Source organism: Streptomyces sp. 7-21 (assembly GCF_016741785.1).
Taxonomy (GTDB): Bacteria; Actinomycetota; Actinomycetes; order Streptomycetales; family Streptomycetaceae; genus Streptomyces.
Genome location: NZ_JAERRL010000004.1, coordinates 1 through 57,671, shown reverse-complemented (window position 1 = coordinate 57,671; position 57,671 = coordinate 1). Strand labels below are relative to the sequence as shown.

At 74.1% G+C, this 57,671-nt stretch carries 37 protein-coding genes, 2 tRNA genes, 1 pseudogene and 1 riboswitch (1 of these 41 running past the window's edge); of the genes and pseudogenes, 12 read left to right on the top strand and 28 right to left on the bottom strand.

What is annotated here, in order from left to right:
* Window positions 1–96: pseudogene (locus tag JK356_RS05965) on the top strand (MOSC domain-containing protein) (it extends 605 nt beyond the left edge of the window).
* Here the strand turns inward: JK356_RS05965 and JK356_RS05960 are convergent.
* From JK356_RS05960 to hutU, 5 genes are all read right to left on the bottom strand, one after another.
* Complete coding sequence (locus JK356_RS05960; protein WP_201866488.1) at window positions 93–1,397, bottom strand: MFS transporter; 1,305 nt, start codon at window positions 1,395–1,397, stop codon at window positions 93–95. The pseudogene JK356_RS05965 and the gene JK356_RS05960 sit on opposite strands and share 4 nt — an antisense overlap.
* A gap of 57 nt (window positions 1,398–1,454) precedes the next feature.
* Complete coding sequence (gene hutI, locus JK356_RS05955) at window positions 1,455–2,618, bottom strand: imidazolonepropionase (RefSeq protein ID WP_307815451.1); 1,164 nt, start codon at window positions 2,616–2,618, stop codon at window positions 1,455–1,457.
* Window positions 2,619–2,748: 130 nt separating this feature from the next.
* A complete protein-coding gene (locus JK356_RS05950; RefSeq protein WP_201866486.1) occupies window positions 2,749–4,101 on the bottom strand; it encodes a formimidoylglutamate deiminase in 1,353 nt (450 codons plus the stop codon).
* Window positions 4,098–5,321, bottom strand: a complete 1,224-nt coding sequence (locus tag JK356_RS05945) for an allantoate amidohydrolase (protein WP_201866771.1) — start codon at window positions 5,319–5,321, stop codon at window positions 4,098–4,100. The genes JK356_RS05950 and JK356_RS05945 overlap by 4 nt, the downstream gene beginning before the upstream one ends.
* 77 nt (window positions 5,322–5,398) lie before the next feature.
* The gene (gene hutU / locus JK356_RS05940; protein WP_201866485.1) at window positions 5,399–7,096 is read right to left on the bottom strand and encodes a urocanate hydratase; all 1,698 of its coding nucleotides are present in this window, start codon (window positions 7,094–7,096) and stop codon (window positions 5,399–5,401) included.
* 63 nt (window positions 7,097–7,159) lie between these two features.
* On the opposite strand from hutU, the gene JK356_RS05935 reads away from it, so the two are divergent.
* Window positions 7,160–8,470, top strand: a complete 1,311-nt coding sequence (locus JK356_RS05935; RefSeq protein WP_374100614.1) for a diaminopimelate decarboxylase — start codon at window positions 7,160–7,162, stop codon at window positions 8,468–8,470.
* A gap of 68 nt (window positions 8,471–8,538) precedes the next feature.
* Window positions 8,539–8,967, top strand: a complete 429-nt coding sequence (locus JK356_RS05930) for a hypothetical protein (RefSeq protein ID WP_201866770.1) — start codon at window positions 8,539–8,541, stop codon at window positions 8,965–8,967.
* A 295-nt stretch (window positions 8,968–9,262) separates the two neighbouring features.
* Here the strand turns inward: JK356_RS05930 and JK356_RS05925 are convergent, their stop codons facing one another.
* A complete protein-coding gene (locus tag JK356_RS05925; protein ID WP_201866483.1) occupies window positions 9,263–10,654 on the bottom strand; it encodes a cystathionine beta-synthase in 1,392 nt (463 codons plus the stop codon).
* A 204-nt stretch (window positions 10,655–10,858) separates the two neighbouring features.
* Between JK356_RS05925 and JK356_RS05920 the strand changes: the two genes are divergently transcribed.
* The 3 genes from JK356_RS05920 (at window position 10,859) to JK356_RS05910 (ending at window position 13,429) form a co-directional block, all read left to right on the top strand.
* Window positions 10,859–11,920 carry an SGNH/GDSL hydrolase family protein gene (locus JK356_RS05920; protein WP_201866482.1) on the top strand — a complete coding sequence of 354 codons (1,062 nt, stop codon included), beginning with the start codon at window positions 10,859–10,861 and terminating at the stop codon, window positions 11,918–11,920.
* Between the two features lie 180 nt (window positions 11,921–12,100).
* The gene (locus JK356_RS05915; RefSeq protein ID WP_201866481.1) at window positions 12,101–13,087 is read left to right on the top strand and encodes a hypothetical protein; all 987 of its coding nucleotides are present in this window, start codon (window positions 12,101–12,103) and stop codon (window positions 13,085–13,087) included.
* A gap of 21 nt (window positions 13,088–13,108) precedes the next feature.
* The gene (locus JK356_RS05910; RefSeq protein WP_201866480.1) at window positions 13,109–13,429 is read left to right on the top strand and encodes a hypothetical protein; all 321 of its coding nucleotides are present in this window, start codon (window positions 13,109–13,111) and stop codon (window positions 13,427–13,429) included.
* A 139-nt stretch (window positions 13,430–13,568) separates the two neighbouring features.
* On the opposite strand, the gene JK356_RS05905 is transcribed toward JK356_RS05910, so the two are convergent.
* From JK356_RS05905 to JK356_RS05850, 12 genes are all read right to left on the bottom strand, one after another.
* On the bottom strand, window positions 13,569–14,414 hold the full coding sequence (locus JK356_RS05905) for a Bax inhibitor-1/YccA family protein (RefSeq protein WP_201866479.1): 846 nt from the start codon (window positions 14,412–14,414) through the stop codon (window positions 13,569–13,571).
* Between the two features lie 448 nt (window positions 14,415–14,862).
* Window positions 14,863–14,944, bottom strand: a tRNA-Leu gene (locus JK356_RS05900).
* A gap of 281 nt (window positions 14,945–15,225) precedes the next feature.
* Window positions 15,226–16,608, bottom strand: coding sequence for a class I SAM-dependent methyltransferase (locus tag JK356_RS05895; protein ID WP_201866478.1), 1,383 nt, complete (start codon window positions 16,606–16,608; stop codon window positions 15,226–15,228).
* A gap of 149 nt (window positions 16,609–16,757) precedes the next feature.
* Entirely contained in the window at window positions 16,758–18,167 is a 1,410-nt protein-coding gene (locus tag JK356_RS05890; RefSeq protein WP_201866477.1) for an NAD(P)/FAD-dependent oxidoreductase, read from the bottom strand.
* 258 nt (window positions 18,168–18,425) lie between these two features.
* Complete coding sequence (locus JK356_RS05885; protein WP_201866476.1) at window positions 18,426–19,394, bottom strand: Ppx/GppA phosphatase family protein; 969 nt, start codon at window positions 19,392–19,394, stop codon at window positions 18,426–18,428.
* A complete protein-coding gene (locus JK356_RS05880) occupies window positions 19,391–19,972 on the bottom strand; it encodes a DUF501 domain-containing protein (protein ID WP_201866475.1) in 582 nt (193 codons plus the stop codon). The genes JK356_RS05885 and JK356_RS05880 overlap by 4 nt, the downstream gene beginning before the upstream one ends.
* An 83-nt stretch (window positions 19,973–20,055) precedes the next feature.
* On the bottom strand, window positions 20,056–20,535 hold the full coding sequence (locus JK356_RS05875; RefSeq protein ID WP_201866474.1) for a septum formation initiator family protein: 480 nt from the start codon (window positions 20,533–20,535) through the stop codon (window positions 20,056–20,058).
* A gap of 40 nt (window positions 20,536–20,575) precedes the next feature.
* Entirely contained in the window at window positions 20,576–21,856 is a 1,281-nt protein-coding gene (eno, locus tag JK356_RS05870) for a phosphopyruvate hydratase (RefSeq protein ID WP_201866769.1), read from the bottom strand.
* A 218-nt stretch (window positions 21,857–22,074) separates the two neighbouring features.
* The gene (locus JK356_RS05865) at window positions 22,075–22,731 is read right to left on the bottom strand and encodes a transglycosylase family protein (protein WP_201866473.1); all 657 of its coding nucleotides are present in this window, start codon (window positions 22,729–22,731) and stop codon (window positions 22,075–22,077) included.
* Between the two features lie 3 nt (window positions 22,732–22,734).
* Window positions 22,735–22,930: riboswitch (cyclic di-AMP (ydaO/yuaA leader) on the bottom strand.
* A 318-nt stretch (window positions 22,931–23,248) separates the two neighbouring features.
* Window positions 23,249–24,253, bottom strand: coding sequence for a transglycosylase family protein (locus JK356_RS22310; RefSeq protein WP_201866472.1), 1,005 nt, complete (start codon window positions 24,251–24,253; stop codon window positions 23,249–23,251).
* 128 nt (window positions 24,254–24,381) lie between these two features.
* Window positions 24,382–25,650, bottom strand: coding sequence for a cytochrome P450 (locus JK356_RS05855; RefSeq protein ID WP_201866471.1), 1,269 nt, complete (start codon window positions 25,648–25,650; stop codon window positions 24,382–24,384).
* Window positions 25,643–27,064, bottom strand: a complete 1,422-nt coding sequence (locus tag JK356_RS05850; protein ID WP_201866470.1) for a sensor histidine kinase — start codon at window positions 27,062–27,064, stop codon at window positions 25,643–25,645. The genes JK356_RS05855 and JK356_RS05850 overlap by 8 nt, the downstream gene beginning before the upstream one ends.
* A gap of 108 nt (window positions 27,065–27,172) precedes the next feature.
* Here JK356_RS05850 and JK356_RS05845 point away from each other — a divergent pair.
* Window positions 27,173–27,245, top strand: a tRNA-Gln gene (locus JK356_RS05845).
* A gap of 71 nt (window positions 27,246–27,316) precedes the next feature.
* Here JK356_RS05845 and mfd read toward each other — a convergent pair.
* From mfd to JK356_RS05815, 6 genes are all read right to left on the bottom strand, one after another.
* Entirely contained in the window at window positions 27,317–30,865 is a 3,549-nt protein-coding gene (mfd, locus tag JK356_RS05840) for a transcription-repair coupling factor (RefSeq protein WP_201866469.1), read from the bottom strand.
* Between the two features lie 174 nt (window positions 30,866–31,039).
* Window positions 31,040–31,528, bottom strand: a complete 489-nt coding sequence (locus JK356_RS05835; RefSeq protein WP_201866468.1) for an OsmC family protein — start codon at window positions 31,526–31,528, stop codon at window positions 31,040–31,042.
* A gap of 77 nt (window positions 31,529–31,605) precedes the next feature.
* Window positions 31,606–32,913: a Gfo/Idh/MocA family protein gene (locus JK356_RS05830; RefSeq protein ID WP_201866467.1), complete on the bottom strand. Its 1,308-nt coding sequence runs from the start codon at window positions 32,911–32,913 to the stop codon at window positions 31,606–31,608.
* A gap of 141 nt (window positions 32,914–33,054) precedes the next feature.
* Complete coding sequence (locus tag JK356_RS05825) at window positions 33,055–33,939, bottom strand: RICIN domain-containing protein (RefSeq protein WP_201866466.1); 885 nt, start codon at window positions 33,937–33,939, stop codon at window positions 33,055–33,057.
* Between the two features lie 37 nt (window positions 33,940–33,976).
* Window positions 33,977–36,199 carry a right-handed parallel beta-helix repeat-containing protein gene (locus tag JK356_RS05820; protein WP_201866465.1) on the bottom strand — a complete coding sequence of 741 codons (2,223 nt, stop codon included), beginning with the start codon at window positions 36,197–36,199 and terminating at the stop codon, window positions 33,977–33,979.
* Window positions 36,200–36,214: 15 nt separating this feature from the next.
* On the bottom strand, window positions 36,215–45,385 hold the full coding sequence (locus JK356_RS05815; protein ID WP_201866464.1) for a hypothetical protein: 9,171 nt from the start codon (window positions 45,383–45,385) through the stop codon (window positions 36,215–36,217).
* Between the two features lie 216 nt (window positions 45,386–45,601).
* Here JK356_RS05815 and JK356_RS05810 point away from each other — a divergent pair, with 216 nt between their 5' ends.
* The 3 genes from JK356_RS05810 (at window position 45,602) to JK356_RS05800 (ending at window position 47,707) form a co-directional block, all read left to right on the top strand.
* Entirely contained in the window at window positions 45,602–46,813 is a 1,212-nt protein-coding gene (locus JK356_RS05810; protein WP_201866463.1) for a hypothetical protein, read from the top strand.
* Window positions 46,814–46,899: 86 nt separating this feature from the next.
* Complete coding sequence (locus tag JK356_RS05805; protein WP_201866462.1) at window positions 46,900–47,217, top strand: hypothetical protein; 318 nt, start codon at window positions 46,900–46,902, stop codon at window positions 47,215–47,217.
* Between the two features lie 43 nt (window positions 47,218–47,260).
* Window positions 47,261–47,707 (top strand): hypothetical protein, encoded by a 447-nt coding sequence (locus JK356_RS05800; protein WP_201866461.1) that lies wholly within the window; start codon window positions 47,261–47,263, stop codon window positions 47,705–47,707.
* 57 nt (window positions 47,708–47,764) lie between these two features.
* Here the strand turns inward: JK356_RS05800 and JK356_RS05795 are convergent, their stop codons facing one another.
* Genes JK356_RS05795 through JK356_RS05785 form a run of 3 tightly spaced genes read right to left on the bottom strand, consistent with a single transcriptional unit; the run spans window position 47,765 to window position 54,432 of the window.
* Window positions 47,765–52,498 (bottom strand): FtsK/SpoIIIE domain-containing protein, encoded by a 4,734-nt coding sequence (locus JK356_RS05795; RefSeq protein ID WP_201866460.1) that lies wholly within the window; start codon window positions 52,496–52,498, stop codon window positions 47,765–47,767.
* Between the two features lie 33 nt (window positions 52,499–52,531).
* Window positions 52,532–53,818 carry a hypothetical protein gene (locus JK356_RS05790; protein ID WP_201866459.1) on the bottom strand — a complete coding sequence of 429 codons (1,287 nt, stop codon included), beginning with the start codon at window positions 53,816–53,818 and terminating at the stop codon, window positions 52,532–52,534.
* Window positions 53,815–54,432: a sigma-70 family RNA polymerase sigma factor gene (locus JK356_RS05785; RefSeq protein WP_201866458.1), complete on the bottom strand. Its 618-nt coding sequence runs from the start codon at window positions 54,430–54,432 to the stop codon at window positions 53,815–53,817. Before JK356_RS05785 ends, JK356_RS05790 begins: the two co-directional genes overlap by 4 nt.
* Before the next feature lie 299 nt (window positions 54,433–54,731).
* Between JK356_RS05785 and purB the strand changes: the two genes are divergently transcribed.
* Both purB and JK356_RS05775 read left to right on the top strand, forming a co-directional pair.
* Entirely contained in the window at window positions 54,732–56,162 is a 1,431-nt protein-coding gene (purB, locus tag JK356_RS05780; protein ID WP_201866768.1) for an adenylosuccinate lyase, read from the top strand.
* Window positions 56,163–56,480: 318 nt separating this feature from the next.
* Entirely contained in the window at window positions 56,481–57,302 is an 822-nt protein-coding gene (locus JK356_RS05775) for an SAM-dependent methyltransferase (RefSeq protein ID WP_201866457.1), read from the top strand.
* Window positions 57,303–57,412: 110 nt separating this feature from the next.
* On the opposite strand, the gene JK356_RS05770 is transcribed toward JK356_RS05775, so the two are convergent.
* Window positions 57,413–57,671 (bottom strand): FtsX-like permease family protein (locus JK356_RS05770; protein ID WP_201866456.1); only part of this gene is annotated, 259 nt, incomplete at its 5' end.

Below are 57,671 nucleotides of genomic sequence, written 5' to 3'. Positions count from 1 at the left end.
CCCGAGCTGCGGCCCCGCCTGATCGCCGCGGCCGGGTACCTGCCCCAGCCGGAACGGGACAAGGCCGAGGCCTGGGCGGCGGGCGGCCGCCGCTAGGCTTCCTCGCGCGGCCGCGCCGGGGCGGGCGCGGGCGGGGCGTCCGCGCCGGCGGCGTAGGCCCGCGCGATCGCGGCGGCGTTCAGGTGCCGCCGGACGTACAGCAGCAGCCCCAGGCTGGCCGCCGCCGCGACCAGATACGGAGCGCGCAGCGCCGCCTCCCGGCTCGCCAGCGTCTCGACCAGCGTGACCAGGCCGCCGCCGGCCGCCATGCCGAGCGGGATGGCGCCCCAGCCGAGCAGCCGGTAGGCGCTGTTGACCCGGCCGAGCAGATGGTCGGGGACGAGGGTCTGGCGCATCGAGACGGTCACCACGTTCCACAGCACGGCGACGACGCCGGTCGCCGCCATGGCCACCGCCACGACGTACGCCTGCGCCACCAGGCCCATGACCGCGTACGCGGCCGTCCACACCACCACCAGCAGGACCAGGGACCGGGCCCGGCCCAGCCGCCTGCTCACCGCCTCCGCCACCAGGCCGCCGATCACGCCGCCGGCCCCGAAGGCCGAACCGAGGACGGCGAACCCGACGGCGCCAAGGTCCAGCAGCTCCTGGGCGTACAGCACATAGACGGCCATGCCGGCCTGGCTGGCGCCGTTGACCACGGCGAGCGTGACGGCCAGCGGGCGCAGCAGCGGGTGCCGCCACAGCCAGCGCACGCCCTGGGCCATCTCGGCGCGCATGCTCCGCCGCCCGGACTCCCGGCCCGCGCCGGGAGGGCCGGACGGCCCGGGTATGGCACGGAAACTGCCGCGCAGCGTGAGCAGCAGCACGGCCGCGACCGACACCAGGCCCGCCCCGGCGGCGAACGGCAGGGCGAGCGCGGCGCCGACCAGCACACCGCCGAGGGGGCGCCCGCCGAAGTCCTCGGCTACGAAATGCGTCGCCATCAGGCGGCCGTTGGCCCGCTCCAGGCCGTCCCTGCCGACGACCGCGGGCAGGATGACCTGCGAGGTGTTGTCCACGAGGACCTCGGCGAAGCCGAGCAGCAGCGCGCCGGCGTACAGCAGCGGCAGCGTAAGGCCGCCGGCGGCGGTCAGCAGCGCCAGCGCCGCCAGCACAATGCCGCGCGCGGCGTTCATCGTCACCATCACCCGCCGCCGGTCGAGCCGGTCGGCCAGCACCCCCGCCGGGAGGCTGAACAGCAGCCACGGCAGCCGCGTCGCCACGCCCGTCAGCGCGATGAGCAACGCGCTGTCCGTGAGCGTCGTCGCCAGCCACGGGAAGGCGACGGCGCCCAGGCCGTCCGCCACGTTGGACAGGCCGCTGGCGGCCCACAGCCGCGCGAAGCCGTGCCTCATACGCTCGCACCCCCTGATCCGCGTGCCCCCTCGCACGCATGCTCACCGTGGATGCTCTCACGCCCCGCTGACAACCGGCAGGCCGCCGCGGAACACCTGGCGGACCAGCGGCACGCCGGGGCGGTAGGCGAGGTGGACGTGGGAGGGCGCGTCCAGCAGCACGAGATCGGCCCGGCAGCCGGGGGCCAGGCGCCCGACGTCCCGGCGGCGCAGGGCCGCCGCGCCGCCCGCCGTGGCCGCCCACAGCGCCTCGTCGGGCGTCATCCCCATCTCCCGCACGGCCAGGGCGAGGCAGAACGGCATGGAGCTGGTGAAGGACGAGCCCGGGTTGCAGTCCGTGGCCAGCGCGACGGTGGCGCCGGCGTCCAGCAGGCGGCGGGCGTCGGCGTAGGGCGAGCGCGTGGAGAACTCACAGCCCGGCAGCAGCGTGGCGACCGTGCGGCCGCGGGCCTGGGCCAGCGCGTCCACGTCCTCGTCCGTCAGGTAGGTGCAGTGGTCGACGGACGCCGCGCCCAGCTCGACCGCCAGGCGCACGCCGGGCCCCGGGCCGAGCTGGCTGGCGTGCAGCCGCGGGACCAGGCCGCGGGCGGCGCCGGCGGCCAGGACGGCGCGGGCCTGGCCGGGCCCGAAGGCGCCGCGCTCGCAGAACGCGTCGATCCAGCGGGCATGCGGCGCGCAGGCGTCGAGCATGGGGCCGGTAACGGTCTCGACGTACTCCTCCGGCGTGGTGCCGGGCGCGGGCACGTGGGCGCCGAGGAACGTGGTCTCCTCGGTGTGCTGGCGGGCGACCCGCAGCGCGCGGGCCTCGTCCGCGACGGTGAGGCCGTAGCCGGACTTGGTCTCCACGGTGGTGGTGCCCTGGGCGAGTGCCTCCCGGAGCAGGGCGGTGAGGCGGCCGGCGAGCCGGGCGTCGCTGGCCTGCCGGGTCGCGGCAACCGTGGCATAGATGCCCCCGGCGGTGTAGGGGCGGCCCGCCATCCGCGCGGCGAATTCCCCGGCCCGGTCGCCGTCGAACAGCAGGTGGGTGTGGGAGTCGACGAAGCCGGGGATCACGGCCCGGCCCGCCGCGTCGAGGTGACTGTCAGTGGCGGGTGCTTTGCTGGTCGTGCCGGCCCAGGCGACGCGGCCGCCGTCGATGACGAGCGCCGCGTCGGTCAGGACGCCCAGCGGGCCGGCGCCGAGGGAGGGATCGTTGGTGACGAGGGTGCCGATGCGGGTGATCGCGAGGCTGCCGGCGCTGCTGCCGGTACTGCCGGTGCTGCCGGTGCTGTCGGTGCTGTCGGTGCTGTCGGTGCTGGTCAAGCGGGGATGGCCTCCTCCTGCTCCCCGGGCGCGGCGGCCGGCGCCCGGCTCAGCGGTCGTGCCACAGCCGGCCGATCGCCTGCCGCAGCTGCCGCGGCGCGTCGTGGACGAGCTGGTGGCCGCCGTCGCGGACGATGTGCCGCCCGGCGACGACGGTGTGGCGCACGTCGGCGGCGGTGGCGGCATAGACGGCGGTCTCGGCGCCGAGCCGGGGCGGCGGCCCGGCGGTCCTGACGGAGTCGAGCGTGAGGGTGGTGAGGTCGGCCAGCGCCCCCGCCTCCAGGCGGCCGCCCTCGGGCCAGCCCAGGGCGGCGTGGCCCTCCTCGCTGGCGGCGCGCAGCAGCTGGGAGGCGGTGAAGTGGCCGCGGGTGCGGCGGGCCAGCCGCTCGTGGTGCTCGACGGCCCTGGCCTCTTCGAACAGGTCGATGACGGCGTGGCTGTCGGTCCCCAGGCACAGCGGGCTGCCCGCCGCCCGCAGCCGGGCGGCCGGGCCCATGCCGTCGGCGAGGTCCCGTTCGGTCGTGGGGCACAGGCAGACGGTGGTGCCGTGCCGGCCGAGCAGCGCGATGTCCTCGTCGGTGAGGTGGGTGCCGTGCACGGCGGTGGTGCCGCGGCCGAGCACCCCGTGGTCGGCCAGCAGCCGGGCGGGGGTGCGGCCGTGGGCGCGCAGGCAGGCGTCGTTCTCCGCGGGCTGCTCGGACAGGTGCAGGTGCAGCGGGGCGCGGCGCTCGGCGGCCCAGGCGGCGACGGTGGCGAGGTCCCCGGCGGGCACGGCCCGCACGGAGTGGAGGGCGGCGCCGATCCTGGTGGTGGCGTTGCCCGTGAGGGCGCTCGCCCGCGCGGCCCAGGCCCCGGCGGTGCCATCGCTGAAGCGCAGCTGGGGGCGGGTGGGCGGCTCGCCGAAGCCGGAGGACAGGTAGCAGGCGTCGAGCAGGGTGATGCGGATGCCGGCCTCGGCGGCGGCGGCGATGAGCGCCTCGCCCATGGCGTTCGGCTCCTCGTAGGGGGTGCCGCCCGGCTGGTGGTGCACATAGTGGAACTCGCCGACGCAGGTGATCCCGGCCAGCGCCATCTCGGCGTAGACGGCGCTGGCCAGGGCGAAGAGGCTGTCGGGCGTGAGCCGGGCGGCGAGGGTGTACATGGCCTGCCGCCAGGTCCAGAAGGTGCCGCCGCCGGTCTGGGTGAGCCCTCGCAGCGCCCGGTGGAAGACGTGGCTGTGGGCGTTGGCCAGACCCGGCAGGGTCAGCCCCGGCAGCGGCACGGCACCGGCCGGCGGCTCCGGGACGTCCGTGTCGACGCGGGTGATCAGCCCGGAGCGGCCGCACGCGATGACGACGCCCGGCTCGACCGTGCCGTTGAGCCAGGCGTGCTCGGCCCAGTAGGTCTGCTCGCTCAGTGTCATCCGGGTGCCTCCGCCTCGTCGCAGCGGCCGGTCAGCAGCTCCTGGAGCGCGCGGGTCAGGGCGGCGACGCCCGCCAGGCAGTCGGCCTCCTCGGCGTGCTCGCCGGGGGCGTGCGAGACGCCGCTGGGATTGCGGACGAACAGCATCGCGGCGGGCACGGGCGCGGGGAGCGCTGTCGCCAGGACACCGGCGTCGTGGCCCGCGCCGGTAGGCAGCACGGGGACGCCGCCCAGGCAGGCGGCGATCCGCTGGCGCAGCCCGGCGGAGAAGGAGACAGCGGGCGTGCGGGACTCGGCGGTGACGCTGACCGTCACGCCGTCGCGGCGGCCGCGTTCGGCGGCGGAGGTCTCGACGGCGGCGATGAACTCCGTGAGCGTCGCGGGGTCGGGAGCGCGGGCGTCGAGCCAGGCGGTGACCGCCGAGGGGATGGCGTTGACGCCGCCGGGTTCCGCCGCGACCTTGCCGATGGTGGCCAGCGCCCCGGCCTGCCGGGCCTTCTTGCGCGCGGCCAGGACGGTGTGGGCGAAGGTCAGCATCGGGTCGTGGCGGTCCTCCAGCAGGGTGGTGCCGGCGTGGTTGCCCTCGCCGTGGAAGACGAGGCGCCAGCGGCCGTGGGGCCAGATGGCGGAGGCGACCCCCACGGCGTGGCCGGTGCGGTGCAGCGCCCGCCCCTGCTCGATGTGGAGTTCGACGAACGCGGCGACGCGACCGAGCCGCTTGGGATCCGGGCCGAGCGTCTCGGGGCGGTGGCCGGCGCGGCGCATGGCCTCGGCAAGGGTGACGCCGTCGGCGTCCCGCAGGCCGCGCGCGGCTTCGGGGTCGAGCAGCCCGCAGGCCAGCCGGGAGCCGACGCAGGGGGCGCCGAAGCGGGCGCCTTCCTCGTCGGCGAAGTTGACCACGGCGAGCGGGGGTCCCGTCACGCCGCGGGCGCGCAGCCCGTCGAGCGCGGCGAAGCCGGAGACGACGCCGAGCGGCCCGTCATAGGCGCCGCCGCTGGGGACCGAGTCCAGGTGGGAGCCGGTGACGATGGCGCCGGGCGCGTCCGGGTCGCCGTACCAGGCCCACTGGTTGCCGTTGCGGTCCACCTCGTAAGCAAGCCCTCGGTCCTGCGCCTCCTCACGGAACCACGCGCGGCACTCCGCGTCCGCGGCGGTCCAGGCGAACCGGCGGTAGCCCCCAGTCCGCCGGTCGCGGCCGACGGGGAGCAGCCGGGCCCACATCCGGCGGAACGACTCCGCTGCTTCCGGGTGTGCCGCCGGGTGCGCCGCCGCCCGCCCGTCCCCCTGCCCCTGCGCGGTCATGGCGCCTCCTCGCGCGCGGTTTCGCGCATGGGCAGGCGGACGCCCCGCTCGGCGGCGACCTCCTCGGCGGCCTCGTAGCCGGCGTCCGCGTGGCGCAGGACGCCGGTGGCGGGGTCGTTGGTGAGGACCCGGCGGATCTTCTCCGCCGCCAGCGGGGTGCCGTCGGCGACCGTCACCTGGCCCGCGTGCAGGGAGCGGCCGATGCCGACCCCGCCGCCGTTGTGGACCGACACCCAGGAGGCCCCGGAGGCGACGTTGACCATGGCGTTGAGCAGCGGCCAGTCGGCGATGGCGTCCGAGCCGTCGCGCATGGCCTCGGTCTCGCGGTGGGGAGAGGCGACCGACCCGCAGTCCAGGTGGTCCCGGCCGATGACGACCGGGGCGGCCAGCTCGCCCCGGGCGACCATGTCGTTGAACCGCTCCCCGGCACGGTCGCGCTCCCCGTAACCGAGCCAGCAGATGCGGGCGGGCAGGCCCTGGAAGCGGACGCGTTCCCCAGCCAGCGTGAGCCACCGGACCAGCGCCTCGTTGCCGGGGAAGAGCTCCTTCACAGCGCGGTCCGTGGCGGCGATGTCGCGCGGGTCGCCGCTGAGGGCGACCCAGCGGAACGGGCCCTTGCCCTCGCAGAACAGCGGCCGGATGTACGCGGGGACGAAGCCGGGGAAGGCGAAGGCGCGCTCGTACCCGGCGGCAGCGGCCTCGCCGCGGATCGAGTTGCCGTAGTCGAAGACCTCGGCCCCGGCGTCCTGGAAACCCACCATGGCCTCGACGTGGACGGCCATGGACTCGCGGGCCCGGCGGGTGAACTCCGCGGGCCGCTCCCGGGCGTAGGCGGCCATGTCCGCGTGGTCGACGCCCAGCGGCAGGTAGGTCAGCGGATCGTGCGCGCTGGTCTGGTCGGTGACGATGTCCACGGGGGCGCCCATGGCGAGCAGGCGGGGCACCACGTCCGCCGCGTTGCCCCGCAGGCCGACCGACAGCGGGCGCCGCTCGCTCCGGGCCCGCTCGGTGAGCCGCAGCGCCTCGTCGAGGGAGCCGGCGCAGGCATCGAGGTAGCCGTGGTCCATGCGGCGCCTGATCGCCCGCTCGTCGCAGTCGACGCACAGCACCACGCCGCCGTTCATCGTGACGGCCCACGGCTGGGCCCCGCCCATGCCGCCGAGCCCGGCGGTCAGCGTGAGCGTGCCCGCCAGCGAGCCGCCGAACCGCTTGGCCGCGACCGCGGCGAACGTCTCGTAGGTGCCCTGGAGGATCCCCTGCGTGCCGATGTAGATCCACGAGCCCGCCGTCATCTGCCCGTACATCGTCAGCCCCAGCTGCTCCAGGCGGCGGAACTCCTCCCAGGTGGACCACTCCCCCACCAGGTTGGCGTTGGCGATCAGGACACGCGGCGCCCACTCGTGCGTCGTCATCACCCCGACGGGCCGCCCGGACTGCACCAGCATGGTCTCGTCGTCCCGCAGCGTGGCCAGCGTGCGGACCATGGCGTCGAACGAGCGCCAGTCGCGGGCGGCCTTGCCCGCCCCGCCGTAGACGACGAGCCGCTCCGGGTGCTCGGCCACCTCCGGGTCCAGGTTGTTGTGCAGCATCCGCAGCGCAGCCTCCTGCGGCCAGCCCCGGGCGGTCAGCGTGCTCCCGCGCGGCGCGCGCACGTTACGCGGCCCGGGCGCCCGCGCCGCGGCGGATTCTGTCATCGTGCCCTCCCGCCGTGCTTGGCTGTCTCCATGGTGGATCCTTCCCGGCGCGTAAGGCGCGATATGGCCGTGCGGGCGGCGCTGGCCCGCCGCCTGCTGACCGACGACGCACCGCTCGCCGCGCTGCTCGACCTGCAGGACATCCGTGAGAGCGCCTCCGCTCTCCATGCTGCCTTCGCGGAGGTCGCCGCGCCCGGCCAGCGGGTGACGCACACCTTCGCCGTCAAGGCGTGCTCGCTGGTGCCCGTGCTGCGGTTCCTCGGCGGCCTCGGCATCGGCTGCGAGGTCGCCAGCCCGGGTGAGCTGGCGCTCGCGCGGGCCGCCGGGATTGCGGCGGACCGCATCGTCCTGGACTCGCCCGCCAAGACCCCGTCCGAGCTGCGCCAGGCGCTGGCGCTGGGCATCGCCCTCAACGCCGACAGCCCGCAGGAACTGGACCGCCTCGACGGTCTGGTCCCCGGCGCGCCCGGCCACGGGCCGCTCGGCCTGCGCGTCAACCCGCAGGTCGGCGGCGGCAGCATCGACGCGATGGCCACCGCGACGGCCACGTCGAAGTTCGGCGTCCCGCTCGCCGACCCCGGCGCCCGCGACTGGGTGCTGCGTGCCTTCGCCGAGCGTCCCTGGCTGACCCGGCTGCACTGTCACACCGGCTCCCAGGGCATTCCGCTGGAGCGGATGGCCGAGGGAGTGCGCGCCCTGTACGGCCTGGCCGAGGAGATCAACCGGGCCGCGGGCCGCCGCCAGGTGGACACCCTCGACATCGGGGGCGGCCTGCCGGTGAACTTCGCGTCCGAGGAGACCACCCCCTCCTTCGCTGACTACGCCCGGCTGCTGCGCCGCGAGGTTCCCGGCCTCTTCGACGGCCGGTACGGCCTGGTGACGGAGTTCGGCCGGTCCCTGCTGGCCAAGTCCGGCACGATCCTGGCGCGCGTGGAGTACACCAAGTCGGCGGGCGGCCGCCCGATCGCCGTCACGCACGCCGGGGCGCAGGTCGCGGTCCGCACGGTGTTCGCGCCGTCCTCCTGGCCGCTGCGCGTGGCCGCCTACGGGCCGGACGGCGTGCCCAAGACCGGCGGGCCGCTGCGGCAGGACGTGGCGGGCCCGTGCTGCTTCGCGGGTGACCTGGTGGCCCGCGACCGGCCGCTGCCGCCGCTCGCACCCGGTGACGTCGTCGCCCTCCTGGACACCGGCGCCTACTACCCGTCCACGCCGTTCGGCTACAACGCGCTGCCGCGCCCCGGCGTGTACGGGTTCCGGCTGGCCGCGCCGGGCGGCCCGGACGATGCCGTCGCCTTCACGGTGATCCGCCGCCCGCAGACGCTGGCCGGGCTGGTTGAGGAAGCGGGAGGGGACGTACCGGAGGCCCAGTGGTGAGAAGGGGGGTTAAAGGGGGGTTATCCGCAGTGTTGCCGCCCGGGCCGGGGCCGTACCGTGTGGGCATGATGAGTGCCCGCGACCCCGAGATGGACCACGAGACCGATCTCAAGGGTGATCTCAACGCCGCTGTGCAGACGCGCAAGGAGCTCGGAGAGGCGTACGAGTCCGAGCTCATCGAGTCGTTCCTCGAAAAGGTGGAACAACGCATCGACGCGACAGTGGAGAAACGGGTACGACGGCAGCTCGCGGAGCAGCAGATGGTGATCGCGCGCGGCGGCCGCCAGCCGCAAGGGGGCGTGGAACCGCACGGCCCCGGCCCCGCCTTCGGCCTGGCGGCCCTGTCGATGGTGCTGGCGATTCCGCTGTCGGCCATCGCCGCCGCCCAGACCGGCCTGGCCGGGCTGCTCACCTGCTGGATCGGCATCGTCGGCGTCAACGCCTGCTACGCGTGGGGCCGGTCGCGGCGCGGCGGTGAGCACGACAACTGGGGCTGACCGGCGCGCTGACCCGTGCGGAGAGAACACCCGCCGGGCCCGGCCGCACGGGCCGGGCAGAAAGACTGGCGGGGACCGCCGCACCCCGGTGTACTCACCAGGGGCGGGACGACGGCGGTCCCCGCGGGGACGCGGGCCGGGTCGGGGCCTCGCGTCCGGGCGACCAGGGAGGTCCGGGAGCCGCTCCGGAGGTCCTTGGTGCCAACACCGAATACTGTGCCGGACGGCTGTTAACGACGCGTTGCCCGTCCGTGACACTTGGGCATCGGAACCCCGCAGACCGGGGAACCGGGCGTCACTCGCCCGCCAGGAAGGCCAGCAGGTCCTGCCGGCTGACGACCCCCACCGGTTCTCCTTCCACGAGCACGACGGCCGCGTCGGCGCCGCGCAGCACCGTCATCAGGTCCGCCACCGGCTCGCCGGAACCGACCAGCGGCAGCGGGGGGCTCATGTGCTGCTCCAGCGGGTCGTTCAGGGAGGCGCGCCGGGTGAACAGCGCGTCCAGCAGCTCCCGTTCCGCTACGGCGCCGACGACCTCCGCCGCCTTGACGTCCGGGTGCCCGGCGCCCGGCTTGACCACCGGCATCTGTGAGACGCCGTACTCCCGCAGCACCTCGATGGCCTGGCCGACCGTCTCGTCGGGGTGCATGTGCACCAGCGAGGGGATGTCGCCCTGCTTGCGCCGCAGCACGTCGCCGACGCGCTGCTCCGGCTCCCCGCCTTCCAGGAAGCCGTAGTCCGCCATCCAGTCGTCGTTGAAGATCTTGCTGAGGTAGCCGCGGCCGCCGTCCGGCAGCAGCACGACCATCACGGCCTCCTCCGCCTCCTCGGGCGGCAGGCGGCGCGCGACGGTCAGCGCCGCGGACACGGCCATGCCGCAGGAGCCGCCGACCAGCAGGCCCTCCTCGCGCGCCAGCCGCCGGGTCATCTGGAAGGAGTCGCGGTCGGAGACGGCCACGATCTCGTCGGGCACGCTGCGGTCGTACGCCTGCGGCCAGAAGTCCTCGCCGACGCCCTCGACCAGGTACGGGCGGCCGGTCCCGCCCGAGTACACCGAGCCCTCCGGGTCGGCTCCGATGATCCGTACCCGGCCGCCGCTGACCTCCTTCAGGTAGCGCCCGGTCCCGCTGATCGTGCCGCCGGTGCCGATGCCCGCGACGAAGTGGGTGATGCGGCCGTCGGTCTGCCGCCACACCTCGGGGCCGGTCGTCTCGTAGTGGGAGAGCGGGTTGTTCTGGTTGCTGTACTGGTCGGGCTTCCACGCGCCCGGCGTCTCCCTGACCAGCCGGTCGGAGACGTTGTAGTACGAGTCCGGGTGCTCGGGCGCCACGGCCGTGGGGCAGACCACCACCTCGGCGCCGTACGCCCGCAACGTGTTGATCTTGTCCGTGGAGACCTTGTCGGGACAGACGAAGATGCAGCGGTAGCCCTTCTGCTGGGCCACGATCGCCAGGCCGACGCCGGTGTTGCCGGAGGTCGGCTCGACGATGACGCCGCCGGGGCGCAGCTCGCCCGAGCGCTCCGCCGCCTCGATCATCCGCAGCGCGATGCGGTCCTTCACCGAACCGCCGGGATTGAAGTACTCGACCTTGGCCAGCACTGTGGCCCGGATGCCGGACGTCACTCGTCCGAGTCGCAGCAGCGGGGTGTTGCCGACCAGGTCGATCATCGACTCGTGATACTGCACGTGGGTCTCCGTGTCTGAGCAGGTTGTCCGCACCCTAGTGCCCGGCTGTCGCTCGTGCGCAAGCGTCGCTCCAGCATTACCCCGCGCTGTCCCGGCTCGACCCGGCCCGCCCCGCGGCGTTGGTCCGGCCGCCGGGGTGGGCACCACACCTGGTGAGGGCTCACCACAGGACGTACACACAACGGGACGGGAGGCGGACGGGTCATGTCGAGGGCGAGGGTGGCACGCAGAATCGCGACCGCCGCTGCCTACGGGGGCGGCGGGATCAGCCTCCTCGGCGGCGCGGCCATCGGGCTGGTGCTGACCGAGGTGCAGTATGCCCGGCGCCGCCTGGGCACCGGCAGCCACGACGAGCCGCCGGTGGCCGACGGCGTCTACGGCACGGCGTTCTCCGCCACCGCCAGGCCGCCCTGGCGGCTGGCGATGCTCGGCGACTCCACCGCGGCCGGCCAGGGCGTCCAGCGCGCCTCGCAGACGCCCGGGGCGTTGCTGGCCAACGGGCTGGCCGCTGTGTCCGAGCGCCCCGTCGAGCTGCACAGCGTCGCGCTTCCCGGCGCCCGGTCGGACGATCTGGAGCGCCAGGTCTCGCTGCTGCTGACCGAGCCGGGCCGCGCTCCCGTCCCCGACGTGTGCGTGATCATCATCGGGGCGAACGACGTGACCGGCCGCGTCTCCCCCGCCCGCTCGGTGAAGTACCTGGCCGACGCGGTGACGCGGCTGCGCACCGCGGGCTGCCAGGTGATCGTCGGGACCTGCCCCGACCTGGGCTCGGTGGAGCCCGTCGGGGAGCCGCTGCGGTGGATCGCGCGGCGGCTGTGCCGTCAGCTGGCGGCGGCGCAGACGATCGCCGTCGTGGAGCTGGGCGGCAGGACGGTGTCGCTGGGCGCGCTGCTCGGACCGGAGTTCGCCGCGAACCCGAGGGAGCTGTTCGGCCCGGACCGGTACCACCCCTCCGCCGAGGGGTACGCCACGGCGGCGATGGCGATCCTGCCGACGCTGTGCGCCGCGCTCGGCGTCTGGCCGGAGGAGCGGCTGCCCGGGACGGCGCCGCACGAGCGTGTGATGCCGGTGGCGCACGCCGCGGCGCGGGCCGCCGCGGAGAGCGGCACGGAGGTCACGGCGGCGCGGGCTCCGGGGCGGCGCACGCCCTGGGCGCGGCTGACGCGGCGCCGCCGGCAGCCGGCGACGGCCCACGGCGGGGGCGGCCGTCCGGCCGGGACCGCCGCGGCCCGGGTATATGCCAGCGATACCGAAGCGGGCCCGTGATGTGATGCACGCCGGATCGGCGCGCGTCTTCCCAGCTCAGTCCCAGCTCAGCGCGGGAGTGACGAACGTCCCGGGACGAAGTACCTGTCCGATTCATGACGTTTCGCACTGCACCCCGTAGTCGCGCCGCGGAAACCTGAGATAAGAAATCAGGGACGCAAGAGCACTGGGAGCGAGTCCGTGAGCGCCATATCCGTCATCCTGCTGGCGACCGCAGGCACCGCCGTCGGCCTCGGCGTCGCTGTCCTGCACACCGCCCGCCGCATGCGCGGCGAACTCGCCGAGCTGCGCGCCGACCTCGCGCGCCGCCCGGTTCCCGCGGCGCGCCCCGCGCCTGGCCCGGAGGAGATCCGCGCGGCCGTGACCGAGGCGCTCGCCGCCGAGCGGGAACGCGAGCTGGCGGAGGCCCGCGCGTACTGGGCGGAGCACGACGCCCGCGGCGGCGATGGCCCCGGCGCGCTCCTGGACGCGCACCTGGGAACGCACCTGGACTACGACGTCCCTGACGAGGCGGACGACGAGCTGCTCGACGCACTGCTGGAGCGCTACCTGCTCAGCGACGGCGTGCACCGCTCCCCCGCCGCCCGCGAGGGCGGCCCGCTGCCGCGCCAGCAGGACGGCGTCTCGGCGCTGGACGCCGCCGATGCCGCTGGCATCGTGGACGCCGTCGAGGCGGCGCGCGCCGCCCACGCCGCGGAGCCGGAGAGCCCCCAGGCCGAGGAGACCGGCGGCAGCGACGCTCCCGGGGAGCCGGAAGAGACCGGGTCCCCCGAGGACCACGCCGAGCCCGCCGAACTGGCGGCGGCGCGGCGGCGCCACCCCTCGCACCCCGGCTACACGCTCACCGGGGAGCCGGTCGGCGAGCAGCAGCGCACGGCCGACCGCCTGGCGTGGCTGGCCGAGTCCCGCACGCCGCTGGCGGACGTCCAGCCGGGGCCGCTGGGCACGCTCGACGTCTTCCGCTTCGCCGACGGCACCACCATGTGCCTTGCTCCCAGCCACCAGGACGTGGCCGAGCGGCTCGCGGCTGCCGTGCGCGCCGGGCAGGCGCCGGTGCTGATGGGCGGCTCGGGCATCTCGGGCGCCTACGCCCTGACGTTCTCGTGCGGCGAGGAGAACCTGTACGTGCTGGCCGACCGCGTCGTGACGACGCCGAGCTCCTCCTGAGCGGGCGGCCCGGTGGGCACGGTGACGGCGCTCGAGGAGTTCGACGCGGCGGTGGAGGCGGTCAGCGACCGCCTCCGTGCGCTGCCGGAGAGCGTGCTGCGGCGCGGTGCCGCCGCGCGCGGGCTGCGCCTGGCCCGGGAGCTGGCGCGGCGTGCCTGGGAGCTGGAGGGGCACGGTGACGCGGCACCGCCCGAGGTGCCGGACCTGGGGATCTTCGTGGTGGCCGACCAGGTCGCCGTCACCGGACACGACCTGTCCGAGGCGCTGCGGCGCGCCGGGACACCGCCGTCGGGCGGCCCCGCGGCCGAGGCCGCGGCGCTGCTGCGCGGCTGGCGGCCCTGAGCGGGCCGGCCCGCGAGGCGGCCGGGGCGGACGGAGGACGGAGACGGATAAGGGAAAACGGACAACGGAGAACGGAAAACGGCCGGAGGGCCCGGGTCGGAACCCGGGCCCTCCGGCCGTGTGCACAGGCGGGCTGTCGTCACTCGCCCTGAAGGATGGCGACCAGGCGCAGGAACTCCATGTAGATCCACACCAGCGTCAGGGTCAGACCGAAGGCGGCCAGCCACGACTCCTTCTCGGGAGCGCCGTAGGCGATGCCGTCCTCGACCATCTTGAAGTCCAGCGCCAGGAAGCAGGCGCCGAGAACGATGCCGGCGAGACCGAACAGGATGCCGAGGCCGCCGTCACGCAGGCCCAGGCCGTTGCCGTCGCCGATCAGGGCGACGATCAGGTTGACCGCCGACAGCAGGATGAAGCCGATGGCGGCGGCCATCACGAAGCGGGTGAAGCGGGCGTTGACCCGGATGATCCGCTGCTTGTACATGAACAGCACGCCGGCGAAGACCGCCATCGTGCCCAGGACCGCCTGCATCGCCGCGCCGGGTGCGTACTGGTTAATGGCGCTGCTGATGGTGCCGAGGAACAGGCCCTCGAGGGCCGCGTAGCCAATGATCAGCGCGGGCGAGGGCTCGCGCCGGAAGGACTGCCACAGCGCCAGACCCATGGCCGCCAGGGCGAACACGACGCCGAGGCCGACCGGCATGTCGCTCAGCCAGGCCGCGGCGGCCGCCACGACGACGGTGCCCAGGGTGATCGCCGTCCGGGAGACGACGCTGTCGATGGTCATCACGCCGGGGCGCGCCGGGGCACCGGGGATCACACCGCCCGGGCCCACCTGCGGCGCGTAGGGGTTACCCGGCTGGGCGTAGGGATTGGTAGGGGCGTGGGGCATGCCCGTCTGGAGCTGCGGCCCGGCGTTGAAGCCGGCGTAGCCGCCATCCCGACTGAAGCCCCGACGCGTGAAGACCGGGTTGCTGCTCCTCATCTCTCTCCTCCATGGCCGCACGGCACGACCTCGACTACCAGAGTAATGCGTTAGCAAAGAACGCACGGTAGTGCACTCGTAAAAACGAACGGAAGGCCCTCGCTGTTCCAGGCGGGAAACGGTTTCACCCGCGTGCGGCGGCGGGGCTGACGGCCGTCCCTCCCCGGGGTGGCCCGCCGGGGTTCCCGCGGCGTTCTTCTCCGGCTTCTCCGGTTGCCCCTCCGGTTGTCCCTCCGGTGGGCCGGCCGGTGGCCCCGCGGGCCGCCGGGTGCCGCGGAGCCGCTGCGCACCGGCCCAAAGGGACCGCGGGACGAACCGGCGGGGCACCGGCGGCACGGGCACGGCAACACGGGTGCCACGCGGGCGCCGGACACGGCAACGGAGCGTCAGATTCCGCCGGGCACAGGCGGGTCGGAGCTCAGGACGGGCGCGGCGGACGGCCGTGGGGTGCCCGGAGCCGGACTTGAACCGGCACGGCCCGAAGGCCAGCGAGTTTTAAGCTCACCGTGTCTGCATTCCACCATCCGGGCACAGATCCCAGGCCGTTCGAGCGTGCGCGCGCCGTGGGGGCGTGCTCATCGAGCTTAACCGGGACGACCACCCGAACAGCGAGTACGCAAAGCGATGTTGTCTGATTTTATGAGCCCCTGATGGCGTGTCAGCGACGATGTCGCAGCCACGGCCGCCCGCGTGCGCCGCCCCCCGGCGCAGGAATGACGCAAACTCACTCCGCGCATGCACGTGCACTCAGAGAGATGGTAGCGCGGCCTTCCCCCCGCACGCCGGGCGGCGCGGTCAACCCGCCCCCCGGCTACGCCGGTTCTGTCCAGGCGCGGGGCCGCAGCGGCAGCCCGGAGGCGCCGTCCGGCGCCGTGCGCACCGCCAGGATCTGGTTGACGCCGATGCGGGCCCGTTCGAACGCCAGCGTTGACGCCGCCATGTACAGCAGCCAGATCCGGGCACGGGCGGGCGAGGCCAGCGACACGGCCCGCTTCCAGTTGTCCTGGAGGTTGCGCACCCAGGCGCGCAGCGTCAGCGCGTAGTGCTCCCGCAGCGACTCCACGTCCCGCACCTCGAATCCCGCGCGCTCCAGGAGGTCCACGGTGCTGCCGACCGGGGCGAGTTCACCGTCCGGGAAGACGTAGGCGTCGATGAACGGATCGATGCGGTAGGCGGACTCGTCGTGCCACGGCGGCCGCGCGATCTGGTGGTTGAGCAGCCGGCCGCCCTCCCGCAGCAGCCCGTGCAGCCGCGTCGCGTACTGGCGGTACCGCGCCGCGCCAACGTGCTCGGCCATGCCGACCGAGGCGATGGCGTCGAACGGCCCGTCGTCCGTCTCCCGGTAGTCCTGGATCCGGATCTCGACCCGGTCCGCCAGCCCGGCCGCGGCCACGCGGCGCCGGGCGCGGGCCGCCTGCTCCGCGGAGAGCGTGATGCCGACGGCCCTGACCCCGTACCGCTCGGCGGCGTGCAGCACGAGCGAGCCCCAGCCGCAGCCGACGTCGAGGAGCCGCTGGCCCTCGCGCAGCGCGAGCTTGCGGCAGATCAGGTCAAGCTTGGCGGCCTGCGCCCGCTCCAGGGAGGTGGTGCCCGGCTCCCACACCGCGCATGAGTAGACCAGGGACGGCCCGAGCACCAGCTCGTAGAACTCGTTGCCCACGTCGTAGTGGTGGCTGACGGCCTGGCGGTCGCGGCGCGGGGAATGGGCCTTGCCGCGGTGCCTGAGCGTGCGCCGCGACCGGGGCACCTCCTGGCGCGGGGGCGGCGGCGGAACGGGCAGCGCACCGGCGAGCGTCACCAGTTCGCGGGCCGCCCGCAGGAGCGCGCGCGGCGGCGCCTGCGGCAGGCCGCGCCGCCGTCCGGCGCCGGCGCGCGGGCCGGCGAGACGCTCCAGCCGTTCCAGCGCGGCGAACAGGTCGCCGTCGACGTCCACCTCGCCGGCCACCCAGGCGCGGGCCAGCCCGAGTTCGCCGGGGCGGAACAGCACCCGGCGCAGCGCCCGCCGGTGCCGCACCACGAGCACCGGCCCGTCCGGCGGCCCCGCCTCACTGCCGTCCCACGCCCGCAGGCGCAGTGGCAAGGGGGTGCCGAGGAGCTGCCCGGCGAGAGCGGCGAGCCTGTCAGCTGCGGTTGCGTCGGCCACGGGAGTCACCTTCCCTTGCGGCTGGCACGGCGGAGACGGGAAGCGGGACATTCCTCCCGCTTCCCCCACCTTCGCACCACGAGGGGCCCGGCACACCCCCGCACACGCGCGGCGCGGCAAGGGCGGCCGGCAAGGGCTCCCGGGGCAGCCGGCGCCGGGTCTGCGCCTGTGGCCTCGGCCGGTCTCCCCGGCCGGTGTTCTCAGCCCGCCTTGGCGGTCGGCTTCTCGCGCTCCTCGGCCCGCTTCCCGGCCTGCTTGGCCTGGGCGGCGGCCGTCACCGGGGCGGCTGCCTCGTAGAACTCCTCGCGCGGGTTCTCCACCGCGCCGAGGGAGACGACCTCCCGGCGGGTGAACATGCCGAGCGTCCAGTCGGCGAAGACCCGGATCTTGCGGTTCCACGTCGGCACCGCCAGGCCGTGGTAGCCGCGGTGCAGGTACCAGCCGAGGCGGCCGCGGAACCGGAGCGTCAGCTTGCCGAACCGCAGCATCGCGACGCCCTTGTGCAGGCCGAGGCCCGCCACGGCGCCGAGGCTGGCGTGCTTGTACTCCTTCTGCGGGAATCCGCGCATCCCGGCGATGACGTTGTCGCCGAGCACCTTGGCCTGCCGCAGCGCGTGCTGAGCGTTCGGCGGGCACCAGGCGTTCTCCTGCCCGGCGGCCCGGGCGGCGAGGTCGGGCACCTGGGCGTTGTCCCCGGCCGCCCAGATGTAGTCCGTCCCCTTGACCTGGAGGGTCGCCTCGGTGTCCACGTGGCCCTTGGGGCCGAGCGGCAGGCCCAGCCGCGCCAGGGCGGGGTTGGGCTTGACGCCCGCGGTCCACACGATGGTGTTGGAGTCGGCCACCACTCCGTTGCTGAGCTCCACGCGTCCGTCCACGCAGGAGGTAACCGACGTCTTCAGGTGCACCTCGATGCCGCGCTTCTTCAGGTGCTCCAGTCCCCACTCGCCGAGCTTCGGGCCGACCTCGGGCAGGATCCGGTCGGCCACGTCCACGAGCACGAAGCGCATATCCTCGCGCGAGAGGGAGGGGTAGTACTTGGCGGCGTCGCGCGCCATGTCCTCGACCTCGCCGATGGTCTCGGCACCGGCGAAGCCGCCGCCGACGAAGACGAACGTCAGCGCCTTGCGGCGGATCTCCGGGTCCCGGGTCGAGTCGGCCTTGTCGAGCTGCTCGAGCACGTGGTTGCGCAGGCCGATGGCCTCCTCGACGCCCTTCATCCCGATGCCGTGCTCGGCGAGCCCCGGGATGGGGAACGTGCGGGAGACGGCACCCATCGCCACCACGAGGTAGTCGAAGGGGACCTCGTAGGAGTCACCGACGAGCGGGGCGACCGTGGCGACCTTGCGGTCCTGGTCGATGCCGGTGACACGGCCGGTGAGAACCTCCGCCTTGGAGAGCACTCGCCGCAGCGGCACCACGACGTGACGCGGGGAGATGCTCCCTGCCGCCGCCTCGGGGAGGAACGGCTGGTAGGTCATGTACGAGCGCGGGTCGACGACGGTGACCGTCGCCTCGCCGTAGCGCATCTTCTTCAGAATCCTGCGGGCCGCGTACAGGCCGACGTACCCGCCACCCACGACGAGAATTCGGGGACGCTCCGTGGTGCTCATGCCTCCGAGTATCCCTCCGCCCCCTAGGGGGTCCTCGTGAGGCCCTTCACAAGGTGGCGCGGGGTTTCTGCTACACTTCGCTCTTCTTTGCTGACCTGCCCGGCCTCGTCCGGATCGTCCCAGGTCAGCGAGCGGCCCTGCGCGGCGCTCCGGCCGCCGTGAGCGGCGTCACTCTCCCGGAACCGGCGGCACCGGGGAGAAAGCCGGGAAAAGGCGGCCGGGAGGGCCGCCTGTGCACCGCGGATCACGTGAAAAACTTCACGAACTCTCTTGCGGCGCCGCCGGGACCACCGACCACACGATGCCGTCCAGGATGTCCTTCTCGCTGACCAGGACCTCGGCGGCGCCCGTGCGCTCCATGATCCGCCACAGCACCAGCGCCCCGGCGCCGATGACGTCCACCCGGCCCGGATGGATGACCGGGACCGCCGCCCGCTGCTCGTGGGTGGCGGCCAGCAGCCAGCGGGTGATCTCCCCGACCCGCTCCCGGCTGACGCGGGCGTGGTGGATGGCGGCGGAGTCGTACTCCCGCAGGCCCAGTGCGAGGGCGGCGACGGTCGTCACCGAGCCGGCCAGTCCCACCAGGGTGCCGGCCTCAGCCAGCGGCACGTCGCGCTCCGCTTCGTCGAGCGCGGCGTCGATGTCGGCCGTCATGGCCTCGATCCGCTCGGCCGGCACGGGCCCTGACCGCGCCGCGCCGTCCGCCAGGTGCCGCTCCGTCAGCCGGACGCACCCGATGTCCACGCTGCGCGACGCCCGCACGTACCCGTCGCCGAGCACGAACTCGGTGGACCCGCCGCCGATGTCCGTGACCAGGAACGGGGCGGTGACGTCCAGCCGCCCGGCCAGCTCCCGGGTGGCCCCGGTGTACGACAGCCCGGCCTCCTCCTCGCCCGAGATCACCTCGGGCACGACGCCGAGGATGTCCTTCACCCCGGCGGTGAACTCGTCGCGGTTCTCCGCGTCCCGCGAGGCGGACGTGGCCACGAAGCGCAGCCGGCCGGGCGTCACGCCGTACTCCCGCAGCACGGCGGCGTAGGCGCGGCACGCGTCGAACGTCCGCTCCAGCGCCTCGGGCGCCAGGCGGCCGGTGCGGTCCACGCCCTGGCCGAGCCGGACGATCTCCATCCGGCGCTCCAGGTCGGTCAGCTCGCCGGTGGCCGGGTCGGCGTCGGCGACCAGCAGGCGGATGGAGTTGGTCCCGCAGTCGATGGCGGCGGCCCTCATGCCGTGGCTCCCTCGTCGTCTGCGTGCCGCGCGCCCTGCCCCGGGGTGTCCTCGGCTGCCCCCGGTTCCTCCGGATCTTCCGGTTCCTCCGGCTCCAGCCGCACGCACGGACCCTTGCGCCACCACTCGGGCAGCTTCGCCAGGGCCTCGTCACCGAACGGGTTGACGCCGGGCCCGGCCGCCAGCGCGTGGGCGACCAGCGCGTGCAGGCACTTCACGCGCGTGGGCATGCCCCCCGCGCTCGGGAAGCCGGGCAGCACCTCGACGGCGTCGCGCCGCGCCAGGTAGTCCTCGTGGGCGGCGCGGTAGGCGGCGGCCAGTTCCGGGTCCTGGGCGAGCCGCGCGGTCATCTCCTTCATCAGGCCGGACGACTCCAGGCCGCCGATGGCGGAGGCCGCGCGGGGGCACGTGAGGTAGAAGGTGGTCGGGAACGGCGAGCCGTCGGGCAGCCGCGGCGCGGTCTCCACGACGTCCGGGTTGCCGCACGGGCAGCGGTGCGCCACACCGCGCAGTGCGCGGGGTTCGCGCCCGAGCTGCGCGCGGACCACGGCCTTGTCGGCGGGTGTCGGGGCTTCCATGACGCTCTCCCGGGTCGGGTTGCGGGCGGACGGCGGGATCACCGGGGAGGCGAACGGGCCTCGCCGCGGCGGGGCGGCGCGGCTCAGCCGGACTGGTCCGCCCGGTCGACCCCGTCCCACAGGTTGTCATACCAGGGCTGCTCGGCCGCGTCCGTGTCGTCGCCGAGCCCGGGTGCCCCGGCGCCGCTGCCCGCGCCCGGCACGATGTACGCCGTCTCGCCCGGCCTGACGTAGTGCAGCCGCTCACGCGCCTGCCGCTCCACGAAGGCAGGGTCCTGCCAACGGGCCTTGAGATCGCGCAGTTCCCGCACCTCCTCGCGTGCCCGCTCCAGTTCGCTGCGCTGGTCGGCGATGTCGGCGCGCTGGGAGACGTACTGCCGCAGCGGATACGCCAGCGCGACGACGAGCCCGCAGACGACGAGCGCGAGAAGCGCGGCCCGGCCGGTCAGGCGGCTGCGCCGCGGCGGGCGCCGCAGCCTGCGGCTCTGTGCCCGGTAGACCCGCGCGGCGGCCTGCGAGCCGAGCGCCCGCAGCCGCGTCGCCGTGGAGAACCGCTCCGCCATTGGACCGCGCCTCCTCGCTGTCGCTCGCCGTCAGCTGCCGTCAGCCCTTGAACCGGGGGAACGCCGACCGGCCGGCGTAGACCGCCGCGTCGTCGAGGATCTCCTCGATCCGCATGAGCTGGTTGTACTTGGCCACGCGCTCGGAGCGGGCCGGCGCGCCGGTCTTGATCTGGCCGCAGTTGGTGGCGACGGCCAGGTCGGCGATGGTGACGTCCTCGGTCTCGCCGGAGCGGTGGGACATCATGCACTTGAAGCCGTTGCGCTGGGCCAGCTCGACCGCGTCCAGGGTCTCGGTCAGCGAGCCGATCTGGTTGACCTTGACCAGCAGCGCGTTGGCGGCCTTCTGGTCGATGCCGCGCTGGAGCCGCTCGGGGTTGGTGACGAACAGGTCGTCGCCGACGATCTGGATGCGGTCGCCGAGCCGCGCCGTCAGCGCCGTCCAGCCGTCCCAGTCCTCCTCGCTCAGCGGGTCCTCGATGGAGACCAGCGGGTACGCCTCGACCAGCTCGGCGTAGTAGTCCGTCATCTCGGAGGCGCTGCGGGTGGTGCCCTCGAACCGGTAGGAGCCCTCGGAGAAGAACTCGGTGGCGGCGATGTCCAGGGCGAGCGCGATGTCCTGGCCGGGGGTGTAGCCCGCCTTCTGGATGGCCTCGACGATCAGGTCCAGCGCCTCGCGGTTGGAGGACAGGCTGGGCGCGAAGCCGCCCTCGTCGCCGAGGCCGGTGGACAGGCCGCGCTCCTTGAGCACGGACTTCAGCGTGTGGTACGTCTCGGCGCCCCAGCGGACGGCCTCGGAGAACGACTCGGCGCCGATCGGCGCGATCATGAACTCCTGGATGTCGACGTTGGAGTCGGCGTGGGCTCCGCCGTTGAGGATGTTCATCATCGGCACGGGCAGCAGGTGCGCGTTCGGCCCGCCGAGGTAACGGAAGAGCGGCAGGTCACGCGACTCCGACGCGGCGTGCGCCACGGCGAGCGAGACGCCGAGGATGGCGTTGGCGCCGAGGGAGGACTTGTCGGCGGTGGCGTCGAGGTCGAACATCGCCTGGTCGATCAGGCGCTGTTCGGTGGCGTCGTAGCCGACCAGCTCCGGACCGATCTGCTCGATGACCGCGAGCACCGCCTTCTCGACACCCTTGCCCTTGTAGCGCGAGGCGTCTCCGTCCCGCAGTTCCAGGGCCTCGAACGCTCCGGTGGACGCGCCGGAGGGCACCGCCGCGCGGCCGGTGCTGTGATCGTCGAGGCCGACCTCGACCTCGACCGTGGGGTTGCCGCGCGAGTCGAGGATCTCCCGGGCTACGACGACGTCGATGGACGGCACGAGCGTCTCCTTCATGTCAGTCATGTCGGTCGGGCGTCACTCACTCCTGGTTCCGCCCTGAAGAGACTAACCGGCGGGCGACCCGCCGTCGCTCCTCAGCTCGCCGCCGCACCCCCCTTTTTGTTTAATCGAGGAAGAAAACCCGGTGCCGGGCGCGTGAACGCGCCTGGCACCGGGCGGTGTTGGGCGCCGCCCGGGCGGGCGGCGCGTGAGATGCCTTACAGGCTCAGCTCCTGGCCGGGGAAGATCAGGTCCGGGTCGTCGCCGATGACCTGCTTGTTGCTGGCGTAGATGGCCTGCCAGGTGGTGCCGTGGGCCTCGGCGATGGCCGACAGCGTGTCGCCGGCGACCACCGTGTAGGAGGAGCCGCCGGAACGCGGCGCCGGCTCAGGGGCGGACTGGGTCTGGGCCGGGGCCTGCTCCGGCTCGGGAGCGGGCTCGGTGGCCTCCTGGCCGCCGCTGGGGTCCACGTCGGCCGCCGGGCCGCCCGCGGACAGGCCGGCCTGCGCGCCGCAGACGGGCCAGGCGCCCGGACCCTGCATCGACAGCAGCACCTCGGCGGTGGCGATCTGCTGGTCCTTGGTGGCCAGGTCGGCGCGCGGCGCGTACTGGGTGCCGCCCGCGGCCTCCCAGCTGGACTGGGTGAACTGCAGGCCGCCGTAGAAGCCGTTGCCGGTGTTGATGGACCAGTCGCCGCCGGACTCACACTGGGCGACGGCCTCCCAGGTCTCGACGGAGGCGGCCTGCGCGCCGCTGGCGCTGATCAGCGGCAGGGCGACGGCGGCGCCGGTGACGCCAGCCGCGGTGGCGACGCGGGTCGCCTTGGACGGACGGCGGTGGCGGCCGCTGCCCTTGAACGTCTCCTTGAACAGCATGACGTACCTCCTCACCGACGCCTGCGAGGTGAGCTGTCGGGTTCGGGCCGGTGAGTGGCCCGGCGGCGCGGCGGTGCCGCGCGCGCTTCACCCCGAGCCGTCCGGTTCCTGGGCTGGACGGACGGCGGCCACGGCCGGATGCGGTCCGGCGGTCGTGGTGGGTCCCCCGCTCCTGCCTGCGGTGTGACGGATGAACGATCGGTGTCCCTCCAGGCCGGCGGCAGGATTCGGCGTCACGGCCTGCGGCGCCCGGCGTGACCGGGCCCAGGGACACTAAGCACAGGCCACCTAACGATTCAAGAACGATCAAGATCGCCAACGCGCGGAGCCTTGACAGACCTTGACAGCCTCTCGCGGGAATCAGCGCAGGTCAGCGCCCAATCGGACAGTGCGGACCAGTCAGGACACACCCGAATCCGAAGGAGATGATGGTCACACTTGGGCGAGCGGGGTGCGGCGCCGGATGCGGCGGACCTCACAGTCCAGCACGACAGTCCGGCACGACAGTCCAGCGCGGCTAACACTCCGGCACGGCCAGGTCCAGCCGCTGGCCCGGGAAGATGAGGTCCGGATCGTCGCCTACGACCGATTCGTTCGCGCGGTAGAGCGCCGGCCAGCCGCCCGGCACGTCGTGCTCGGCGGCGATGGCGGAGAGCGTGTCGCCGCGCCGCACCTCGTAGCGCTGGCCGTCCTGCCCGCCCCGGGCGGCGTGACGGCCGCCGCCGGACTCGCCGGCGCGCCGCTCCTCGTCGGGGTCGGGGGCGCCGCGGTGGCGCCCGGTGCCGGCCTCGGCCGGCGGGACGTCGCGCTCTTCGGCGGCGCCGGACCCGCCGGACTCCGGCGAGGACTCAGAGGCGCCCGCCTCCCCGGTCCTCGTGTCACCCGTGTCACCCGTGTCACCCGTGTCACCGGTGTCACTGGTGTCCTCCGCGTCGCCGGTGTCACCGCCGGTCCCGCGCTCTTCCTCCTGGCCGCCGCGGCCGGACTCCTGGCCGGCGCTGGAGCCGTCCGCTCCGCCGTTGTCTTCCGCGGTCCCGCCGGTGCCGGTGTCAGCCTCCGTGCCCGTCTGGCCGTCGGCCTGCTCCTCGGTCCCGCCGCCGGCCTCCTCGCCGGTCTGGCCGTCCGCCGCCTCGCGCTCCGCGCGGAACTCCTCCCACAGCCCGGACAGCAGCGCGCAGCCCGGCAGCGCCTCCTGCCCCTGGTCGGCCAGCATCCGCTCGACGACGGAGATCTGCTGCTCGCGGCTGGCGAGGTCGGGCCGGGGGGCGATGTCCAGGCCGCCGTACGCCTCCCACATCTCCAGCGTCAGCTGGAAGCCGCCGTAGTAGCCGTTGCCGGTGTTCGCGCTCCAGTCACCGCCGCTCTCGCACTCAGCGGCCCGGTCCCACGCCCCGTCGCTGACGGCCGACGCCGACCCCGCCCCGAGGAGCGGCAGCGCGAGCCCCGCGCCCGTCACCCCGGCGGTGACGACGAAGGCGGGCGCCTGCCTGGGACGGCGGTGACGGCCGGTACCGGAACGCATCGGGGGACCTCTCACTCGGGGACAGGACACCGCGGCACCAACGCCCCAGCGCCGGTACCGCGTTGAGGGCAGAACCTAACCGCCTCACGGTTCGATCACAAGCCGGTGCCGCCGAGATCACACGCACATCACATCACTGACGCTTCGTTACCTTCGCGGGGTGTGAACTCCACGGGGAGTGAACGCAGCCCTCGCATGATCAGCCCGCCGCGCCACCGCAGACCGGCCGGATCCACCGCGAGCCGGATATCGGGCAGTCTTTCCAGCAGCGTCCTGATCGCCGTCCGCCCCTCCAGCCGTGCCAGGGGCGCCCCCAGGCAGTAGTGAATGCCGTGGCCATAGCCCAGGTGCCCGTTGTCGGCGCGGCTCAGGTCGAGCCGGTCGGGATCGGCGAACCGCTCCGGGTCCCGGTTCGCTGCCGCCAGCACCACGAGCACCGCCTCGCCGCGCTCGATCCGTGCCCCGCCCAGAGTCAGCGGCTCCGCCGCAAACCGCCACGTGGCCACCTCGACCGGCCCGTCGTAGCGCAGCAGCTCCTCCACGGCCACCGCCAGCGCACCGTCGTCCCCGGCCCGCACCGCCGCGCGCAGCCGCGCCAGCTCGCCGGGGTGGCGCAGCAGCGCCAGCATGCCGTTGCCGATGAGGTTCACCGTCGTCTCGAAGCCGGCGAAGAGCAGGATGAACGCCATCGAGGCCGCCTCCTGCTCCGTCAGCTGCTCCCCGTGGTCCGAGGCGCGGATCAGCCCCGAGATCAGGTCGTCGCCGAGACTGGCCCGCTTGCGGTGGATCAGCTCCGCCAGGTACTCCCGCATCCGCTTCACCGCGCGCTGCACCCCGCCGCGCCGCCCGGCGGTGTGCAGCATCATGCCGGCCCAGCGGCGGAAGTCGTCCTGGTCCTCGCGCGGCACGCCCAGCAGGTCGCAGATCGCGTAGATCGGCAGCGGGAAGGCGAACTCGTCGATCAGGTCCGCGCTGCCGCGTTCGGCGAAGCCGTCCGTCAGCCGCTGCGCCAGCTGACGCACCCGCGGCTCGAACGCCGCCACCCGGCGGGGCGTGAACGCCTGCGAGACCAGCCGCCGCAGCCGGGTGTGGTCGGGCGGGTCGATGTTCAGCAGATGCGTCACCAGGTTCGCGCGGCGCTCCCCGGGGATGCCGACGCGGCCCCGCTCGTGCGCGTCCGGGTTGTGGCGCCGGGGGTTCTTGCTCAGCCGCTGGTCGGCCAGCGCCCGGCGGGCGTCCGCGTACCGCGTCACCAGCCACGCCTCCACGCCGCTCGGCAGGACGGCCTTGTGCACCGGGGCGTGCGCGCGCAGCCAGGCGTACGCCGGGTAGGGATCCGCCGCGAACTCCCTGCCGAACAGCTCCGGCATGTCCCCGGCCGGTGCCGCGTCAGTCATCCCGCGGCTCCCGGACCGGGATCACGGCGGAGACCCGGAAGCCGCCGGTCTCCGTGGGCCCCGACACGAAGCCGCCGCCCAGCGCCGTCACGCGCTCCCGCATGCCGACCAGGCCGTTCCCGCCGCTGGGCAGCCGCGCCGTGCCCGCCGCCGCGCCGCCGTCGGCGTCGCCGGGCGGGTCGTTGAGCACCTGCACGGCGACCTCGTCCCCGCGGTGCGCCAGGCGCACCCGGGCCGGGGCGCCCGCCGCGTGCTTGTGGACGTTGGTCAGGGCCTCCTGCACCACCCGGTAGGCGGTGGACTCCACCTGCGCGGCGTAGGAGCGCGGCTCGCCCTCTACCGTGAGGTCCACGGTCATGCCCGCCGCGCGCGACTGGTCCACCAGCGCCGGCAGCTCCCGCAGCGTCGGACCCCCGTCCGGCCCCTCGTCGGGCCCCTCGTCGGGCCGCTCCGTCAGCTCCGCGGCGCCGCCGGCGGCGGACCCGGACCCGCCGGTGCCCGCGCGCGCTGAGGCGGCCAGCCCGGCCAGCCGGGCGGGGCCGTCGTCGCCGGCCGGGGCGGCCTGCGCGGGCACGGCCGGGGCGTCGCCGGGCGCGGTGCCGTCGCGCAGCACGCCCAGCATCGTCCGCAGCTCCGTCAGCGCCTGCCGCCCCATGTCGCCGATCAGCGCGGCGTTCCTGGCGGCCTTGTCCGGGTCCTTGTGCGCCACGGCCTGAAGCGCCGCCGCGTGCACCACCATCAGGCTCACCCGGTGCGCTACCACGTCGTGCATCTCCCGGGCGATGCGGCGCCGCTCCTGGCTCCGCGCCCAGCGTGCCCGCTCCTCGGCGCGCTCGGCCAGCAGCACCAGCTCGCGCTCCAGGCCGTCCGCGCGGTCCCGCAGCGACTCCACCAGCCGGCGCCGCGCCCGCACGTACATGCCCAGCAGCACCGGCGGCACGACCAGCACGATGCCGAAGAACACCGCCGTCAGCGGCGCGAACCACACCGGCAGCGGCTGCTCCTGGAGGGCCTGGTCCCGCTCGGCCACCAGATAGGTGACGATGATGGTGCCTACGCCCTGCATGCACGCCAGCGCACCGACCACCCGGCGCGGCGCGTCGGTGACCGTCAGCGAGTACAGGCCCACCACCGCCAGCACGCCGCCCATCTGGACGGGCATCAGCACGATGGACAGGAGCACGACGAGCAGGGGCCACTCGCGGCGCACCAGCAGCGTCAGGCCCAGCAGCCCGCCGACGACGGCCAGCAGCGCCGGGGGCGCCCCGATCCGCCCGGCCGCGCTGATTCCCTGCACCACGCACTCGGACGCCGACAGCAGCGCCAGGCCCACGTCAAGCGCGACGCCGCGCCGCCGCGTCCACCACAGCAGCGCGAACCCCCGGCCCTCGGCGGCCTCCCCCGACGCACTCATATCGAACAGACTACGGGGGTGGTGCACACCATTTCAGGCGGGTTCTGCCCGCTGATCACCCACCCCGTCCAGCGGGGCCGGACTCTCGGGTAATGTCTGCTCCTACGGTCCGCCGTGGGGTAACAGGTAACCCGCAGGACTTTGAATCCTTGTAATGCTGGTTCGAATCCAGCCGGCGGAGCCCGACCGCGTCCGGGTCCTGGCGGCGCGCCGGGACCCGGACGGCGTCTGAGCAGCCCGTGCGAGCCGGTTTCAGGACGCCACCACCGTCGTCAGGAACTCGCCCACCCAGGACAGCAGGTCCCGGCCGGTCAGCGGCTTGCCCCCGATCCGCGCCGTGGTGGGCCGCGGCACCAGCACCTGGCCGGTCTGGCGCTTGACCACCGACCCCGGGTAGACGCGGTTGAGCCGCAGCTCCTGCGACTCCCGCAGCTCCACCGGGCTGAAGCGGATCCGGCTGCCCTGGAGCGTGATGTCCGTCACCCCGCAGGAGCGGGCGAGTATCCGCAGCCCGGCGACGAGCAGCAGGTTCTCCACCGGCTCCGGCGGCTGCCCGTACCGGTCGGTCAGCTCCTCCCGGACCGCCCGGATGTCCTCCTCCGAGGTGGCCGAGGCGATCGACCGGTACGCCTGGAGCCGCAGCCGCTCCCCCGGCGCGTAGTCGTGCGGCACGTGCGCGTCGACCGGCAGCTCGATCTTGACCTCGAGCGGCGCCTCCTCGGCCTCGCCGCCCTCGCCGGACTCCAGCGACGCCCGGTAGTCCGCCACGGCCTCACCGACCATCCGCACGTACAGGTCGAAGCCGACGCCGGCGATGTGGCCGGACTGCTCGCCGCCCAGCAGGTTGCCCGCGCCCCGGATCTCCAGGTCCTTCATGGCCACGTACATGCCGGCGCCCATCTCCGTGTGCTGCGCGACGGTGGCCAGCCGCTCGTGCGCGGTCTCCGTCAGCGGCCGCTCCGGCGGGTACAGGAAGTAGGCGTAGCCGCGCTCGCGCCCGCGCCCGACCCGGCCGCGCAGCTGATGCAGCTGGGAGAGGCCGAAGGTGTCACCGCGCTCCACGATCAGGGTGTTGGCGTTCGAGATGTCGATGCCGGACTCGACGATGGTCGTCGAGACCAGCACGTCGAACCGCTTCTCCCAGAAGTCGACCACCACCCGCTCCAGGGCCGCCTCGCTCATCTGCCCGTGCGCCGTGGCGATGCGGGCCTCGGGCACGATCTGCCGCAGCCGCGCCGCGACCCGGTCGATCGACTCCACCCGGTTGTGGATGTAGAAGACCTGGCCCTCGCGCAGCAGCTCGCGGCGGATCGCGGCGGCGATCTGCTTCTCGTCGTACGGGCCGACGAACGTCAGGACCGGGTGCCGCTCCTCCGGCGGCGTGGTGATCGTCGACATCTCCCGGATGCCGGTGACGGCCATCTCCAGGGTGCGCGGGATGGGCGTCGCGGACATGGTCAGCACGTCCACGTTGGCGCGGAGCTTCTTCAGCTGCTCCTTGTGCTCGACGCCGAACCGCTGCTCCTCGTCCACGATGACCAGGCCGAGGTCCTTGAAGCGCACCTCAGAGGAGAACAGCCGGTGCGTGCCGATCACGACGTCCACCGAGCCGTCCCGCAGCCCGTCCACGACGGCCCGCGCCTCCGCGTCGGACTGGAACCGCGACAGCGGCCGGACGGTGACCGGGAACTGCGCGTACCGCTCCGAGAACGTCGAGAAGTGCTGCTGCACCAGCAGCGTCGTCGGCACCAGCACGGCGACCTGCTTGCCGTCCTGCACCGCCTTGAACGCCGCGCGCACCGCGATCTCCGTCTTGCCGTAGCCCACGTCGCCGCAGATCAGGCGGTCCATGGGCACCGGCCGCTCCATGTCCCGCTTGACCTCGCTGATGGTGGTGAGCTGGTCGGGCGTCTCCGCGTACGGGAAGGCGTCCTCCAGCTCCCGCTGCCAGGGCGTGTCCGGCGAGAAGGCGTGGCCGGGGGCGGCCATGCGCGCCGAGTACAGCTTGATCAGGTCGGCGGCGATCTCCTTGACGGCCTTGCGGGCGCGCGCCTTGGTCTTGGTCCAGTCGGCGCCGCCGAGGCGGTGCAGCGAGGGCGCCTCGCCGCCCACGTACCGCGTGATCAGGTCGAGCTGGTCGGTGGGCACGAAGAGCCGGTCGCCCGGCTGGCCGCGCTTGGCGGGGGCGTACTCCACCACCAGGTACTCGCGGGTGGCGCCCTGCACGGTGCGCTGCACCATCTCGATGTACCGGCCCACGCCGTGGTGCTCGTGGACGATGTAGTCGCCGCTGTTGAGCGTCAGCGGGTCGAGCGTCTTGCGGCGCCGCACCGGCATCCGGGCCGTCTCCCGGCCGGCGGCGCGCTGGCCGGTCAGGTCGGTCTCGGTGAGGACGGCCAGCCGCAGCTGCGGGTCGACGAAGCCGTGCTCCAGCGAGCCGCAGCTGACGTGCACGACGCCGCCCGGCAGCGGCGAGGGAAGGTCGGGTGTCAGCCGGGCCGGGATGCCCTCGCCGCCGAGCACCTCCGTGGTGCGGGCGGCCGGCCCCTGGCCCTCGGTGAGGTAGACGACGCGCCAGCCGTCGGCCAGCCAGCCCTTGGTGTCGGCCATCGCGCGGGCGGTGTCGCCGCGGTACGTCTCGGGGGCGCGCATCGCCAGCCGGTGCACGTTGTCGTCCGCGTCCTCATCGGGGGAGAACGGCGAGACGCTCCACCACGGGATGCCCAGCTCGCGGGCGTGCTCGCGGACCTCGCCGAGGCCGCGCAGCGAGGCGGCGCCCAGGTCGATGGGGGCCTCGGCGTCGTCGGACATGGCGGCGGCGGCCCAGGACGCCTGGAGGAACTCCTGGCTGGTCGCCACGAGGTCGGCGGCGCGGGTGCGGACCCGCTCCGGGTCGCAGACGACCGTCATGGCGCGGGCGGGCAGCACGTCCAGCAGCAGCTCCATGTCGTCCACGAGGACGGGGGCGAGCGACTCCATGCCCTCGACGGGGATGCCCTCGGCGATCTTGCCCAGCAGCTCGGCCAGGCCGGGGTGCTCCCCGGCGAGCTCGGCGGCGCGGGCCCGCACCTCGCCGGTGAGCAGCAGCTCCCGGCACGGCGGCGCCCACAGGCCGTGCTCGGCGGGCTGGAGCGAGCGCTGGTCGGCGACCTTGAAGTAGCGGATCTCCTCGACCTCGTCGCCCCAGAACTCCACGCGCAGCGGGTGCTCCTCGGTGGGCGGGAAGACGTCCAGGATGCCGCCGCGCACGGCGAACTCGCCGCGTTTCTCGACCAGCTCCACCCGCGCGTAGGCGGCGGCGGACAGCGCCTCGGTGACCTCGGTCAGGTCGGCGGTCTGCCCGGCGGCCAGCGAGACGGGCTCCAGGTCGCCCAGCCCTTTGACCTGCGGCTGGAGCACGGAGCGGACCGGCGCGACCACGACGGAGACCGGCCCCGCGCCGGGCTCGTCGTCGCGCGGGTGCGCCAGGCGGCGGAGCACGGCCAGGCGGCGGCCGACGGTGTCGGCGCGCGGCGAGAGCCGCTCGTGCGGCAGCGTTTCCCAGGCCGGGAACTCCACCACGCCCTCCGGCGGCAGCAGGCCGCGCAGCGCCGCGGCGAGGTCTTCGGCCTCCCGGCCGGTGGCGGTGACGGCGAGCACGGGGCGCCCGGAGGCGCGGGCGAGCGCGGCGACGGCGAAGGGGCGGGCGGCGGGCGGGCCGACCAGGTCGAGGTGGTGCTGGCCGCCCGCCGCGGCGGCACGCGTGGCCGCGGCGAGCGCGGGGTCGTCGATGACGGCGTCGAGCAAGCCGTGCAGGCTCATGAAGGTGGTTTCCGTCCCTGGAAAGGTGGCTTCACGGTCGCGCTGGGCAGCGCGAAAGGCCCGGCATGGCGCGCGGCCGGGGGGTCGCATCCAGGGTACGACGGCCGGGCGGAACCCGCCGGGCACGGTCCGTCGCCGGCCCCTCACGCCCGGCCCGGGGCGGCCTCAGGGCCGTCAGCCGGTGACGGGCGCGACCCGGACGGTCGGGTCGTGGTGGACGGGGAAGGTCACGGAACTGGCGATGAAGCACTGGTCGTGCGCCGCGGCGTGCAGGCTCGCGGCCTCGCGGAGCATCGACGCCTCGGCGACGGTCACCACCGGCCGCAGCACGACCCCGGTGAACCGGCCGGCGCCGCCCGACTCCCGCATCGTGCCGGTGGCGCGGTCCTCGTAGCCGGTGACGACGACGCCCTTGAGCGAGCAGAGCGCGAGGTAGCTGAGCATGTGGCACTGCGACAGCGAGGCCACCAGCAGCTCCTCCGGGTTCCACCGGTCCGCCGCGCCGCGGAACGACGGGTCGGCCGTGCCCTGGATCAGCGTCGGCTTGCCCTCGCCGGTGACCTCGTGGTCCCGGCTGTACTCCCGGTAGCCGGCCGTGCCCGCGCCCGTGTTGCCGGTCCACCGCACCGTGACGGCGTAGTTGTGCTCCCGGTCCCGTGCCATGGGCCGAGCCTACGGCCTCGCGGGCCGGTGCGCGCCCGCGAGACCGCCGCCGGGGGGTGTGCCGGGGCCGGGCCGGCTCAGTCGCCGGCCAGGCGCGTGCCGCCCTCAGTCAGCCGCACCGGCTGGCCGGTGCGGGCCGAGCGGGTGGCGGCGACGCCGGTCAGCACGCTGCGGATGCCGTCGCGGTAGCCCGCCTGCCGGGCGAGCGGGTCGTTCCCGGCGCCCCGGAAGACGTCGTTGAGCAGCAGCCGGTCGCCGCCGCCGTGGCCGCCGGTGCCCTGGCTGATCTCGATCTCCTCGGGCCGCTTCCAGTGCTCCTGGACGGTCAGCCGCTCCCAGGTGTCCTCTTCGGACTCCTCGGGCGTCGCCGACGGGTCGAGCACCGACTGCGGTGAGGTCCAGCGCCGCTCGCAGACGTCCAGGTCAAGGCGGCCCCTGGTGCCGGTGAACGCCACGCGGTAGCCCTCCCACGGGGCGTAGGCGGTGAGCGAGTAGGTCAGCTGAGCGCGGCTGGCGTAGCGGACCAGCACCGACATGGTGTCGTCGATGGTGACGCCCCCGGCGAAGACGTCCTGGTCGCGGAGGTAGCCGTCCTCGTGCTCGGCATCGAGGTACAGGCGCTTGAGCCGCTCGTCGCCCGCCAGGTCGAGCAGGAACGGGTCGCTGCCCAGGCCGGGGGCGCCGTGGGCGCGCGGCGGCCGAGGGCTGGCGGCCTGGGCGGCGCCCGCGCCCTGGTCGCCGTAGAAGCGCAGGCCGGTCTGGGCGAAGACCAGCTCCGGGTGGCTGCCCAGCCACCAGTTGAGCAGGTCGAAGTGGTGGGTGGACTTATGGACGAGCAGGGTGCCGGAGTTCTCCGCCTGGCGGTGCCAGCGGCGGAAGTAGTCGGCGCCGTGGATGGTGTCGAGCGCCCACTCGAAGTGGACGGCGGTCACCTCGCCGATCCGGCCGGACGCCAGGATCTCCTTCACCGCCGAGTTGCGCGGAGAGTAGCGGTAGTTGAAGGTCACGACCAGCTTCGCGTCGCTCCGCTCGGCGGCTTCGGCGATGGCCGCGCAGCCCTCGGCGTCGGTGGTGAGGGGCTTCTCCACCACGACGTCCACGCCGGCGTCGAGCGCCGCGCACACGTAGCGGGCGTGGAACGCGTCGACGGTGGTGACGATCACCGCGTCGGCGGCCCTCAGGACGGCGCCGAAGTCGTCCGGGTGGTACGCGGGCACCGGGTCGTGGCCCGCGGCGGCGATCTTCTCGTTGTAGAAGGCCATGCGGGTGCCGTTGGTGTCGCACAGGGCGGTGATCCGTCCCGCGTCGCTCCAGTCGCCGAGGAGGGCGTCGACGTACATGCCGGCCCGGGCGCCTAGGCCGACGATGGCGTAGCGGCGTGTCATGCGGGGTGCTCCCATGGGGTCGTGCGGCAGCGGTCACGAGGTGATGCAACCGGTTGCATAACGCTCGCCCACTCCCGCGCAAACGTCAAGGGCGGTCCGGGCCGCGCCCGCGGCCCGGACCGCCCGGGAAGACGCCCGTGGTCAGTGCGGTTCGATCCGCCACTGCTGCGCGGCGGTGCCGTTGCAGGTCCACTGCCAGACCTGGGTCCCCGGCTCGGTCGAGCTGTGGTCCACGTCCAGGCACAGGTCGCTGACGACGGCGACGAGCTGGTACACCCCGTCGCTCAGCGGCTCGATCCGCCACTGCTGCGCGGTGGTGCCGTTGCACGGCCACATGCGCAGGTCACCGCCGATCTCCCGGGTGCTGTTGGCCACGTCCAGGCAGTTGCCGCTGGAGTGCAGCGTGTACACGTTGCCGCCGCGCGCCTCGAACTCCCAGTCCTGCGGGAACTGGCCGTTGCACGTCCACTGCATGACCTCGGTGCCGGGGTCCCGGCTGCCGTTCTTGACGTCCAGGCAGTGGCCGGAGGCGTTGATCAGGCGGTAGACGCCGCCGTCCTGGAAGGACAGGGTCCGGCTCCGCTGCCCGGTCCCCTGCGAGCGCGGCTCGTTCCGCTGCTCCTCCTCCTGCTCCGGCTCGTCCTCGTCCCCGGACTCCTCCTCGTCCTGCGCCAGCTGGGCCGGCGGCTGCTGGACGACGGGCTCCTGCCGCGGCTCCTCCTGCCGCTCTTCCTCCTCCTCTTCCGCCTCGTCGTCCGCCTCGTCGTCCGCCTCCTCCTGCCGGGTGGGCTGCGGACGCGGCTCCGGCTCCTTCGCGGCCGGCGGCGGGGACGACGGGGCGGGCAGCGCCACCGGCTCGGCGTTCTGGTCCTCACCGCCCGTCACGATGCCGGCCACCAGCCACACCGAGCAGGCCAGCAGCGTGACGCACAGCGCCGCGCCGATCGAGGTGAAGACCCGCCTGCCGGGGGTGAGCCCCCGGCGGGCCACGGCGGGTTTGCGGGTATAGGCGTCCGAGAAGCGCATCAGCGGTTCCTTCGCGGGGGTCGTCGGGTCCCTGCGGTCAGGGCAGGTCGGTCTCGTCGAGGGTCATCAGGGCGGTGGGGTCGGGGTTGGCCAGCTCGGCCACGCGCATGGCCTGCCGTTCGGTCATGCGCTGGAAGAGCTGGCGCGCGGTGCGGCCGTTGCCGAAGTTCTGGCCGCGCGGGATGGAGCCGAGGTACTCGGCCAGCGCCTTGCGGGCGGCGTCGGTCAGCTCGTAGCGGTGGCGCCGGGCGTGGTGCTCCACGATGCTGACGAGTTCCTCCGTGCTGTAGTCGGCGAAGTGCAGGGTCCGGGTGAAGCGGGAGGCCAGGCCGGGGTTGGAGGAGATGAACCGGTCCATCTCGCCCGGGTAGCCCGCGGCGATCACGACGACCTCGTCGCGGTGGTCCTCCATGAGCTTCACCAGCGTGGCGATCGCCTCGCTGCCGAAGTCCTGGCTGACGCCCTCCGGGGTCAGCGCGTATGCCTCGTCGATGAACAGCACGCCGCCGCGCGCCTGCTGGAACGCCTCGGTGGTCTTCGGGCCGGTGTGGCCGACGTACTCGCCGACCAGGGCGCTGCGGTCCACCTCCACCAGGTGGCCCTTGGACAGCAGGCCGAGCGCGTGCAGCAGCTGGCCGTAGAGGCGGGCCACCGTCGTCTTGCCGGTGCCCGGATTGCCCGCGAACACCAGGTGCCGGCTGAGCGGCGGGGCCGGCAGCCCGGCGTCCTGGCGCATGCGCACGGTCTGCATCAGCTTGACCAGCCCGCCGACGTCCTGCTTGATGCCGTCGAGCCCCACCAGTTCGTTGAGTTCGGCGAGCAGGTCGGGCAGCGACGGGGCGGCGGACTCCTCCGGTGTCTCCTCCTCGGTCTCCGCGGGCGGCGGGGGCGGCGCGGGCCGGCCGGCCGCGGCGGCGTCCGCCGCCTGCCCGGCCGCCGGTGCGGCCGGCGGCTGCGGCTCGGGCGGGCCGGCCTGCTCCGGCGCCGTGCGGCCGGCCGCGGGCAGGCGCGGCTGAGCGACGTTCACCGAGGCGCAGTGCTCGAACACCGGCTGGGCGCCCTCCCCCAGCCCCAGGTCGCTGGCGGAGTCGAAGACGCGGCAGCCGCGGAACCGGGGCGCGGCCGCGCGTCCCACGTGGAACGCGGGGAAGGCGCTCGCCAGCACGTCGCAGTGGTCGAACGTGCCGCGCGCGCTCTCGCCGACGAACACGCCGTGCTTGCCGCTGCGGACCACCCGCAGCCCGCGCACCCGCGGGTCGGCGCCCGTCCCCAGCTCCACGCCGTTGCCCAGCTGGCCCGTGACCGAGCAGTGCAGCAGCACCGACTCCTCGGTCGACCGCAGGCGCACCCCGGTCTCCCCGCCGCGCACCCGCACGCCGCGCATCACCACGCGCGACTCGTCGCGCACGTCGACGCCCGCCAGCCGCGCGTCGGCGAGCGTGGACTCCTCGATCTCAGCGCGCGCCGTGTGATCGGTGCGCACGGCCGAGCGGCCGGCGTTCTCCACGCGGCAGTCCGTCAGCAGCGCCTCCGCCTCCTCCTGCACCAGCACGCCGTGGCGGCCGGCGCCGAACAGCCCGCTGCCGCGCAGCAGCACCCGGCAGGAGCCCTGCGCCCGCAGCGCGGAGCCGGAACCGCCGTGCACCCGCAGCATGTCGGCGCGGAGCACCGCGCTGCCGGAGACGGCGACGCCGATGCCCTCGATGCCCTCGATCGTGGTGTCGTCCAGGCGGGCCAGCGAGTCGCCGGTCAGGTGCAGCGCGGTGTGCCGCGAGGCGCTGAGCTTCGAGCGGCGGATCACCAGGACGCCGCCGGCCGTCGGGTCGGCCAGCTCCGCGGACAGGTCGTTGTCCAGCCCGATGTCGCCGATAGGCGGTTCGGGCCGGGCGGCGACATTGCGCGAGCCGAGCACCTCGATCCGGCCGTGGCTGACAGTGCACTCCCGCAGCGTCAGACCGGCCGCGTCCTCGACCCGCAGCAGCGCCTCGTCCGGGTCGCCGCCCCGGAGCACCAGGCCGTGCAGCAGGCAGTCGGGGGCGGCGACCGTCAGCGGTCCCTCGGCGCGGGGGACGGCGACGGTCACCGAGCCGTTGCCGTGCTGCGGAACGAGGGTCACGCGGCGGACGAGCCGGAACGATTCGGTGTACTCGCCGGGCGCGATGCTGATCACGGCCCCGGCGGGGGCGGCGTTCAGCGCCTCGGTGATGGTCCGGTGCGCGCCCCGGGTGCGGGGCGCGACGCGGAGCTTGGCGTCGGTCATGGTCGGGTGGAGCTCCTAAGAGGAAGAAGCGGCTGAGCCGCCGGGATCCGGGTCGCCGGTGCCGGAGCCGGCGGAACGGGAGTCGTCGGGGTCGCCGGTGCCGGACTCCCCGGCATCCTGGTCGCCGGAGTCCGTGGCGGAGGCGGGCGGGTTGGTCAGGCCCATGCTCTGGCGAATGCTGGGCACCACCCACAGACCGCCGACCGACTTGTCGAGCAGCTTCGTGAACACCGGCACCACCAGCAGGTCCACCAGGCCGGCCCGGTGGTAGAGCCGGGAGGCGGCGAAGCCGTACTGGAGGACGTTCTTGAAGGCGGAGATGCCCGCGCCCAGGCTCGCGGCCGATGCCGCGCTGGCCGAGGCGTACGCCGCGGCCTCGCCCAGCGACAGGTGGTACCGCTGCCCGTCGCTGCCCTCGAGGCCGAACACCGACAGCCCCGCGAGCTGGCCGAGGAAGCCGCCCAGCACGGAGATGGACAGGTCGCGGACGTAGTCGTGCGTGCCTGCGCGCCACCGCAGCGGCTTCTCGTTGCTCGTCCACTCGCCGTGGAAGTTGTCGTCGTTACGGCGCAGATGGTACGGCAGGCCGCGGTCGAAGAAGGACAGCGCGGTGCGGTCCGCGAACGCCCAGCCGGGCATCCCCCAGCGCTGCGGGATCGCGTGGCGGCTGGCGGCGAACTGGAGGCTCAGCACGCTGGCCCGCGTCGTGGCGCTGACGGTCGACACGAGCGCCGCCTGCGCGACGTCCGTGCCGTCGAACGGCGTGCCGTTGACCGCGTTGACGATGCCGTACACCGCCAGGTTGAGCAGGAAGTCGATGACGAACTCCTGCCCCAGCTCGAACAGGAAGAACTTGGAGTTGCTCACGTAGAACGGCGTGGGCAGGGACTCGCCCCCCTTGTGCCCGGCGAAGCTCGGGTGCATCGGGTCGCGCAGCATGCGCAGGTGCCCGCGGGCGTCGGCCGCCAGGCCCATGAAGCGCGTCTCACGGCCGACGATGCGGAGCGTGTCGGAGGTGCGTTCGAGCAGGTGGCCGGCGTTGGTGCGCTCGGCGACCAGCGTGATGCGGTCGCCCTCGTACCGGAAGCGGCGGAAGGCGCCGAGGACCGTGTCGGTCTCCTTGTAGGTGCCGTCTTCCTCCCGCGTCTTCTGCCGCGCGGAGACGCCCGACTCGTACTCCTTCCAGGTGCGGTAGGCCTCCGGGCCCGTGACCTTGTCCATGTCCGAGGGGGTCGCGGCGTACTCGCGGGGGCGCTGCGGGGCGCCGTACCGGACGTTGCTGGCGTCGCCCGGCAGAGTGGACATCTTCTGGATGACGGGGATCGTGTCCCAGTTGGCGTCGGCGCGGGCGGGCGGCACGTAGGCATGGGTGCCGGTGTGGAGACGGTCCTGCCACACCGCCCCCTTCTCCCAGCGGTCCAGCCGCTGCCCCTTGCTGTCGTACCACTCGCGGTAGCGGTTGCCCTGGCCCGGACCGAAGTCCAGGTCCCGGCCCTGGGCGTCCATCTTGTTCCAGCGCCAGGTCTCACCGCCGCCGGGATTCCGCACCGGCCAGGCGTCGACGGTGACGCCATTGCCGAACAGCCGGTGCTCGAAGACCAGCCGCCCGCCCGCGAACAGCTGGTACGACTCGGGGTCCCAGTAGTGGTAGCCCATCTGGTTCCGGCTGGCCAGCCGGACCGTGCCCTCCCTGGGCACCGGGACATCGTGCGGCGCCTCGCCGATGACGCGCCAGGTCGCCTGGTTGTGACCGCGCTTCTGGATGAGGATCTGCACGACGCTGTTGTGGTCATCGATGGGCAGCCAGTCCGTGCGCGCCGACATCTTGGTGTAGCTGTCGAACAGCGTCCAGTGGCGGACGCCGTGCCGCTCGGCGCGGTACTCCAGGAACGTGCCGTCCCGGAAGGTGATCCGGTCGATTGCCTCCGGGTGGTTGGCGGAGGCGGCGTCGGTGACGCGGTAGTCGATGGAGACCACGTCCGATGCCTGCTTGCCCGTCTTCTCGGGCACACGAAAAGGCCTCCAGTCCGCCGCATCGAACGTGCGGAAGCCGGAATGGGTGCCGTCCGTCCAGGTCAGGTGCCGCCTGGTCGGCCGCCACCCGCCGGCCTGAGGCGTCCACGCGTCCTCGCTCACCCTCAGGGTCCGGTCGTCCGGGAGCTTGCGGGTCTCGGCGACCAGCTGGCCCTCTGTGGTGAAGCGGACCGTGTCACCGTTGCGGTAAACCAGCTCCACCCCGCTGGCGGTGACGTTGCCGTTCGCGTCGGTCGCCTTCCAGGCGTGCGGCTGCGAGCCGTGCAGTTCCGGCCAGGGCGGGTTCGCGGCCCGGACCTCGCGGTATTCGCCGCTGAACAACGTGAGCCACCAGCGGGGCGGGCGCTGCTCGACGAGCCGGTGGGTCTCCACGAAGGAGCCGTCGCTCTGCGTACTGCCAGCTCGCACCACCTTGTTGGTGGGCAGGACGACGTTGTAGTCCCGTCCGGGCACGCCGTCCGGGCCCAGCGTCTTCTCCATCAGCGCGTTGGGGTCGTTGTGCGGCAGGTGGAACCGGCTCTTCTGGTAGTGCACGGTCACGACCCGCTCCCCGCTCGCGGCGCGGGGGTTGACCATCGTGTCGGTGAAGCTGCCGGTGCGGTGCCAGGTGCGCGAGCCCTCGGCGACGACCGAGTGGCTGCTGTCGTACCGCACCCAGGTGTTGCTGCCGCTGTCTCCCGTGAAGCGGCCGAAGCGGCCGCCGCCCACCGTGTAGCCGCCGTCGGAGTGGGTCATGTAGGTCCGCACACGCTCGCCGAATACCGACGAAGTGGAGTAGTCGGTCCACTGCGGGCGGGGGTTGGGGTTCCACGTCCGGTAGCCCTTGTCGGCCACGCTGCCGTCGGGACGGAACTCCGTCCACCGGTCCTTCTCGGTGATGGCCCACGACGTGCGGAACCCGGCAGGGCTGGTGCCCGCGTGGGAGTCGAGGAGATTGCCGTTGCTCAGCGTCATCCGCTCGAAAACGGTGATGTTGTCGCGGGTCACCAGGCTGAAGCGGCCGTTGCCGAGGGTGTCGGTCTTCACCGTGCCGCTGTCCGTCGACGGCGGCTCTTGATGTGGGGCGGAGTCGTTGCGCCACCGCTTCCAGGTACCGCGGGCCGGCTCGGTAGTGATCCCCGTGGCCGAGCCGCTGGTCGTGCTGGAGCTGGTGTTGGAGCCGGTGCCGGTGTCGTAGCTGTAGGTGAGGCGGAAGTACTGGTCGGTCAGGTGCCGGCCCTCGTAGACGACGTTGACCCGTTGCTCGGTGATCCGGCCCAGGGTGTCATAGCGGCTGTACTCGCCGGCCAGCTCCCCGCCGGGGACGGAGACCTCGTAGCCGGTCACGGTGCCGTTGTCCGAGAGCACCGTGACGGTGCGGTTCTCCACCATGGACAGCTCGCCGTCCAGCAGCCTGGGGGTGTCGCCGGGGCGCAGGAAGCCGCGGCCCAGCTGGTCGTTGAGCTCCAGGACCCCGAAGGTTTCCGCCGTGGTGCCGCGGTAGTCCGTGACCGTGCGGATGCGGGTATCGTCCGCCGGTCTCCCGACGGACACCTGCAGGCGCCCGTCGGCGGCGAACAGCCAGGCCCGGCCGTCGGTGTGGACGGCCCGGTAGCCGTCCGGCCGGGCGGTGACCGTCACGCCGGCGGCGCGGTTCTGGCTGGTGTCCAGCGCGTCGGCCGCCCGCACGCCGTTGTGCTCGTACACCCTGAGGAACGCCACCTCATCGGCGCCGGTGACAGGCACCGTCTCGTAGCGCCTTTCGCCGGTGGCGCCGTCGTACCGGATGCGGCTGCCGTTGGTGCCGGGGAGCTCGACGTCGCCGCCGTCCAGGCGGGTACCGCCCGTCACCGGGTCGCCGTTGGCCAGGCGGGGCGCGTCGGTTCCGGCGCTGCCGCCGTGGAGGTAGACGTCGGGCTGGCCGCCGGGCCGCCCGGTCACCACGGTGACGTGGCCGTGAGTGACGTGGCCGCCGCTGTCGACCGTGAAGTGCCGTCCGCCGCCCTGGACCCGGTAGCCGCCGTGTGTCTGCGGCACGGCCCGCACCGGCTCGGCGTCCCCGTTCTGGGTCAGCATGGCGCGGTCCGGGTCTCTCGGGACGCGCAGCGTCCTGTCGGCCAGGGCGCCGTCCAGCTGGAACAGGTCGTCGATCACGGCGCCGGTGCTGGCGTCGTACGTACGGACGGCATTGCCGTGGCTGACGGTGACGCTGCCGCCGTCGCGCCCCACGGTGAAGCCGTCGATGGTGCTGCCCCGCGCGTCGCGCAGCGCCGGGGCCCCGCCGTTGGCCGGCACGTAGGCGAACCGTTCGGTCTGGCTGAGGTCGGCCGGCCGGCTCTCCAGCGGGGTGGCGTGGCCGGTGATCTCGCCGTCGCGGCTGACCACCGGATGCGGCTGCCCGGCCACCTCCACCCGGAACTCGCCGCCGCCCTCGCCCTGGCGCACCAGCGTGGGCCGTGGTGCGTCCGGGGCCGGCGGGCGCACCGACGGCATCACGGCCCGGTCGGCCGGCACCTCCAGCACGTGACCGGCCAGCGCGCCCTCGCTGAACTGGTACTCGGTCCGCACCAGTGAGCCGTCGGCCAGCTGGTACACGTGGCTGGTCCGCGGCTGCTGGGCGTGCGGCACCGTCACCACGTCAGCTCCGGCCCGGGTACCGGGCACCACGGCGCCGCCGGCCGTCCGGACGGTCACCTGGCCGCTGCCCACCGGCCGGAACAGGTGCAGGTCTCCGGTGCGGCCGTCTTCGGGGCGGCCGGTGAGCGTGGTGACCTCATGCGTGACGTGGGCGTTGTCGTCGACCGCGAAGTGGCGGCCGCCGCCCTCGACCCGGAAGCCGCCCGCCTCCTGCCGGATGACGGTGGCGCTGTGTTCCGCCTCGCCGATGGTGAGCCTGGCGCCCGGCGAGCTGCCCGGGGGCAGCCACAGCGTGCTGCCCTGGAGCCGGCCGTCAAGGCGGAACGTCTGGCCCAGCAGGCGGCCGTCCGCCTCGCCGTAGGAGCGCGTGACCGCGCCGCTGGTGACGTGGAAGGCCTTCTCGGCGTCGGCGTACGTCACGGTGACGCGGGGGTCGGGCCTGCCGTGCGCGTCGCGCAGCTCCACAGCCCCGCCGTTGGCCGGCCGGAAGGCGTACCGGTCGCCGGAGGAACCCTCCAGCGGGGTGGCGTGGCCGGTGATCTCGCCGTCGCGGCTGACCACCGGATGCGGCTGCCCGGCCACCTCCACCCGGAACTCGCCGCCGCCCTCGCCCTGGCGCACCAGCGTGGGCCGTGGTGCGTCCGGGGCCGGCGGGCGCACCGACGGCATCACGGCCCGGTCGGCCGGCACCTCCAGCACGTGACCGGCCAGCGCGCCCTCGCTGAACTGGTACTCGGTCCGCACCAGTGAGCCGTCGGCCGTCCGGACGGTCACCGGCCCGTCGCCCACCGGCCGGAACCGGTACAGCCCGGCATCCCCGGCTCCGGCGTCACCGCGCGGGCCGAGGGGGGTGACGTCGTGGGTGTGTACGCCCGCGCCGTCGACGGCTAGCTGGCGGCCGCCGAGGTCGATCCGGAATCCGGTGGTGCCGTCCGGCAGCCCGGTCAGCCGCGCGACGTGGGACGCGGGCAGCTCGTCGCCGTCGCGGATCAGCACCGGATCGCTGCCCCGGTCCAGGTCGTTGAAGCGGAGCGTGGTGCCGTCGGCGCCGGGGACGGAGACCAGCCGTTCCCGGCTGCGGGGGACGAGCCCGCCCGGGCCGAGGGTGAACTCGGCGCGCAGCACGGACCCGTCGGCGAGCGGCTGCTCCAGGCGCCAGATGTCGCCGTCGCCGCCGCTGACCCGTTGCAGGCCGACGGTGCCCGAGAGGGGCGGCGGGCCGCCGGCGCCCGGGGCCGGGACGCCCGGGGCCGGGGTGACGGGGCCGCCGCCCGCGTGGACGCCGTCGATGGTGACGCCGAGGCGTCCGACGTCGCGGCCCGGCAGGTGGAAGGTGACCTGGTTCGGCGCCGGGGCGGTGCCGGTGGTGTTCCCGGGCGGCGGGCCTGCGGGGCCGCCGCCCGTGCCGCCGGCGCCGTCGCGTGCCGGGGGCGGGGCGCCGGTGCCGGTGCCGGTGCCGCGCCCTTGCGGTGCGGGCGGGGCGCCGCCCGTGCCGGTGGTCCCCGTGGTACCGGTGGTGCCCGCACCGGTCGTCCCGGTCGTCCCGGTAGTCCCCGTCGTCCCGGTGGGAGTGGCCCCGCTGGCGGTGGTGCCCGGCGGCGGGGCTCCCTGCGGGCCGGCGACCGGCCGCGGCACCGGTGCGGCGGGGGCCGTCTGCTGGCCGGCGGGCTGCGGCGCCGGACGCGTCGCCGGGGGCGCGGCCGCCTCGCCGGCCGCCGGCCGCCCGCCTGGCGTGCTGAGGTCGCGCAGCTCGATGAGGGCGCCGGCGGGGTCCGGCACTTCCGCGGAGTACACCGGGACCCGGCCCAGGTTGGTGTTCATGGGCGGCAGCGGGTCCCTGGTCAGCCCGAGGTCGTAGAGCATCTTCCAGACCGCGTACTCCGCCCCGGCGCCGGACGCGCTCTCCGGCAGGCGGGGCAGGCCGGGCGCGTCGCCGCCATTGGAGCCGCCGCCGGAGCCGGGGCCGGTCTTCCCGGTGGTCTGCGGCGCCGCCGGCGAGGGCGACGGCGCGGGCGGCCGTCCCGCCGCCTCGCCAGCGGCTGCGGGTGCGGGTGCGGGCGGCGTGGCCGCCTTCACGGGCGGCGGCACCGGGACGGCGGAGGCGGCGAGCGGCACGGCGCGCGGCTCGGCCGACGGGAGCGTCCGGGCGGAGGGTTCCGGCGCGTGGGCGCCCGTGCCGCGCGGGGCGGCGACGCCTGCCTTGCCGCCCTCCCCTCCCGCCGTCACGGCGTCGTCGGCGGCCGAGCCGGGCAGCGGCGCCGGGGCCTTGGTCTCGATCATGTTCAGCTGCACCGGCGGCACGGAGCGCAGTCCGGGCGGGGTGAGGCCGCCGTTCGCCGTCGCGCTGGCGGCGGGTCCCTCGGCGGTCTTGCCCGGCGCCACCGGCTGGGGCGTGCCCGTCGTCGCGTGCGTCGTGCCGGTCGCCGGGCTGTGCGTGGTGACGGACGTGACGCTGGCGGTCTGCTGCGGCGGCGGGGTGGCCGCCCGCACGGACATGGTCATGTCGGCCGTGACGCTGGCCTGTTCGCCGCGGCCGGCGGCCGACGGGGTGCTGAGGGCGCTGACGTCGCCGGCCTGGCTGACGGGCGCGGGCGGGGTGGCGGCGGCGGGAGCCGCCGGGGCGGTGTGCGGGGGCGTCACGCCCAGGGCGGACGTCTGGGCCCCGGCCGCGAGCGCGCCGGTGCCGGCGTGGTGGAGACCGGCGGCGGCGCCCGGCAGGGCGACGTCGGGCGGGCTGAGGGTCATGCCGTTCTCGGCGAAGCTCATCCGCAGCGAGGGCATCGCGCCGATGCTGATGTCGACGCTGGCCTTGGCCGCCGCCGCGCTGCTGGCCTGCGCGGTGGACGACGTCGCCGGCGGGGTGTTCGTGGCCGGGGTCAGGTCGGCGCGCGAGAGGGTGACGCCGTGCTGCGCGACGGACACGGTCTCGCCGAGGCGGGGCATGCCGGCGACGTTGAGCGTGGTGATCTCGCCGTTGGCGCTCATCGGGATGATGCGCATGCCCTCGCCGTTGTAGACGGCCTTCAGCGTGGTGAACTCGCCGTAGCGGATCTCCATCACCAGGGTGCTGATCGAGGCGTTGCTGCCGCCCAGCATCGGCTTCAGATCCGGCACCGCGACCACCGTGCCGTTGGGCCCGGGGGCGTGCCGGACGACGACGGGCGGCGTGAGCTCGGCCAGCGCCAGGTCGCCCTTGGCCGCGGACGTGAGGTGGCCGGAGAACGTGATGCTGACGCCGGCTTCGGCGAGGTACACCTCGACCGGTCTGATCGGGGTCAGACCGAACGCGCCGAGCGCGTCGTCCAGGCTGGCCCCCGGGTGGTACTGGCTGAAGGCGCGGGCGTCGATGTCGAGCCCGCCGTTGGCGCCGAGGGTGAAGATCCGTGCGTCGAAGACGCCGTGGTCGGTGACCACGGCGCCGGTGCGGAACTGGTTGCCGAGCCCTCGGTTGACGACCGAGATCCTGGCGGCGTTCACGAACCCGGCCCAGGTCAGCCTCGGGCCGATCTCCAGGGAGTTGACCGGCAGCACGACCGCGATGCCGAAGTGCTTCAGGTTCAGCTTGACGTAGCCGGCGAGCCCGTTGGCGCCGGTCAGCAGGGCGTACAGCTTGGTGCCCGTCCACCGCAGGCCCGTGATGACGGCCGTGGCGGCGGTCGCCGGGAAGGTGAGGAAGACGGCCCGCAGCCCGCCGATGGCGAGGTTGCCCAGGTGCTGCACCAGCTGCAGCGCCGTCATGTTGCTCATCTTCGCGATGCTGCTGGTGAGGGCGGTCATGCTGCGGGTGAACGACTGGCTGGCGGTCCCGCCCCAGCTCTTCACCGATTTCCACACCTTGCCGACGTTGATGCCCCGGGTGGTGGGAAACAGCATGCCGACGACGGACAGGACGAGTTCGAGCACGCCCGCCTTGCCCTGGGAGAAGTCGACCGCCGTCTTGATCATCAGCGCGAGGTTGAGCGCGATGGAGAACAGCGCGACCGGGCCGCCGAGGAAGATCGCGGGCACGATCAGGGCGATGGCGAAGAAGGTGAGGAACTTCCAGAACTCCTCGCAGGGGTCGATGACCGACTCGATGCTGTAGGCCGCTTCGGAGAGCTCTGAGGCCAGGGTCTCGGCGGCGGACTCCAGGGCGCTGCCCGCGTTCTCGGCGTTCTGGCGCTGGGTGTCCCGCTCCGGGTCGTCCTCGTCCAGCCCTTCGACGGCTGCCAGGGCCCGGTCGGCGTTGCCCTGCTCCTCGACCATGACGTCGTAGTAGGCCTTGAGGGCGTTCTGCACCCGTTCCTGCGCCTCTTGGTACGAGTCGATGTAATTGCGCAGCCGCTTGTCCATGGTCTCGCGCAGCGCGTCGGCGGTCTTGCCCACGAACATCGCGTTGTCCGCGGTGCGCATCAGTTCATCGAGTGAGGTCCTGACCTCCTTGGCGAGGTCCACCATCTTCTGCTGCGAGGTGATGAGTTCCTTCAGCCGCGCCGGGTCGCCGGGGGTGGGGTCGCCGTCCATGCCCAGCGGGCTCCAGTCCACGGGACGGGCCATGGTGCGGCGTCTCCTCTCTCACGTCGCGCGCGTGGCGAAGGCCGGTGAGGGCGCCGCCGCGGGCAGGCCCCGCGGGAAGGTCCCTCGCCTGCTCCACGCACGAGCGCGGCGGGGGGTTCAACGCGCGGGCGCTGAACCTTCCCCGGGTGCCCGTGCGTGGAGGGTACGAAGGCGCCCCGGCGGGGGCGGTGGACGAGCAGCCGTGGGAGGCCACGCGTGCCCGATTTCGCGCTGGACTACGAAACGCTCCTCGCCTTGCAGCGGGGCATGAAGGCCATGGCGGACAAGGCCGAGAAGGCCAGCCAGGAGGAGTCGACCGAAACGTTCGACGTGCTGGGGACCGGGTCGCAGTCGGACATGAAGGCCGTGTTCGGCTTCCAGAACGCCGCCCGCAGCTTCGACACGTTCTACCGGGTCTCGCGGCAGCGCACCAACGAGGGCGCGGACCGCCTGCGGGACTTCGCCAACATGTTCGAGGGCGTGGCCAACGCGGTGTTCCAGCAGGACAGCATGATCGCCGCGAACGCCGCGGCCTCCGCCACCGGCCTCCAGGCGAACCAGTGGAAGAACGAGTGGCAGGCGTACCGGGACTGGCAGAAGCAGAAGGAGGCCTGGGACGCCTACCTGGAGGAGATCGGCGCCGCCGACTACTTCCGCGAGCACCCCGACGCGACGATGGCCGAGGTCTGCGCCCAGGACGACCGGCCCGGCTTCTGCGACACCTGGGAGCAGGACCAGGAGAACTACCAGAAGTGGCTTGAGGACATCGGCGCCGCGGACTACCTCCGCGAGCACCCGGGGGCGGACATCGCCACGGTCTGCTCCGCCGACAACCCGCCCGAGTGGTGCGCCCATATCGGCGACGATCCGCCCCGGAAGCCGCCCATGCAGCCCCCGGTGGGGGACGACGCGCCGCCGAAGCCGGAGTCGGACTCGCCGCCCACCCACGTGCAGTGGAAGGACGACGACGGCCGGACGACCGACATCACCGTGACGTACGACGACGACTTCAACGTCACGAAGGAAGTCACGAAGATCACCGCTGCGGGCGGCGAGACCATCACCTCCGTCCGCGAGTTCACCTACGACGACAACGGCCGGGTGACCGAGGAGACCACGACGGTCACCAGCCCGACGGGCGAGGAGACCACGACCACCACCGAGTACTCCGGCCCCGTCACCAGGATCGACCCGCCGGACACCGACCCGGACCATCCGGCCTGGCCCTTCACGGTCCAGGACTACACCTCGACCAGCGAAGGGCCGGACGGCAGCCGCGTCGTCGAAGAGGTCACCTACGACCACACCACGGGCCTCGGCCAGAAAACCGTCACGGAGACCACGGTCAACGACGACGGCGAGGAAGAGGTGACCACGACGCACTACCACCAGGACGAGCCGAACGGCGACTGGATCGAGGACAAGTGAGGACGGGCGCCGCCCGTTCCCCGTTTCCCGCCGCTCACCCGCAGGCGCTCCCCATCCGCAGCCAGTAACCGAAAGGCGGCACACCTATGCCCCAGGGAAATGTCAGCATCACCTACGCCGACATCGAGGAGGCCACCCAGGCCATGAAGTCCAGCGCCTCGAACACGCTGAACCCAGCCGTGCAAGAGGCCAAGCGTGCCTTCGACCACGCCATCGCGAACTACCTCACCATGCCGCAGACGAACGCGGTGCTGGAGCAGAAGTTCACCGAGTTCTACAACCAGCTGGTCGAGCTCGTCGCGAACGTCGAGAACTTCGCCGACCAGTTCACCCAGATCAAAGAGGGCATGCAGCAGATGGATTCCGACATCGCGAACAGCATCCTGAACCCGCCCTCCCAGTGACCGTCCCGGAACGCCGGCACTCCCTGGAGACGAGGAGAAGCTGATGGCGGATATCGCCGCAGATTACGAAGGCATCGCCGAGACCTGCTCCACCTTCGTGGCGCAGTGCAACATCATCATTCCGGAGATCTACAGCCTGCTGGAACGCGTGGGGAACCTGCTGGACGAAGGGCTGTACCTGGAACAGGCCAGCCCGGCGCTGAAGGCGGCCTACACGGAGTTCAGCCAGTCGCTGCACTCGGCGGCGGGCAATCTCCAGAGCTACGCAAACATCTTCACGCAGATCAAGGACAACTTCGAGAACAACGACGCCGCGCTGTTCGCCGGGACGCTCTCCAGCCTGGACGGCGAGGGCGGTCTGGAGCTGGAGCCGGAAGAGGTCACCAGCGAGACCCCCGACCCGCCGGAGTGGGACGACTCCAAGAACATCGGCGGCACGGCCCTCACCTGGAACGAGGACGGCACGCAGATCACGAGCGTGGGCAAGTAACACCCGCCGCCGCGGCACGGGCCCGGCCCGCCCCCGCGCGGGCCGGGGCCGTGCCGGTCACCGCGCCAGCACGGTCAGCGGCACCTGCACGGCCACCGCCCGCCCGGCCCCGTCCGACGTCCAGCCGCGCCCCGGCACCGGCGAGGGCCGCAGGTGCTCGGGCGTCAGCCGCACGCCGATCAGCTCGCCCTCGGCCAGGTTCTTCGGCCCGAGCAGCAGCCCGCGCCGCGCCCGCCGGGCCACGCCGACCCAGCCGACGGTGCTCAGCCCGTCCGCCGGCCCGGCCAGCAGCAGCCCGATGCCCCGGTCGCGCCCGGCGGACGCCACCCGCTTGAGCGCCTGGTCCGCCTTGCCCATCAGCAGCAGGTCGGCGTCGTCCACGACGACCACCGCGGGCCGCCCCGCCACCGCCGCCACGGCCTCGTCGATGACCTGGCTGGTGGGATCGGCGTCCGCGATCACCCGTGCCAGGCCGTGCTCGCCCAGCCGGCGCAGCGGCGACTCCCGGGGGGTGAGCACCACCAGCGCCGTGCCGCCCATCAGCAGCGACACGCTCATCGAGGCCAGGGCGGTGGACCGCCCGCTGTGCGGCGGCCCGGCGACCACGAACGACCCGGCGTCGGCGGCGAAGTCGAAGCCCACCGGCTCCACCTGGTCGCCGCTCACGCCGAACAGCGCGTACATCGGGCGGCGGTGCTCCTGCGGCAGCCGCTCCACCGTCTCCTGGAAGCCGACGACGTCCGGCAGCGGATCGACCCGGAACGGCCGCCGCTCCGCCCTGACCCCGGCGTCCCGGGCCGCGGCGCGGCGGCCGATGGCGCGCAGCGCGTCCGCCTGGTCCACGGGCCTGGCCGCCGGGCCGCCCTCCGGCTCACCGGACGCCTGGGCCGCCGCGCCGCCGGGCCGGTCACCGGGCTTGCCCAGGCCCACCGGCTTCGGCGCGGGCAGCAGCAGGATCTGGCCCTCGATGCTCCCGGGCGTGTACCAGCCCCGGCCGGGCGGCACCTGCTCCGGCACCGCCCTGCGGTTGACGCCGACGGCGGCGAAGTCCATGCGGTCGCCCTGCCGCAGCAGCAGCCTGCGGTCGTTGTGCTGCCCGGCCCGCCCGCCGAGCAGCAGCCGCTCGGAGGTGGCGATGACGTGGATGCCCGCCGCCACGCCCTCGCGCAGCAGCCGCAGCAGCTCCTCCACGGCCCGCCCGCCGTCGGCCTTGTCCAGCACGGACGTCAGCGCGTCCCAGCCGTCCAGCAGCACCAGCAGGTGCGCCGGCCGTTCGCCGCTGGGCAGCTTGGCCCGCAGCTCATCGAGCGAGGCCACGTCATGACGTGACATCAGGTTCTGGCGTGCCGTCAGCTCCGCCAGCAGCCGCCGGATGAGACGCTCCAGCCGCTCCGGGTCGTGCGGGGTGACGACGGCGCCGCAGTGCGGCAGCGACTCCAGCGGCGCCAGGCCGCCGCCGGCCGCGTCGATGCCGTACAGGTGCACCTGCTCGGTGGTCAGGTGCATCGCGGCGGAGCCGGCGATGGTGCGCAGCGTCTGGGTGCGTCCGGAGCGCGGCGCGCCGATGACGTACAGGTGGCCGAAGCGGGCCAGGTCGATCAGGCCGGGGCGCTGCTGCTGCCGGTCCGGCATGTCGAACTGGATGTAGGGGAACGGCGGCAGCCGCAGCGCGCCCGGGTCCGGGTCGGCCCCGGGCTCCCGCATCGGGATGCTGGTGGGCAGCGGCGGCAGCCACGGCGATGGCTGCGGCGTGAAGTCGTCCAGCGCGTCGGCCGCCGCCCGGACGGCCTCGACCAGGACGCTCAGGTCGGTGGGCGGGTCCCCGGCGGGCACGGCACCGTCCTCGCCCGGTCCGGTCTCCGCCGGCTCGTCCGCGGTCTCGGGCAGCGCGACGGGGCGGCCGAGTTCACCCCAGCCCACCTGGGCGGCCCGCACCGGGCGCCGCCGCTCGCGGCCCGGATCCGGCTCGGCCTCGCCGTCGCCCGGCACGGGGCGCTCGGCCCCGACGAAGGCGGTCTGGAACGGCATCGGCGGGCCCTCGCCGCGCCGGACCATGGCGCGGCCGGGCGTCGCCGGTGAGATCCCGGCGGCGGCCGAGGAGTTGATGATGTCCTGGCTCTCGGTGCGGTCGGTGACGCGCAGCGCGATGCGGAGGTTGGTGTTGGCGCGGATCTCGTTGCTCACCGCCCCGGCGGGCCGCTGCGTGGCGAGCAGCAGGTGCAGGCCAAGGGAACGGCCGCGCTGCGCGAGGCTGATCAGGCCGGGCACGAACTCGACCAGTTCGCGCACCAGCGTGGCGAACTCGTCGATCACCAGCAGCAGCCGCGGCAGCGGCGGCAGCTGCGGATCGCGGGCGCGCTTGGCCCGGTAGTCGCGGTGGTCCTTCACCCCGGCCTTCGCCAGCAGCCGCTCCCGGCGCTTCAGCTCGGCGTCCAGCGACGCCAGGGCACGCTGCACCAGGTGGCCGTCGAGGTCGGTGATCATGCCGAGGGTGTGCGGCAGTTCGGCGCACTCGCGGAAGGCGCTGCCGCCCTTGTAGTCGATGAGCACGAACGTCAGCTCGTCCGGCCGGTTCGCGGCGGCCAGCGAGGCGATCATCGTCTGGAGCAGCTCCGACTTGCCGGAGCCGGTGGTGCCGCCGATCAGGCCGTGCGGCCCGTCCGCGGCGAGGTCCAGGACGGCCGGGCCGTCGTAGCCCGCGCCGACGACGAACGCCGTGGACGCCGGCTGCCGCTGCCAGCCGCGCACCAGCGCGGCCGGCTCGGGCGGCTCCTGGCCGATCAGCGGCAGCAGCCTCACCTCCGGCGGCAGCCCGCCGTCCGCGTCCACCGTCACGTCCCGCACCGGCGCCAGGGCGCGCGCCACCTCCTCGCACCACTCGGGGTCGGTCTGGTCGGCGCGCACGCCGGTGACGGCCGGGGTGCCGGAGCTGCGCACGGTCAGCCGGTTCCCCGAGGCGGTGACGACGGCGGCGCACTCCTCCGGCAGCAGGCTCTCGCGCGCGTCCAGGCAGAGGCTGAACATCCGCACCCGCGGGCCCTGGCTGAGCACCTGCACCAGGCCCGGCACGTCGCGCATCCGCCACGCGCCGTCCACCACGACCAGCACGTCGGGCTCGGCCGGCGCCGTGCGGCGGCCGGAGCTGGCGGCGGCCCGGGTCTGGAGGTCGGCGAGCAGCTCGCTCACCCGGCGGGCGGTGGACGCCGGATCGTTGCCCAGGGCGACCAGCGGCGCGTGGGGGCCGCCGCGGACCGGGCGCAGGTGCGGCAGCCAGCGTGTCCAGGCCCAGTCCTCCGCGTGCTCGGCGTCGGTGAGGATCACGATCCGCAGGTCGCGCGGGCTGTGCAGCACGGCGGACTGGGCGACGGCCCAGCGCAGCACGGCGCGGGCGGCGGGGGCGTCGCCGGTGATGCCGATGACGCCCAGCTCGGGCAGGTCCAGGCCGATCGGCACGTCCGCGAGCCGCCAGTTGACCTGCCGGTGGTTCGACTCCCGCGCCTGGTCGCTGATCCGCTTCAGCGAGGCGCGGGCGACGGTGCCCAGGCGGATGGCGAGGTAGTCGGGGTGGTGGCGCCGCCGCTCCCACAGCTGGTGGCCGGGGCCGGAGGCGGCGAGCAGGACGGCCGCCGGGTCGGGGGACGTCTCGTTGCGCTGGTACCGCTCCTCGACGGTGGCGCGCCGGATCTCCAGTTCCAGGGCAGCGCGGCGCAGCCGGTAGCGGCGCAGCTGTTCCTCATAGCGCTTGCGGTTGGAGCGGCGGCCGGTCAGCCAGTTGCCGAGGGCCATCAGCGGGGTGAAGACGATGAGGACCATGAAGTACAGCGACCGGAACAGCGCCACCATGGCCATCCCCATGACGAGCGGGGACATCATCATCATGAAGGGGAACGGGCGGGGCCCGGCGGGCGCGGGCGGCCCGGGGAGGTTGATGTTCTCCGCGTCCAGATGGGGCGTCAGGCGGGGCGGGCGGCTGTACTCGACGGTCATGGCGTCCGCCGACAGCTTCACCGCGGCGTCCGGCTCGGACGGGTCGGTGATCCGCAGCAGGTGGTCGCCGAGCGCGAGGTCGGCGTAGGGCGGCCACGCCACGGAGCCGTCGTCGGGCGGCGGCAGCTGGCCGGGCGGCGGCAGCGGCGGCGGCTGCGGCAGGCCGTCGGGCCCGGCAGGCGGCGGCTCCTCGCTGTGGCCGCCGGGTCCGCCGTCCTGCCGGCCCTCGGGTTCTTCGTCGGTCAGCGGGGTGCCGGTCTCCTCGTCGACGGGCGGCGGCGGGGTGAGGCTGCGCAGGCCGCAGCGGTCGGGGTCGGCGTCCGCGGGCAGCCGGAACGTGACGCTGCCGTCGTCGCGGACGGTGATCCACACGCCGGCGGCGGGCGCCCCGCCCTGTCCCTCGCCGGGCGTGCTGCTCGGCTCGTCGCCGTCCTCGGCGAGGCGGATGACGCAGCTGCGGTCGGTCCCGGCTTCGTAACTGCCGGGGCCGAGCCGCCATACCCGGCCGGCGCCGGGGCCGGAGACGTGGCGGAGTTCGACCAGGACCGGGTCGCTCGCGGGCGGGCGCCAGGCGTCGGCCGCGCGGGGCAGCGGCGGGACGGGGGCGCCCAGGCCCAGCAGGGCGCCGTCCCGCACGCCGCCCACGCCCAGCGGGGCGTCGGCGTCGAGCGGCTGGTCGCCGAGGAAGAGGCGGGGCGTGTGGAGGGCGGCGGCCAGTTCGGCCACCGTCGCGTCCCGGGGCAGGTCGAGCAGGTGGTCGGTCCGCCGTCCCTGCGGGTCGGCGGTGGTGACGGTCAGCTTCACGCGGTGGTCCAACCGGGTTCGGGGGTGTCAGGGTCAGGTGCGGGCGGAACGGGCGGGCGGCGTGCCCCGGCCGGATGCCCCGGCGGGGGCGCCGGCCCCGGCACCGGGCGCGGTCTCCTCGTCCGTTCCGGCGTTCTCGGCCTCGGACTGGGGGGCGGGCGCACCGGCGGTCTCCCGGGCCTCGTCCTCGGCGTCCGCCTCGGCGGCGGGCGGCCGCGGCACCGTGGCCTGCGGCGTCAGCACGGTCTCCGCGTCCTCGCTCTCCTCCTCCGGCTCCGCGAACACCCGCACGGGGTCGACGCCGCTGAACGGGGGCGCGGGCGGCAGCACCGGCGGGATGGCGCGCAGCACCCTGGCGATCGCGCGGCCGAGGGCGTTGCCCGCCACCAGCAGCGGGGTGCCGACCACGGCGATCTGGCCGTGACGGTCGCTCAGCAGCGTGCGGGTGTAGCCGCGTCCGGGCCCGAGCAGCAGCAGCCGCAGGGAGGGCTGCTCCCCGGGCGGCGCCGTCAGCTCCGGCGGCACCGGGTCGGGCAGTTCGGCCGCCACCAGCACGGGCACCAGGCCGTGGCGGGGGCGCAGCTTCTGCGCCTCGCGGTAGGCGAGGCGCACCGGCTGGCCCGGGAAGCGGGGGTGCACGCCCTCGGCGACGACGACCATCCCCTCCGGCAGCCGGGCGTCCAGCTGGGCCGCCACGGCCTGGTGGAGCGCGACGGAGGAGCGGTGGTCGCCCTCGGCGCACAGGGTCGTCGGCCCGGTGGCCACATCGAGCAGGACGCAGCGGCCGCCGGTCTCGCCGACGGCGACCAGCACCGGCGGCAGCCGCTCGGGGTCGGGCACCACCGGCGGCAGGTCGGCGCGGGCCACCGTCCACCGGTTGGGGGCGTCGTCCCCCACGCCCGCTTTGTCCTCCACCACCCACCACGGCTCGTCCTCGGGCGGCTCAGGGGCGCGGCCGGCCAGCAGCACGGTGACGGCGACGTCGTCCACCAGCACGGCGTAGGGCGAACCGCCCGCCTGCCGGGCGGCGGCGACGGCGCGTTCGCTGTCGCGCCACGTCTCGGGAGAGCCGAGGCCGCGCACCAGGTGCCGCAGCGAGCGCCGGTGCCGCAGCCAGGCGCGCGGGGGCGCGGCCCAGGCGTGGAAGGTGATGGCGATCTCCCGGCGCACGCGCCGGTACGCGGCGCGCCAGCCGCCCAGGCGCATCGCCAGGTGCCGTACAAGCAAAAAAGCCGCCAGGAGCGCGGCGAGGATTCCGAGTATCCGGAAGATCGTGTCCTGGTGGCGGCTGATGAACTCGAACGGATCGACGTTTCTCATGCGGCGGGCAGCTCCGTGCGCAGGGCGGCCAGGGCGTAATGCAGGCGGGACTTGACGGTTCCCTTCGGCACGCCCAGCAGCCGGGCCGTCTCCTCACGCGACCTGTCGTACAGGTGCACGTGGGCGAGGACGTCACGGTGGTGCGGGCTGAGGCGGCGCAGCGCACGGACCAGCATGAGGCGGTCGAGCACCGTGTCGGCGGCCGGGGTGCCGGAGTCGGCCTCCCGGTAGAGCAGGGCGGGGGGCACGATGCCCACGGGCACGGTGCGGTCGCGGCGCCGGGCGTCGACGGCGAGGTTGCGGGCGACGATGTGCAGCCAGGCCGCGAGGTGGTCCTCGTCGCGCTTCGAGCCGCTGGCCCTTTCGAATTCGGCCCGGGCCAGCCAGGCCCGGAGCATCGTCTCCTGCACGATGTCTTCGGCGCGGTGCCGGTCGCCCGCTGTCAGCCGGCTGACGTACCGCAGCAGGCGGGAGCGGTAACGCTCGGCCGTGGGGGCAGAAGCGGCGGGCGGAGAGGTATGTCGCGCTGCTTGCGCGAAGGCTACGGAAGGCGGCGCCTGCTGTGCTGCGGACGCCGGAGCGGAACGGGACGCATGAGCAGGGTGTTTTCGCATGTGTTCCCAACTGACCGCAGGATATGCGAGTTAGCGTAAGGTAGCACGTGCGAACTCTGATCAGAGCTGCGGTTACATGCCTGTTGCAAACGAGCGACTCCCGTTTACCGCAAGGTATTAGCCAGTTCCGGCAGAGCATTTACTCCGCGCCCGCGCCATTACTTCCGCACACGCGGCGGCCGCCCGTTCCTGCCGGATGCGTCCTGACCAGGCCCAACCAGCCGGTCACGGCACATGGCCGGATCATCGCAGTCCGTCACGTTCCGTGCGGGGCGGTAGGATCCGGTCACGTGACTGAGGTGACCGGCAAGCCGCGCATTCCGAACGTTCTGGCCAACCGCTACGCATCGCCGCCGCTGGCGCGGCTGTGGTCACCCGAGCACAAGGTGGTGCTGGAGCGCCGCCTGTGGATCGCGGTGCTGCGCGCCCAGCGCGACCTCGGCGTGGCGGTGCCCGGCGAGGCGATCGAGGCGTACGAGGCGGTCGCCGAGCGGGTGGACCTGGCGTCGATCGCGGCGCGCGAGCGGATCACCCGGCACGACGTGAAGGCCCGGATCGAGGAGTTCAACGCCCTGGCCGGGCACGAGCAGATCCACAAGGGCATGACCTCCCGGGACCTCACCGAGAACGTCGAGCAGCTCCAGATCCGGCAGTCGCTTGAACTGGCCCGGGACCGCGCGGTGGCGCTGCTGGCGCGCCTGGGGCGGCGGGCGGCGGAACACGCGGCGCTCGTGATGACCGGCCGCTCGCACAACGTGCCCGCGCAGGCCACGACCCTGGGCAAGCGGTTCGCCTCGGCCGCCGAGGAGCTGCTGGCCGCGCTCGGGCGGCTGGAGGACCTGCTGGCGCGGTACCCGCTGCGCGGCATCAAGGGCCCCGTCGGCACCGCGCAGGACATGCTGGACCTGCTGGGCGGCGACGCGGAGCGGCTGGCGGAGCTGGAACGGCGGGTGGCGGAGCACCTGGGCTTCCAGCGGACGCTGACGTCGGTCGGCCAGGTGTACCCCCGGTCGCTGGACTACGAGGCGGTGACGGCGCTGGTGCAGCTCGCGGCGGGCCCGTCCTCGCTGGCGACCACGATCCGGCTGATGGCCGGCCAGGACCTGGTGACCGAGGGCTTCCGCGCCGGGCAGGTCGGCTCCTCCGCGATGCCCCACAAGATGAACACCCGCTCCTGCGAGCGCGTGAACGGCCTGGCCGTCGTGCTGCGCGGCTACGCCTCGATGGCGGGCGAGCTGGCGGGCGGCCAGTGGAACGAGGGCGACGTGGCCTGCTCCGTGGTGCGGCGCGTGGCGCTGCCGGACGCCTTCTTCGCGTTCGACGGGCTGGCCGAGACGTTCCTGACGGTGCTGGACGAGTTCGGCGTCTTCGGCCCGGTGGTGGAGCGCGAGCTGGAGCGCTACCTGCCGTTCCTGGCGACGACGAAGGTGCTGATGGCGGCCGTGCGCGCCGGAGTGGGCCGGGAGACGGCGCACGAGGCGATCAAGGAGCACGCGGTGGCGGCGGCGCTGCGGCTGCGCGAGGGCGCCGCCGGCAACGACCTGCTCGACCGCCTGGCCGCCGACCCGCGGCTGCCGCTGGACCGGCCCGCCCTGGCGGCGCTGATGGACGACCGGCTGTCGTTCACCGGTGCCGCCGAGCGGCAGGTCGCCGACGTGGTGTCCCGGATCGAGGAGGTCACCCGCCGGTACCCGCAGGCGGCGGCCTACGCGCCGGGCGAGATTCTCTGACGGCCGCCGCCCGGCGCACGGACCGGGCAGCGGGGATGTGCGACGGCCTGCCGCTGGGCGAGCTGCTCCAGCCCCGGCTGACCACCGTCCGGCAGGATTTGACAGGGCTGGGCCGCGGCGCCGCCCTCGCCATGCTGCGGCTGCCCGGGCGAGCCGGCCGGCGAGGCGCCGGCCATCGATGAGCCGCGTCTGGTCGTGCGCGAGCCGACGGGGCCGATGGCCAACTGGCCCTCCCTCGTGTTTCGATGGAGCGCGGCTGATCGTTCGGGGCACAACCCGCGCGTTCCGAGTAGCAATTGAACGAAATGAGTGGTTCCTGTGACGGACGAAGGCGTTCCCCCCGCTGACACCCGCCCCGCCGTTCCCCACATCGACACCTCGGTGCCCCATTCCGCCCGCTTCTGGAACTACATGCTGGGCGGCAAGGACAACTACGCACCGGACCAGGAGGTCGGGGAGTACATCAAGGCGCACCACCCGGGGCTGGTGGACGTCGCCCGCTGCTCCCGCCGCTTCCTGGGCCGGGCGGTGCGCTTCCTCGTCAACGAGCAGGGGGTGCGCCAGTTCCTGGACGTGGGCACCGGGCTGCCGACCGCCGGCAACACCCACGAGGTGGCCCAGCAGGCCGACCCGACCGCGCGCATCGTGTACGTCGACAACGACCCGCTGGTGCTGGCCCACGCCAGCGCGCTGCTGAAGTCCTCACCCGAGGGCGCCACCGACTACCTCGACGCCGACGTGCGCGAGCCGGAGGAGATCCTGCGCCGCGCGGCGAAGACCCTCGACCTCAGCCAGCCGGTCGCGCTCGTCCTTATGGGCATCATGGGACACATCGAGGACATCGCCGAGGTGAAGGACCTCATCCGGCGCTACCTCGGCGGCCTGCCCTCCGGCAGCTACCTGGTCCACTACGACGGCACCTCCACCAGCGAGGCGATGCTCCGGGCCCAGGAGGACTACCGCAACAGCGGCGCCGTCCCCTACTACGTGCGCACCGTCGCCGAGGTCGAGGCCGCGTTCGAAGGGCTGGAGCTGGTCGAGCCCGGCGTCGTCCGCGTCACCGACTGGCGCCCCGACGGCCCGGAGGAGGTCGTCGCGCCGCCCGTGGACGCCTACGGCGGCGTGGCCCGCAAGCCCTGACCGCCCGGCCCGTTCCGGACCGTTCCGGGCCTCCTGGCCCGCACACCCGCAACGGGGCCGGTGACCGCGCGGGTCACCGGCCCCGTTTTTCGTTCACCTCCGGGCGGCGGTCACTCCGTCGCGATGGCCGCGAGCACGTTCATCCGGCCCGCGCGGAAGGCGGGGAGCAGCGCGGCCAGCAGGCCGACGACCGCGGAGCCGATGAAGACCGCGATGATCGTGCCCCACGGAATCTCCAGCACGGGCATGCCCTCCAGCGCCATCAGCCGCTGCCCCGCGGCACCCCAGGCCAGGCCGAGCCCCAGGCCCAGCAGCGCGCCGAACAGCGCGATGACGACCGACTCCAGCCGGATCATGCGGCGCATCTGC

Bases quoted from the DNA above. Each gene is read 5' to 3' on its own strand.
- JK356_RS05890 (WP_201866477.1), bottom strand. From the start codon at position 18,167: ATGAGCACCACGGAGCGTCCCCGAATTCTCGTCGTGGGTGGCGGGTAC.
- JK356_RS05855 (WP_201866471.1), bottom strand. From the start codon at position 25,650: ATGACTGACGCGGCACCGGCCGGGGACATGCCGGAGCTGTTCGGCAGG.
- JK356_RS05960 (WP_201866488.1), bottom strand. From the start codon at position 1,397: ATGAGGCACGGCTTCGCGCGGCTGTGGGCCGCCAGCGGCCTGTCCAAC.
- JK356_RS05805 (WP_201866462.1), top strand. From the start codon at position 46,900: ATGCCCCAGGGAAATGTCAGCATCACCTACGCCGACATCGAGGAGGCC.
- JK356_RS05935 (WP_374100614.1), top strand. From the start codon at position 7,160: ATGGCCGTGCGGGCGGCGCTGGCCCGCCGCCTGCTGACCGACGACGCA.
- JK356_RS05820 (WP_201866465.1), bottom strand. From the start codon at position 36,199: ATGACCGACGCCAAGCTCCGCGTCGCGCCCCGCACCCGGGGCGCGCAC.
- JK356_RS05930 (WP_201866770.1), top strand. From the start codon at position 8,539: ATGAGTGCCCGCGACCCCGAGATGGACCACGAGACCGATCTCAAGGGT.
- JK356_RS05835 (WP_201866468.1), bottom strand. From the start codon at position 31,528: ATGGCACGGGACCGGGAGCACAACTACGCCGTCACGGTGCGGTGGACC.
- JK356_RS05785 (WP_201866458.1), bottom strand. From the start codon at position 54,432: ATGCGAAAACACCCTGCTCATGCGTCCCGTTCCGCTCCGGCGTCCGCA.
- JK356_RS05880 (WP_201866475.1), bottom strand. From the start codon at position 19,972: ATGGAAGCCCCGACACCCGCCGACAAGGCCGTGGTCCGCGCGCAGCTC.
- JK356_RS05825 (WP_201866466.1), bottom strand. From the start codon at position 33,939: ATGCGCTTCTCGGACGCCTATACCCGCAAACCCGCCGTGGCCCGCCGG.
- hutU (WP_201866485.1), bottom strand. From the start codon at position 7,096: ATGACAGAATCCGCCGCGGCGCGGGCGCCCGGGCCGCGTAACGTGCGC.
- JK356_RS05815 (WP_201866464.1), bottom strand. From the start codon at position 45,385: ATGGCCCGTCCCGTGGACTGGAGCCCGCTGGGCATGGACGGCGACCCC.
- JK356_RS05800 (WP_201866461.1), top strand. From the start codon at position 47,261: ATGGCGGATATCGCCGCAGATTACGAAGGCATCGCCGAGACCTGCTCC.
- JK356_RS05905 (WP_201866479.1), bottom strand. From the start codon at position 14,414: ATGAGGAGCAGCAACCCGGTCTTCACGCGTCGGGGCTTCAGTCGGGAT.
- JK356_RS05920 (WP_201866482.1), top strand. From the start codon at position 10,859: ATGTCGAGGGCGAGGGTGGCACGCAGAATCGCGACCGCCGCTGCCTAC.
- JK356_RS05895 (WP_201866478.1), bottom strand. From the start codon at position 16,608: ATGTCCCGCTTCCCGTCTCCGCCGTGCCAGCCGCAAGGGAAGGTGACT.
- JK356_RS05850 (WP_201866470.1), bottom strand. From the start codon at position 27,064: ATGAGTGCGTCGGGGGAGGCCGCCGAGGGCCGGGGGTTCGCGCTGCTG.
- JK356_RS05885 (WP_201866476.1), bottom strand. From the start codon at position 19,394: ATGAGGGCCGCCGCCATCGACTGCGGGACCAACTCCATCCGCCTGCTG.
- JK356_RS22310 (WP_201866472.1), bottom strand. From the start codon at position 24,253: ATGCGTTCCGGTACCGGCCGTCACCGCCGTCCCAGGCAGGCGCCCGCC.
- JK356_RS05950 (WP_201866486.1), bottom strand. From the start codon at position 4,101: ATGACACTGAGCGAGCAGACCTACTGGGCCGAGCACGCCTGGCTCAAC.
- mfd (WP_201866469.1), bottom strand. From the start codon at position 30,865: ATGAGCCTGCACGGCTTGCTCGACGCCGTCATCGACGACCCCGCGCTC.
- JK356_RS05945 (WP_201866771.1), bottom strand. From the start codon at position 5,321: ATGTGGGCCCGGCTGCTCCCCGTCGGCCGCGACCGGCGGACTGGGGGC.
- JK356_RS05865 (WP_201866473.1), bottom strand. From the start codon at position 22,731: ATGCTGTTCAAGGAGACGTTCAAGGGCAGCGGCCGCCACCGCCGTCCG.
- JK356_RS05790 (WP_201866459.1), bottom strand. From the start codon at position 53,818: ATGAGAAACGTCGATCCGTTCGAGTTCATCAGCCGCCACCAGGACACG.
- JK356_RS05875 (WP_201866474.1), bottom strand. From the start codon at position 20,535: ATGGCGGAGCGGTTCTCCACGGCGACGCGGCTGCGGGCGCTCGGCTCG.
- JK356_RS05830 (WP_201866467.1), bottom strand. From the start codon at position 32,913: ATGACACGCCGCTACGCCATCGTCGGCCTAGGCGCCCGGGCCGGCATG.